At 43.7% G+C, this 57,671-nt stretch carries 45 protein-coding genes (1 of these 45 running past the window's edge); 15 read left to right on the plus strand and 30 right to left on the minus strand.

Annotated elements, in window-relative coordinates:
* The 7 genes from ACX0G7_RS01730 to ACX0G7_RS01760 all read right to left on the minus strand — a co-directional run.
* Window positions 1-1,113 carry the 5' end (the start) of a PAS domain-containing sensor histidine kinase gene (locus tag ACX0G7_RS01730; RefSeq protein WP_458921680.1) on the minus strand. Its footprint begins 2,151 nt before the window's first position, so only the first 1,113 of its 3,264 coding nucleotides appear in the window; it begins with the start codon at window positions 1,111-1,113; the stop codon falls past the left edge of the window.
* Window positions 1,114-1,158: 45 nt separating this feature from the next.
* Window positions 1,159-1,281, minus strand: coding sequence for a hypothetical protein (locus ACX0G7_RS01735; protein WP_458921681.1), 123 nt, complete (start codon window positions 1,279-1,281; stop codon window positions 1,159-1,161).
* Window positions 1,282-1,435: 154 nt separating this feature from the next.
* Entirely contained in the window at window positions 1,436-1,777 is a 342-nt protein-coding gene (locus tag ACX0G7_RS01740) for an EamA family transporter (protein WP_458921682.1), read from the minus strand.
* Window positions 1,778-1,849: 72 nt separating this feature from the next.
* Window positions 1,850-4,261, minus strand: a complete 2,412-nt coding sequence (locus ACX0G7_RS01745; RefSeq protein WP_458921683.1) for a TonB-dependent receptor — start codon at window positions 4,259-4,261, stop codon at window positions 1,850-1,852.
* Window positions 4,262-4,358: 97 nt separating this feature from the next.
* Window positions 4,359-5,414, minus strand: coding sequence for a sensor histidine kinase (locus ACX0G7_RS01750; RefSeq protein ID WP_458921684.1), 1,056 nt, complete (start codon window positions 5,412-5,414; stop codon window positions 4,359-4,361).
* On the minus strand, window positions 5,411-6,085 hold the full coding sequence (locus tag ACX0G7_RS01755) for a response regulator transcription factor (protein WP_458921685.1): 675 nt from the start codon (window positions 6,083-6,085) through the stop codon (window positions 5,411-5,413). The genes ACX0G7_RS01750 and ACX0G7_RS01755 overlap by 4 nt, the downstream gene beginning before the upstream one ends.
* Window positions 6,086-6,383: 298 nt before the next feature.
* A complete protein-coding gene (locus ACX0G7_RS01760; protein ID WP_458921686.1) occupies window positions 6,384-7,016 on the minus strand; it encodes a DUF1003 domain-containing protein in 633 nt (210 codons plus the stop codon).
* Between the two features lie 209 nt (window positions 7,017-7,225).
* On the opposite strand from ACX0G7_RS01760, the gene ACX0G7_RS01765 reads away from it, so the two are divergent.
* The 3 genes from ACX0G7_RS01765 (at window position 7,226) to glgP (ending at window position 10,696) form a co-directional block, all read left to right on the plus strand.
* On the plus strand, window positions 7,226-8,062 hold the full coding sequence (locus ACX0G7_RS01765; protein ID WP_458921687.1) for a universal stress protein: 837 nt from the start codon (window positions 7,226-7,228) through the stop codon (window positions 8,060-8,062).
* An 85-nt stretch (window positions 8,063-8,147) separates the two neighbouring features.
* Complete coding sequence (locus ACX0G7_RS01770) at window positions 8,148-9,026, plus strand: universal stress protein (protein ID WP_458921688.1); 879 nt, start codon at window positions 8,148-8,150, stop codon at window positions 9,024-9,026.
* A complete protein-coding gene (glgP, locus tag ACX0G7_RS01775; RefSeq protein WP_458921689.1) occupies window positions 9,023-10,696 on the plus strand; it encodes an alpha-glucan family phosphorylase in 1,674 nt (557 codons plus the stop codon). The genes ACX0G7_RS01770 and glgP overlap by 4 nt, the downstream gene beginning before the upstream one ends.
* 12 nt (window positions 10,697-10,708) lie before the next feature.
* On the opposite strand, the gene ACX0G7_RS01780 is transcribed toward glgP, so the two are convergent.
* From ACX0G7_RS01780 to ACX0G7_RS01790, 3 genes are read right to left on the minus strand one after another with little or no spacing between them, the layout of a single operon-like run.
* Window positions 10,709-11,338, minus strand: a complete 630-nt coding sequence (locus ACX0G7_RS01780) for a hypothetical protein (protein ID WP_458921690.1) — start codon at window positions 11,336-11,338, stop codon at window positions 10,709-10,711.
* A gap of 25 nt (window positions 11,339-11,363) precedes the next feature.
* Window positions 11,364-11,834: a pyridoxamine 5'-phosphate oxidase family protein gene (locus tag ACX0G7_RS01785; protein WP_458921691.1), complete on the minus strand. Its 471-nt coding sequence runs from the start codon at window positions 11,832-11,834 to the stop codon at window positions 11,364-11,366.
* 19 nt (window positions 11,835-11,853) lie between these two features.
* The gene (locus tag ACX0G7_RS01790) at window positions 11,854-12,675 is read right to left on the minus strand and encodes an adenine nucleotide alpha hydrolase family protein (RefSeq protein WP_458921692.1); all 822 of its coding nucleotides are present in this window, start codon (window positions 12,673-12,675) and stop codon (window positions 11,854-11,856) included.
* A gap of 235 nt (window positions 12,676-12,910) precedes the next feature.
* Here ACX0G7_RS01790 and ACX0G7_RS01795 point away from each other — a divergent pair, with 235 nt between their 5' ends.
* Both ACX0G7_RS01795 and ACX0G7_RS01800 read left to right on the plus strand, forming a co-directional pair.
* A complete protein-coding gene (locus ACX0G7_RS01795; RefSeq protein ID WP_458921693.1) occupies window positions 12,911-13,717 on the plus strand; it encodes a polysaccharide deacetylase family protein in 807 nt (268 codons plus the stop codon).
* Between the two features lie 266 nt (window positions 13,718-13,983).
* On the plus strand, window positions 13,984-14,229 hold the full coding sequence (locus ACX0G7_RS01800) for a hypothetical protein (protein WP_458921694.1): 246 nt from the start codon (window positions 13,984-13,986) through the stop codon (window positions 14,227-14,229).
* Window positions 14,230-14,235: 6 nt separating this feature from the next.
* Here ACX0G7_RS01800 and ACX0G7_RS01805 read toward each other — a convergent pair whose 3' ends face one another.
* The 13 genes from ACX0G7_RS01805 to ACX0G7_RS01865 form a co-directional block, all read right to left on the minus strand.
* On the minus strand, window positions 14,236-14,949 hold the full coding sequence (locus ACX0G7_RS01805) for a sulfite exporter TauE/SafE family protein (protein ID WP_458921695.1): 714 nt from the start codon (window positions 14,947-14,949) through the stop codon (window positions 14,236-14,238).
* The gene (locus tag ACX0G7_RS01810; RefSeq protein WP_458921696.1) at window positions 14,946-15,386 is read right to left on the minus strand and encodes a FixH family protein; all 441 of its coding nucleotides are present in this window, start codon (window positions 15,384-15,386) and stop codon (window positions 14,946-14,948) included. Before ACX0G7_RS01810 ends, ACX0G7_RS01805 begins: the two co-directional genes overlap by 4 nt.
* A gap of 25 nt (window positions 15,387-15,411) precedes the next feature.
* Window positions 15,412-16,851 carry a cytochrome c oxidase accessory protein CcoG gene (gene ccoG / locus ACX0G7_RS01815; RefSeq protein WP_458921697.1) on the minus strand — a complete coding sequence of 480 codons (1,440 nt, stop codon included), beginning with the start codon at window positions 16,849-16,851 and terminating at the stop codon, window positions 15,412-15,414.
* Window positions 16,852-16,862: 11 nt separating this feature from the next.
* The gene (locus tag ACX0G7_RS01820) at window positions 16,863-18,101 is read right to left on the minus strand and encodes a cbb3-type cytochrome c oxidase N-terminal domain-containing protein (protein WP_458921698.1); all 1,239 of its coding nucleotides are present in this window, start codon (window positions 18,099-18,101) and stop codon (window positions 16,863-16,865) included.
* Between the two features lie 10 nt (window positions 18,102-18,111).
* A complete protein-coding gene (locus tag ACX0G7_RS01825; protein WP_458921699.1) occupies window positions 18,112-18,270 on the minus strand; it encodes a CcoQ/FixQ family Cbb3-type cytochrome c oxidase assembly chaperone in 159 nt (52 codons plus the stop codon).
* A gap of 8 nt (window positions 18,271-18,278) precedes the next feature.
* The gene (gene ccoN / locus ACX0G7_RS01830; RefSeq protein WP_458921700.1) at window positions 18,279-20,408 is read right to left on the minus strand and encodes a cytochrome-c oxidase, cbb3-type subunit I; all 2,130 of its coding nucleotides are present in this window, start codon (window positions 20,406-20,408) and stop codon (window positions 18,279-18,281) included.
* A 23-nt stretch (window positions 20,409-20,431) separates the two neighbouring features.
* Window positions 20,432-20,614: a cbb3-type cytochrome oxidase assembly protein CcoS gene (gene ccoS, locus ACX0G7_RS01835; RefSeq protein WP_458921701.1), complete on the minus strand. Its 183-nt coding sequence runs from the start codon at window positions 20,612-20,614 to the stop codon at window positions 20,432-20,434.
* Window positions 20,615-20,743: 129 nt separating this feature from the next.
* A complete protein-coding gene (locus ACX0G7_RS01840) occupies window positions 20,744-23,146 on the minus strand; it encodes a heavy metal translocating P-type ATPase (RefSeq protein ID WP_458921702.1) in 2,403 nt (800 codons plus the stop codon).
* A gap of 78 nt (window positions 23,147-23,224) precedes the next feature.
* The gene (locus ACX0G7_RS01845; protein ID WP_458921703.1) at window positions 23,225-23,758 is read right to left on the minus strand and encodes a flavodoxin domain-containing protein; all 534 of its coding nucleotides are present in this window, start codon (window positions 23,756-23,758) and stop codon (window positions 23,225-23,227) included.
* Window positions 23,759-23,779: 21 nt separating this feature from the next.
* Complete coding sequence (locus tag ACX0G7_RS01850; RefSeq protein ID WP_458921704.1) at window positions 23,780-24,616, minus strand: universal stress protein; 837 nt, start codon at window positions 24,614-24,616, stop codon at window positions 23,780-23,782.
* A 100-nt stretch (window positions 24,617-24,716) separates the two neighbouring features.
* Complete coding sequence (ppsA, locus tag ACX0G7_RS01855) at window positions 24,717-27,110, minus strand: phosphoenolpyruvate synthase (protein WP_458921705.1); 2,394 nt, start codon at window positions 27,108-27,110, stop codon at window positions 24,717-24,719.
* Between the two features lie 49 nt (window positions 27,111-27,159).
* Complete coding sequence (locus ACX0G7_RS01860) at window positions 27,160-27,600, minus strand: Hsp20/alpha crystallin family protein (RefSeq protein ID WP_458921706.1); 441 nt, start codon at window positions 27,598-27,600, stop codon at window positions 27,160-27,162.
* Between the two features lie 78 nt (window positions 27,601-27,678).
* Complete coding sequence (locus tag ACX0G7_RS01865) at window positions 27,679-30,216, minus strand: cation-translocating P-type ATPase (protein ID WP_458921707.1); 2,538 nt, start codon at window positions 30,214-30,216, stop codon at window positions 27,679-27,681.
* Between the two features lie 271 nt (window positions 30,217-30,487).
* Here ACX0G7_RS01865 and ACX0G7_RS01870 point away from each other — a divergent pair, with 271 nt between their 5' ends.
* From ACX0G7_RS01870 to ACX0G7_RS01880, 3 genes are all read left to right on the plus strand, one after another.
* Window positions 30,488-31,612 carry a DUF2652 domain-containing protein gene (locus ACX0G7_RS01870; RefSeq protein ID WP_458921708.1) on the plus strand — a complete coding sequence of 375 codons (1,125 nt, stop codon included), beginning with the start codon at window positions 30,488-30,490 and terminating at the stop codon, window positions 31,610-31,612.
* Between the two features lie 133 nt (window positions 31,613-31,745).
* Complete coding sequence (locus tag ACX0G7_RS01875; protein WP_458921709.1) at window positions 31,746-32,336, plus strand: Crp/Fnr family transcriptional regulator; 591 nt, start codon at window positions 31,746-31,748, stop codon at window positions 32,334-32,336.
* Between the two features lie 116 nt (window positions 32,337-32,452).
* Window positions 32,453-32,755, plus strand: coding sequence for a hypothetical protein (locus tag ACX0G7_RS01880; protein ID WP_458921710.1), 303 nt, complete (start codon window positions 32,453-32,455; stop codon window positions 32,753-32,755).
* On the opposite strand, the gene ACX0G7_RS01885 is transcribed toward ACX0G7_RS01880, so the two are convergent.
* Genes ACX0G7_RS01885 through ACX0G7_RS01895 form a run of 3 tightly spaced genes read right to left on the minus strand, consistent with a single transcriptional unit; the run spans window position 32,719 to window position 41,218 of the window.
* Entirely contained in the window at window positions 32,719-33,915 is a 1,197-nt protein-coding gene (locus ACX0G7_RS01885) for an amidohydrolase family protein (RefSeq protein ID WP_458921711.1), read from the minus strand. The two genes, ACX0G7_RS01880 and ACX0G7_RS01885, sit on opposite strands and share 37 nt — an antisense overlap.
* Window positions 33,916-33,956: 41 nt before the next feature.
* Window positions 33,957-36,242, minus strand: a complete 2,286-nt coding sequence (tamL, locus tag ACX0G7_RS01890; RefSeq protein WP_458921712.1) for a translocation and assembly module lipoprotein TamL — start codon at window positions 36,240-36,242, stop codon at window positions 33,957-33,959.
* Window positions 36,239-41,218 (minus strand): translocation/assembly module TamB domain-containing protein, encoded by a 4,980-nt coding sequence (locus ACX0G7_RS01895; protein ID WP_458921713.1) that lies wholly within the window; start codon window positions 41,216-41,218, stop codon window positions 36,239-36,241. Before ACX0G7_RS01895 ends, tamL begins: the two co-directional genes overlap by 4 nt.
* 234 nt (window positions 41,219-41,452) lie before the next feature.
* Here ACX0G7_RS01895 and ACX0G7_RS01900 point away from each other — a divergent pair, with 234 nt between their 5' ends.
* The 7 genes from ACX0G7_RS01900 (at window position 41,453) to ACX0G7_RS01930 (ending at window position 53,945) form a co-directional block, all read left to right on the plus strand.
* Window positions 41,453-42,148, plus strand: coding sequence for a hypothetical protein (locus ACX0G7_RS01900; RefSeq protein ID WP_458921714.1), 696 nt, complete (start codon window positions 41,453-41,455; stop codon window positions 42,146-42,148).
* 685 nt (window positions 42,149-42,833) lie between these two features.
* Window positions 42,834-44,789 (plus strand): T9SS type A sorting domain-containing protein, encoded by a 1,956-nt coding sequence (locus ACX0G7_RS01905; RefSeq protein WP_458921715.1) that lies wholly within the window; start codon window positions 42,834-42,836, stop codon window positions 44,787-44,789.
* A gap of 96 nt (window positions 44,790-44,885) precedes the next feature.
* The gene (locus tag ACX0G7_RS01910; RefSeq protein ID WP_458921716.1) at window positions 44,886-45,410 is read left to right on the plus strand and encodes a T9SS type A sorting domain-containing protein; all 525 of its coding nucleotides are present in this window, start codon (window positions 44,886-44,888) and stop codon (window positions 45,408-45,410) included.
* Between the two features lie 45 nt (window positions 45,411-45,455).
* Window positions 45,456-49,562, plus strand: a complete 4,107-nt coding sequence (locus ACX0G7_RS01915) for a beta strand repeat-containing protein (protein WP_458921717.1) — start codon at window positions 45,456-45,458, stop codon at window positions 49,560-49,562.
* A gap of 6 nt (window positions 49,563-49,568) precedes the next feature.
* Window positions 49,569-49,958 carry a hypothetical protein gene (locus ACX0G7_RS01920; protein ID WP_458921718.1) on the plus strand — a complete coding sequence of 130 codons (390 nt, stop codon included), beginning with the start codon at window positions 49,569-49,571 and terminating at the stop codon, window positions 49,956-49,958.
* Window positions 49,959-50,476: 518 nt separating this feature from the next.
* Window positions 50,477-52,900, plus strand: coding sequence for an ABC transporter permease (locus ACX0G7_RS01925; RefSeq protein ID WP_458921719.1), 2,424 nt, complete (start codon window positions 50,477-50,479; stop codon window positions 52,898-52,900).
* Window positions 52,901-52,952: 52 nt separating this feature from the next.
* Window positions 52,953-53,945 carry an amidohydrolase family protein gene (locus ACX0G7_RS01930; protein ID WP_458921720.1) on the plus strand — a complete coding sequence of 331 codons (993 nt, stop codon included), beginning with the start codon at window positions 52,953-52,955 and terminating at the stop codon, window positions 53,943-53,945.
* Window positions 53,946-54,035: 90 nt separating this feature from the next.
* Here ACX0G7_RS01930 and ACX0G7_RS01935 read toward each other — a convergent pair whose 3' ends face one another.
* The 4 genes from ACX0G7_RS01935 to ACX0G7_RS01950 all read right to left on the minus strand — a co-directional run bounded on the left by ACX0G7_RS01935 (window position 54,036) and on the right by ACX0G7_RS01950 (window position 57,608).
* The gene (locus ACX0G7_RS01935; RefSeq protein ID WP_458921721.1) at window positions 54,036-54,542 is read right to left on the minus strand and encodes a fasciclin domain-containing protein; all 507 of its coding nucleotides are present in this window, start codon (window positions 54,540-54,542) and stop codon (window positions 54,036-54,038) included.
* 214 nt (window positions 54,543-54,756) lie between these two features.
* Entirely contained in the window at window positions 54,757-55,518 is a 762-nt protein-coding gene (locus ACX0G7_RS01940; RefSeq protein ID WP_458921722.1) for a LytR/AlgR family response regulator transcription factor, read from the minus strand.
* A gap of 5 nt (window positions 55,519-55,523) precedes the next feature.
* On the minus strand, window positions 55,524-56,552 hold the full coding sequence (locus tag ACX0G7_RS01945) for a sensor histidine kinase (protein WP_458921723.1): 1,029 nt from the start codon (window positions 56,550-56,552) through the stop codon (window positions 55,524-55,526).
* A gap of 69 nt (window positions 56,553-56,621) precedes the next feature.
* Window positions 56,622-57,608 carry a fasciclin domain-containing protein gene (locus tag ACX0G7_RS01950; protein WP_458921724.1) on the minus strand — a complete coding sequence of 329 codons (987 nt, stop codon included), beginning with the start codon at window positions 57,606-57,608 and terminating at the stop codon, window positions 56,622-56,624.
* Window positions 57,609-57,671 lie beyond the last annotated feature (63 nt).

Genomic DNA, 57,671 nt, shown 5'->3' on the forward strand with positions numbered 1-57,671 from the left:
CGGCGCAATCTCCAAAAGGCTTTTACCCAGCACCTCTTCCTGGTTAGTTTTCTGAAGAATCCGGAGCATAAGCGGGTTGATACTTTCAAAAATGAATTCCTCGCCGCGGGTCAGGGCGATGGCCACGGGTGATTGTTCAATCATATTTCGAAAACGTCCTTCACTTTCAACCAGGTGTTGCCTGGCCCTGACCTGGTCTGTTACCTCGGTTGCAAACGTAACTACACTTGCGGCCGATTCCTTGTCAGGATTAAGCAATGGCTGCATTACCAGGTTGAAATAAGCCAGCTGTTCGCGGCCTTCCCTTATCAATTTGAATGCGACCTCCTGGGCGTGGAAAGACTGGCCGGTTTCCAGAACCCGGAGATAAATATCCTGCGCTTCCTGACCTTTTAATTCCGGCAACACTTCAAGCAGCGATTTTCCAAGCACATCTTCAGCTGATTTGTCCCAGATCCGAAGGCTGGGCTCATTAGCTAATTCTATAATCATGTCCGGGCCTGTCTGAATATTGATAGCTATGGGAGCGCCTGAGACCAAAGAGGCGAAACGGTTATGTGCTGCATCAAGTTTTTGTTGAGCAAGCACGGTCTGGGTCGTCTCCATGCAGGTTACCATTACTCCCCCGGGTTTTGCATCATCGCCAATTACTAAACTATAGCTGAAGGTCCAATATATATCTTCTATTTTTCCGTTTCGGTAGAATGGGACAAGCTGGTTCTCAAACCAAACGGGCCGGCCTGTGTCCAGCACTCCGTCAATCAATGGGCCACTGAAATCCCAGATTTCGCTCCAGACCTCCCGGCCTTTTTTCCCGATAGCGGGATGTTTGCCCTCGGCACCCAGGCTTGGCCTGAAGGCATCATTATAAAAACATATCAGATCATCTCCCCAGAAAAGGAACATCGGAAAGCCGGAATTCAGGAGATTTGTCAGTGAAAGTTTGAGTGCCTGCGGCCAGTTATCGGAATCTCCAATGGCTGTCTGGGACCAGTCATAGTTACGAATCAGTTTCCCCATTTCACCGCCACCCTCTAAGAAAGGATGGGTTTCCTTTTGCTGTTTTATTTCCACCGGAAGATCATTAAGCTTTAGCGTATGAATGTAGGACATTATCTGATACAGAAAGCTTTCCGGGTTTTTGAGTTCCAGCTCGCTTTACTTGTATTTGCGATACTTAAAAGTAGCAGAATAATGATCCGAAGCAGTTGTCATCAGATCATAAATAAACCCAATCATGAATGCCATTACGGCGTCAACGATGGTAATACTTTTATCCATCACTGTGATTAATAGGGCTACGCGGGTCAGAAAGTACAAGCATAGTAAAAGCCCATTCAATGCATAAACGATAGAAAACCTCGTACTTAAGGGAGATTTAAGAACAATAATAATATTCATGATATGCACAAATGAAAATGCATTCTGAAAAGATTCAGAAGAAACTCAGATCCAACCGATATATTGAAAATAAATTTCTGTTCAAAATCGGCTTGTAGATTGAATTCTCAAAAATGTTGTTAGATGCCGGCAAAAAGATCCAGGACAAGCCAGTAGCGGCGCCCGATAAAATACGGAAGATCCAGTTATGTTTCGTGAGTTCTGAAAGCTTCATGGTATTGCTCCCAAATATGGCTATTCCCCAGGCAAGTAGCAGGATCACAAGAGTACGAATCGCAGTTGCCAGATCACTGTTCACATTTCTGATCCCGATCTTGGCAAAAACAGCTGTCAAAGCTGCGAAGAAGGCCGACAAAAGGGCGAATATCCACCACATGTTGAAACGGTTTAATAGGAAATTATTGATTCAGGTAAAGCTAAGATCAACGCTTCAACTGCCGTACCTGTCTTAAAACTTATAGCTATATCCTATCCTGAATACCTGTGTTTCGTAATAATCAGAGCTGTTGTATCTGAAACCTGTTCCTGTGATCTCCCGCCTGAGGCTGAGTGTATTTGCCACATCAGTCGCATTCAGGAATATCTCTCCCTTACCCTTTTGTATACCCTTTTTCAAACCAAGATCAATTGAAAATCGTGCTAAGATTTTTCCTTGCGGAATCAGGTCAGGGGCAAGATAGATAGCGCCGATTTGTCCTTCAAATTGATTTGGAAATTTTAGTTGAGTATTCAATTTTACGTTACCCGAAAAAATTTCCTGCCTTGGAGCTGAGAACACATTTTCTACCGGGTACTTATTTACCACTGTGAAAGCGTCTATAATGTTTTTATATCCATTCAGATTAAGATTTATGGTCGCCCAGTTCGTTACCTTTTGTGAGAAGATAAATTCTAAGCCTGTGCTATAACTCTTTCCTGCATTCTGAAAGATGTTATAAATAAGGTTGCTTGCCGGTACGATGGATCCGATCCTGGCGATCGTAGCATCCATCCTTTTATGATACAGCGACGAAACCAGGTATCCTCTCTTCCAACTTGTTCTATGGCCCAGTTCAAAAGTGTTGGTAAACTGCGGTTTGAGCGCAGGATTACCTACTTTTATTATTTCTGCGTCATCATACTTAGGAAAGATACGGATGTCGACTTCATTAGGCCGGTCAACCCTTCGGTTATAAAAGAATGAAATACGATTACGGTCATTTAATTTCCAGGCAGCCCTAAGAGATGGAAAGGGTTGAGCGTAGTTATACCCATCACTTTTATAAGTAACATGGTCAGGATTCACATCATATTCAAGTGCAACATATTCCAGTCTCAATCCCGCCTCGATTTCGAAATGGTCATTCTCGAAAATATAATTACCATAAATTGCAGGAATCGTTTCACCATAGTTCGCATATCCGCCGGCACTTACATCTAAAGGAGAATTGATCCCGGGTTTAAACTGCATATTAACGGGTATATATCTTCGTCTGAATTTTAACCCGGTTTCAAATCTGCCATATTTCAAAGGTTGTATGTAATCAAAATTAAAGTCGGCCACATGTTCGTCAGATAATAATTTAAAAGAATCAAGCCCGATATGGGTCGGAAGAATATTGGTAAAAAAATATTTTTCATCCTCCCGGTGAAATGTATAATTGAATCCGGCATTAAGTACACGACCCGGTTGTGGAAATTTGTGTTGCCATGAAGCAGATGCTGTAACCGTGGTCTTCAATTCATCTTCAAGGAACTGCCAAAGTCTTTTAAGTTCGGTCAGATCAGCATTATAAAAGGGTTCATCACCCCTGTCAAGAATTTTCTCACTGCTAAACAGCGCTGATACTGTTACTGTGTTATTTGGATTAATAATATAATCAATTCCACCTTTCGTTGTTATAATGTTTGTGGTTCTGTTGCGTACTGTTTGTTGCCTCCTAATCTCACCATCATCATAATAGCGATCAACAAACTCATTTTTATTCAGCGTTTTTGTATAAAGATTATCTGCCTGTAAAAAGACATTGATTATTTTTTTTCGATAGTTCAAAGAAAGAGAAGGATTGATTTTTGGCGTTGCCTGGTATTGTGGGCGGATACCAGGAAGGTTTTCCTCTTTTATCCAAAGAGCACCCAATCCACCGGATAAGCCAATCTTTCCGTTAAATCCATCTTGTTTCTCTTTTTTATATAAGATGTTAATAATACCGGCGTTGCCGTTTGCATCGAATTTTGCCGAGGGATTATTGATTACTTCGATTTTCTCAATTGCAGAAGCAGGGATATTCTCAAGTCCGCTCTGGCCGCCAAAACCCGTAAGAGCGGTTTGTTTTCCATCGATCAATATCATTACTTTATCACTTCCCCTAAGTTGCACTTTACCATCCTGGCTGGTTGTTACACCTGGAAGATTCCGGAGGGCTTCGAGAGCCGAGCCACCTGCCTGGCTGATATTATCGGCAACTGTAAACGTCTTCTTGTCCATTTTCGCCGAAATGCCCTCCTGCCGCGCCGTTACGGTAATCGAGTCAAGTAACCTTTCATCAGGAACCAGCACTATCGTACCAAAATCGAGGAAGTCATTAAGCTGACCTACCAGCACATTCAATGTCTTCTCCTGGAATCCGACAAATGAAACCACCAGTGTATAGTTTCCGGGTGTTATGCCTGGGATAGAAAACCGCCCATCTTCTTTGGAAATAGTACCGGTAACTGTTGAGTCAGTTTTCCCGGCTTTGAGTACCACGTTTACATAAGGGACTGGTGCTTTCGATTGGTTATTCTGCACCTGTCCGGACAAGGTAGCTTTTCCTGTTTGGGTGAACCCAACTAAAAACCCCGTAACAACCAAAACTATTAACAATGAAAATCGTTTCATGTACAGGATTTGATACATAATTAAGCGGTGAATTAGAAGGAATTCTGAATTAACATTCAAATTGAGATTAAAAAAAGCTAAAGCGACTAAATGAACGCTATAGTGTTTTTTTAAACTGAACGCCAAAAATATGCTTGTTATTCTCGAACCGATAGCTTTCTTTCCAACCATATCTCGCACAAATATCTCTCACTAATGACAATCCCAGGCCTGTACCAGGAGATTCTGCAGAACCGGTGCTAAACCTTTTGAACAACCGCTCGTGCTTAAGCGCTACCGTTCCTGCATTCGTAACACAAATTTTCCCTGGAGATACAGAAACCCCGATGGACCCATTTTCCGGGCTATACCGGATACTATTAGTTACCAGGTTGTTCAACAAAATTTCAACCAGGATTTTATTTCCGGTTATAGAAATATTGGGATCTATCTTTTTGACAATATTGAGTTGCTTGTCGCCAAGAAAATTTGAAAAGAGTTCCAGGTTTGTTTCAAGGAGTGCCGACAAGTTTACATTTTCTTCTTCTTTAAACTGACTGTTCTCGATCTTCGTGAGCAGTAAAAGGTTTTTATTGATCCTTGATACTCTGGCCAGGGCTTTCAGAGTATCTTCGATGATGGCATACTGATCATCCTGCAGGGTACTGCTTTGTGATAACAATTCCAGCTTCGATTGGATCACTGATAATGGTGTTTGTAATTCGTGCGAAGCGTTTTCCGCAAATTCTTTTTGTTGTTTATATGCAGCGATATTGGCAGAGATCAGTCTTTCAAGACTCTGATTCAGGTCATAAAACTCATCGATATCAGGTTTGTCAAAAGTGATTTCTTTTTGCTGATCAAGCTCAAAATTCCTGATCTTATCAAGACTGAAGTAGAAGGGTTTCCATAATTCATTTGAAATTCTGCGATTGATGAGAATGAAGCCAACCATCATCAGTACAAAAAAAATCATAGTTAGCAGCGTCACAGCACCAATGATCAGAAACGTATCTTCCCTGCCCGCAGCATCTGTGAGAATGATATTGTGTTCATCAAGTTCATATCGCCATAGCCGCGCGATAATGAGGTAGTATACCGGGACGCTAACCAGCAATACGGTGCCGGCAAAAATCATAAACTTCCTTAACGTCCGGTTCAGTAGTTTACTCATATCTGCCATTTATAACCTGTGCCATACAATGTTTTAAGATAGGGTCCACAGCCAGCTTCAGCTAATTTCTTCTTAAGATTTTTAATATGTGCATACACGAAATCGTAATTATCAAACATATCGGCAATGTCACCTGAAATATGTCCTGCAAGGGCAGTTTTTGAGATTACCCGGTTTTTATTACTGATAAAATAGACGAGTAGTTCAAATTCTTTTCTTGTTAAAGCTAAATCCTGATCATTCACCGTTACTTTTTTCGCAGGTATGTCGATCATCAATTCATTCTGCTCAATAATGTTGGAATTGCCAAACTGTTTTCTGCGGATCACAGAATAAATTCTTGCAGCCAGTTCTGAAAGATGAAAAGGTTTGGCCAGATAATCATCTGCACCAATCTGTAGTCCTCTTACCTTGTCTTCAAGTGAATTTTTAGCGGAAATTATTATTACCCCATCGAGTTTTTTCTGCAATTTTATTTCTTCAAGAATTTTGAGTCCATCGCCTCCCGGTAACATAAGGTCCAACAATATGCAGTCATAATCGTATAAATCAATTTTCAGGAGGGCGTCTTGAAAAGTTGCAGCGAATTCGCACAGGTAATTCTCGTCTGACAAGTAAGCCCCCATGGTTCGGGCCAGTTCCGGTTCATCTTCAATGATTAAAATTTTCATTTTCGAAACTAATCCCCATTTTTGAATAATTCCTGAATTACGAACTAAAATGGTTGTAATGTATTTAAGAATAACGAAAAAACCGATTCTGATCAGGTGATTTTGATACTACTTATAATTGGTCTTCTGACAATAAAGAATGAGAACTTTACGGTGTTCAGCTAAAAAATGAAGTATGGTTTGTTACCCTGCATTTCTTTTATTTTCTGACAGCTGGATTGTTTTATTATGAAGTCGATAAACCATCGATATATTTTTCACCTATTACTTTGCGTTCCACTGGTATAAGCAATATCGCCTATCGGTCAATTGAATTATACTTAATGGGCGGCGGGTTCTTGGGTTTTAGATCGTGGGAAGTTCCATTCTCACCCCGGAGATCCCCACCAGCAGCGCCCTGTCTCACAGACTTCCTGATTTCTTCCATCAGTTTCATCTGTTCCTTTTGTATGTCAAAAAGTGTTTTCATTTGTTCGGCGATGAGCAAATCAAGTTTTTCATGCATGTTTCTGATTTCAACCTCGGCCTTAAGGTTAATCAGGTAGTCGTTAACGGCCCGGTTCCGGTCCTTTTCTTCCTTCCGGTTTTGGCTCATCATAATTATCGGAGCCTGCAAGGCTGCGATTGTTGATAAGATCAGATTTAAAAGGATAAAAGGATATGGGTCGAACGATGTTTTATACCAGATTATATTAAAAATGATCCAGACAGCCATCAGCCCAATGAACGAAAGTACAAAAGTCCAGCTGCCTCCGAAACCAGCAATCTTATCAGCTATCCGGCTTTTCCAGCCAGGGCTGCCCTTATCAAATTCAAGTAATTTCTCGGAAACCAGCTTCTCTTCCGCTATCGCCTTTAGTACTATGCCATTCAATTTTTTCAATTGTTCATCTTCTGTTCTCAGAAGCCGTTCAAAATCATTGTGTCTCATAAATTTTATGAATGAACGGTTAAGGAAAAATGTACGGGTAATTCATGATATGCAACCTAACAATCAATGTGTTTTAGGCAGATGACTATAATCAATACCTCAAATGACTTATTTCATTGGCTGGCATTTTACTTTCAATCATATTTAGGTAACGAATGTTAAAAAATCAGCTCATTTGTAAATAACTCGTATTCAGTTAAAAAATATCAATGAAAAAGTTTCTGGCAGTATTTGATGGATTTAATTTGTCTCAATCGACACTTGAGTACGCGATATATCTGACGAAGCTTGCAAATGCCAATCTTGTAGGAGTTTTTCTGGATGAGGCATTTTATCGCAACTACGATATCGCCGGGGTGATCAAAAATGTTCCGGATTACGAAAGTGCGATTCATTTACTGGACGAAAAAGACGCTAAGAAACGGGCGCAATCTGTTGAAGACTTTGAAAGAGCCTGTTCGGAAGCTAAGATCAGTTTTACGGTGCACAGAGACGAATCCATAGCACAACAGGAGTTACGTCACGAGAGCCTGTTTGCTGACCTGATCATTATTAACAGGAGAGAATCTTTTGCGCCCGTGAGAGAACAGTTGCCAACGGGAATAATCAGGGATCTGTTAAAACATGCCTATTGTCCCGTTATTCTAGCTCCCGGGAATTTCCAGCCGATTGAGAATATCACTTTCTTGTATGACGGCAGTTCGGCTTCTGTAATTGCCATAAAGATGTTCAGTTATCTGTTTGGCGATTGTCTCAACCTGCCAATCCAGGTATTTACTTTGAATATCAATCAACAGCCTGAGCTCCCGGATGGAAAATTTATCCATGAATATATGAACGATCATTTTCCTGAAGCAGAGTTTATTTTAGCCCAGGGACATTCGGCCGGGCATATACTGGATTATTTAAGACAGCGAAAAGATACATGGCTGATTATATTGGGTGCCTATTCCCGAAACAAGGTGAGCCTCTTATTTCGTCCAAGTCTTGCAGACGCGATCATGCAGGAGATATCGTCTCCAATATTTACTACGCATGAGAGATAACTAAATAGAATATCTGTCATTTTTATGGATGCTAAACATTTGTAAAACAGATTGCCCCGGGCAATTCAAATTTAAAATAAAATGTATGAAAAGAATTCTTATTCCGGTGGACTTTTCGGACAACTCGATAAAAGCAATAATGTATGCTGTAGCAATAGCATCCAAAACGGGTGCGGTACTCCGGCTCCTGAACGTCATTGAACCGCCGCCTGTTTCTTACTCGGACCTGCCTTTACCTGATCCGGCTTTAACCGAAATTCTCATCTCCGAAAATTATGCCCGCCTGGAGAACCTGAAGAAAGACTTATTAAAACAAGACCAGCGGCTCGAAATTTACTATCATGTGCTCGAAGGTGAGGTAAGATCAACAATTACTGATTTCGCCAGAGAACAAGGCTGTGACCTGATAGTAATGGGTACTCACGGGGCTTCAGGGTTCAGGGGCTTCATTTGGAGTAGCCTTACCTCGAAGACGTTGATGCAATCGGCGGTACCTGTGATTGCTGTCCCCGGCGAATACCAGCTTTCCGAACCACAAAAAATATTGTTAGCCACCAACCGGTTTGAAGAAGATGCAAAATTGACAGACCCGGTATTTCAGTTTTCCAAATTATTTAATGCGGCTGTTAATGTGGTCGTTTTTGTCGATAAGGATACGGCACATGGTTATGAATATCTTGAATCTGGAAAACATCTTGACCGCTACCAATCCTTTCTCCGTAAAAAGTACCCGCATGCTGTTATCAAGTCTGAGCTGATAGATGGCTCCGACTTTGAAAATGCATTAGCGCTTTATGAAAGCCGCGAGGAAATTGATCTGATTGCCATGATCACTTATCCAAAAAATTTCTTCGACAGATTAACAGGAAAAACCATGACTAAAAATTTAAGCATGCATTCGAGGATCCCTGTTTTGGCAATTCCTGCATCGTTAGCCGTCGCAGTAAACCGTGCCGCGGTATGATAACCAGCAACTCTTCGGCAGCAGATTTCGATTTTCATTTTCCGTACGAAATCTCAGAACCCTATTCAAAACGTATCGCATATTTCTCTATGGAATTCGCCATACATCAACCCCTGAAGCTCTATGCAGGGGGCCTTGGCTTTCTTGCCGGGTCACATATGCGAAGCGCGTTTGAGTTAAAGCAAAACCTCGTTGGGGTCGGCATATTGTGGAAGTACGGATACTATGACCAGGTCAGAACCAACGATCAGTCTATGGAGGTTTTGTTCCAGGAAAAGGTTTACGGGCTACTAACAAAGACAGGCATCATTATCGATATAGAGGTTGCCGGGCATCAGGTTAAAGTAGGGGTATATTATCTTCCTCCCAAGCTATTTAATACGGCCCCGCTTTTTTTGTTGACCACAGACATTGAAGAAAATGACTACCTGGCCCGCACTATCAGTCACCGGCTTTACGACCCCAACCCGGAAACAAAATTAGCCTCGGCCATACTGCTAGGTGTTGGAGGGGCTAAGTTACTGGATCGACTGAATTGGGTTCCGGAGGTCTATCATATGAACGAGTCACATGGGCTGCCAGTTGCATTTTATTTATATCGGAAGTTTAACGATCTGAAAAAAGTCAGGCAACACCTGGTGTTTACCAATCACACTACTGAAGCTTCCGGTAATGAAAAAACAGATTTGCGATTGCTGGAACGAATGGGATATTTAGCGAATACGGGATTAGCGGATATGCAATCATTACTAACAATAACGGACCACCGCCTCGATCATACGTACACTGCACTCGTGTTCGCCGGGAAAGCAAACGGGGTTTCGAAGATGCATCACATGGCACTTCAGCAGATCTGGCAGGGGCATCCGGGTATATGCCCCATAATTTCTATAACAAACGCTCAAAACTGGCAATACTGGGCCGACAAGGAAATGTATGCTGCAGTCCGGAAAAAAGATATAGTTTGTCTTAAAGATCTGAAACGGGCGCGCAAACACTTACTGTTTGAAGAAGTCGCCGACCAATGCGGTGATTATCTTGATGCTGAATTATTGACCATTGTGTTTGCAAAACGATTTGCAGGTTACAAAAGAGCAGATCTTCTGCTACGGGACATGGACAGGTTTGAAAAGTTGGTGACCGGCAAACAATACCCTGTTCAGATTATCTGGGCAGGCAAACCATATCCTGGTGATTACCCGGCCATCAGTATTTTTAACCGCATAGTGGAACTTTGCAAAAGACATCCGAACTGTGCTATCCTTTGTGGATATGAACTGAAGTTATCAAAACTGCTTAAAAACGGCGCTGATATCTGGCTGAATGTTCCGAGGATCACACACGAAGCGTCGGGCACTAGTGGCATGTCCGCTGCCATGAACGGCGCAATTAATCTGAGCACACCAGACGGTTGGTTTCCCGAATTTGCGAATGATAAGCAAAATGCATTTGTATTAGGAAGAACCGACCCATCTTTGCCAGAACATGAAATGGATGATATCGACTGCAAGAATTTGTATGACTACCTGGAAAATTATATTGTGCCACATTACTATGAAGACCAGCAGGGCTGGACAAACATAATGGTACAAAGCATGCTTGATGTTGTGCCACGATTCGACAGCAATCGCATGGTTGCCGAATACTATAATAATCTATACAGCGGATGAGTGCAGGATACGTTATTTCAGGAAATATCCCAGGTTGATGACACCGAACGGTACATAGGGTGAGGTCCAGGCGTAGATTGGCTCATGAAATCCAAATTTTGTTTCATGCCCCGGGACGTTTGCCCAGGAAATAGCAACTATATTTTCATTCAACCTCAGATCAAGAAACCACCTTTTAAATTTGAAACGGTTTCCAATGGCGAAATAGCCGACCGCACTAAGATACTGATCATCGGTAGGCTGATCCGTCAATGCCTCGAACTTGAAGAAGATGCCACTATAAAGATTAAGCGCCTTCTGTTTCGACTTAAAACAATACATACCCCCGCTTTGTACAATAAACTGACCGTAATCTTTTTTTGGTGAGCCATATGATACCCTGGTTTCAACATTGTATACCTTGTTCCAGATCTTTCCAACAAAAAGGGCGAGCCCTGATTCAAGATTAGATGCGGCAGGAAGGTAGCATGTGGTAAATTTTGAGCGGATCATGGTGAACGGAGCTACCACATTAATACCCACATAATAAATTTCTTCGTCAGCCCCTTCATCCGGCATGGAGATCTGTCCGGTGGCAGTGCTGAAAAAAACGAAATGGATAAATAGTAAAGCGGAGGTTACCGGTATTCTTAAATATCTCATACGATTACTTGGTTCCAATAGTTTATTATCTGAAGCTTAGTTGAGGGTCTGGCTTTTCAAATCGCCCGGTCTTTCTATCGAGACTTATCTGAAAAACGACGCCGTTTATTTTATTCAGATCATCCGGAGGAAAAGGCCAGTCAGCATATAAATGGGTGGTCTGACTACTTTGCAGGGGTAAAATCCTGGAAGTAAGGGAAGACAATCCCATTTTCCTTTCTTCCGGGTCCGTAAGCTCCCTGAAAGTTCCCCATGCAATGACTGATTGCCAGTTGGCCATGTCTGTCTGGGTTTCAACCTCAAAGCAAACATTGGGATTTTGCCGCATAATCGACAACTTTAATCCTTCACCCGTCAGGGCATAGACATTTCCATGGTTGTATGCATAACTGGTCGGAACCACATAAGTCACCCCGTCATGATGACAACCTATCCTTCCTATCATACCATGGCTCAGCACTTCCTCGATTTCATTATCGGATAATACTCCTATCATAATTATTGTTATTTACTGGTTATCTATGAGTGATAAAGACCGGGACTTTGTGATCTGCAATTACATCGGCGATAAAACTTGATTTCAACATCCGTGAAAGACCCGACCTTCCGAAGGACCCGCAAACCAGGATGGTAGATTTTTTTTCGCTCATCCAAACGGCGAAATACTTTTTGAGATCGAGTTCAAGGTTAAGGAGACTTAGATCTGAAAAATGCCCATCTACAAGCTCCTTTATGTTTTCAGACTCGGGGGTTTTGCCTGTTGGATCCTTGGTGGCAAAAGTAAGCGTGGTGGGATTATCGACGAATTCAGGAAACAGGTAATAAAACTGTTTGATGGCAAAAACTGACGAAGCTGTTCCATCATAAGCCAGGATATTACTTGTGGGATATGAGTAAGTCTCAGGAACAACTACTACCGGACATTCCGATTCATGTAAAGCATCCTGGAGATAGAGATTTACTTCTGCCCGGCTCATGTTGGTGTAGAACGTTTCACTTCCAATTATCAGGAGGTCCGTGTACCTCGTTTCCTTTTTTAATTCAGGCAGTGCAAAATCCCAGAAATTCGTATGCACCTTGTACTCGATATTGGCTGCTCTGCATGTTTTTTCAAACCTTGCAATGTTCTGTTCGATCGCGTCAGACTCATCGGCTTCAACGAGAGGCACAAACACCGGTCCTGCAGCATTTGCATAACTCCACAAATTCGCATACTCAGTCTGAGGAAGAAAAACACCGGATAGTAAAATCGGGCTTGTTTTATGCATTTGCCTGGCAAACTCAAAAGCACCTTCTGAAAAATTACTTCCATCAAATGCGATGACGACCTTTTTCATATAATAAATTTCAAGTGAAGTTAGGCTGCGTATACCAGGATTAAAATGACGATACTTAGACGAGTAACTGACAATGATCATCCTTCAAGCTTCTGTTTACCGTATTTCTGTTTCGTTAACCTGGAATCATGAGATGTCATGAGTAATATCATGGTCAGCGCCATCATGATCGCTTATTTTTCATATTGTATCCAGAATACGTTCATCCGGAATACAAGAAGTAAAACATCAACGTATGCGCACTTTGTTCTTTCTTTTTATCGTGTTTCTCCATCCGGGCCAGTCCGCCGTAGAAGCACAACAGCTGTCATCCTTAATGTCACACGTTGAAACGCGCCGGGAGATCCCTGTACTCTGCTTCCATCATATCCGAAAAGATGCGCCAAGGCCGAACGAACTCACGATCAGTGCCGATGCCTTTCGGGCAGACATGAAAATGTTATACGATAGCGGGTTCCACTCAATATCGCCTGAGCAGTTGCTTGACTATTACAGGACCGGTAAACCACTTCCGTCGAAACCGTTTCTCCTGACCTTTGATGATGGAAATGCAGATCAGTGGGAAAATTCCATTGAAGTACTGGACGAGTATAATTTCAAGGGCCTGTTTTTTATCATGACGGTGACGGTGGGGAAAAAAAACTATTTCACTGAGGAACAGATCCGCTTATTATCACAATGGGAACATTCTATCGGGTGCCACACATGGGACCATCAAAGTGTAAATTCGTTAAAGTCAAAAGATTTGCACTGGCAGATTGAAAGGCCGAAAAAATACCTGGAGAGCCTTACGGGGATTCCCATCATTACTTTTGCTTATCCCTATGGCCAGTGGAATGAGAAGATAATACCGGGCTTGAAAAAGCAGGGCATAAAACTCGCATTCCAGTTGACTGATGATTCAAGCCCACGTTACCCCCAATACAGCATACGCAGACTCATGGTGTCCGGGAAGTGGACACCCCTGACCCTGCTAGACAAAATGAATACCGTTTTCAACACCCGGGAGCAGGTAAAATTCAGTTTACCGGCACTCAACTGACGAATTATGCCAGTGGACCCGCAAGGCATTCCAATAGTCCTGGACCCAGGCTACCTGTCTCCACAACATGGCACGGCAATGACTTTTCATAAATCATAAACCGCCTTCCAGAATGTACTGATTTGCCTTGGAAGGGTTGCAAGTCGCCTTGCTAGTCATATAAAAAAGTTCTACAAATCGAGGAATCAGGTCATTTTACCATGCCGGCATCACATTTGAATGTTTCTTTTCTGATCGGCCTTTACCAGGAAATAAAACAAATAATGATGAAAATCAACGCTCCAGTTATCGTAACATCGATAGTCACTTCCATCCTTGTCGTTAACCGTGTAATGATAGACCAGCATGATCGGTTGGACCTGGCCATGCTGATATTCTGCATCTCCCCTTTTCTGATGATCTGGCTTGTTCTCACAATCCTTAGAGATAAATCATTCAAATATCCTGAACTCCCTGCCGGCCAACATTGGGGCTACCGGGGTAAGAACAAAGATGACCTGGGTGTCTTTTAAGAGCAGCTATGGTTCGCACGAAATTCCTTCACCTGACGCCACCTGCACATATGGACTCAGATATGGGATGCCCAGGTTCAGTCCCCTGAAGATCAATAAAATGGCTACCACCGTAATAAACAATGGAACCACTCTTTTTATTCTCAACCTCGTGGTTGACCCTGGCAGACGTGCAGATATGTTTAAAGCAAACATGGCGGGGAAGGTGCCAGTTCCGAAAATAAACATGAACAACACGCTTTGTAAAACCGAATCAGTGTTCAATGCAGTGACGAGTGCGAAATAAACCATACCACAAGGCAGCAGTCCATTGGCCATCCCAAATGCAAAAAAACCAGGAATCCCTTCAATCTTCATGCTTCTCAAAACAAGCTTGTAAATAAAGGATGGATTCCCCGGGGCAAACTTTGATCCGCCACCAGGCCAGGCAATATGTTTTTGAACGAGCATTAGTAACATTATTACACCCGTAAAAATTGACAAACCCCTTTGCCAGCCAAAAATGCCCGCCCGGTATCCTGCAACACCGATCAACATCCCAAGTAAAGAATACGTAAAGACCCTGCCAAAGTTGTAACTAAGAAAAGCTATTGCTTTGCCCCCGGGCGTGAATTTATTAACGGGAAGCGCGAACGACAGCGGACCACACATCACCACGCAATGAAAACTGCTGATCAGACCCATTGAAAAAGCGGTTATATAGAACGACCAGTTTATCATCTGATGATGAGTTTTTTCTCCTGGTAATAGAAATGGCCATTGGTGTTCCATTTCAACTTGACAATATAAGCGCCCTTTTGAAAGTTATGTGAAACAAACTGAGTTGAATCATTCCCAATGTTCAATGGAACCTTCAAATCAACCGATGCATCCGGGGCAAAGTAAAAATGGCATTCTCCGGAAACATCATCAGCTTTGCCAAAATCTCCATAACTGATCAGAACTCCCTGTTCCACTTGTTTAAGCTGGATGGTATTACCCCCTTCGGCTGACCTGGCCGAACCATCAATAAGTTGCTGGTAAGCCAGCTCTTCGTCGTAATAATTGGCTGAAACCAGGTCATAATTTGTCTGGCAGCATTTATAAACCAACACGAGCATTGAAATTGCAAATGTCGTATACAATATGAAGATCTTGTTTCCCCATGATATGGTCATACCAATATATATATTTAGAGATCCGTTATTTATCGATGAATGTATATCCGGGCGACATGAAGGTTGTGTTGATAACATCCACTTGCTTTCCAGCATGATATACACCTATTTCAAGTTTGGTTTTATTTGTATATAATTCAGAGGCCGGCAATACAACAAAAAATGAACCTCCGCCCTCCTCTTCCTTTTTGATATTAAGACTTAGTCCGCCACCAACAGTCTCCACTATACCGGCCATATTCTCCAACTTAAGTGTGAGCGGGATGTCTGAGTTTGTTTTGTTAGCTACCCGGATGTTATACAAGTTTGAGACGCTATCCCCCGGCCGCTGCTGATATAACATACCAGGAGTCCTGATGATAGTGGCGTCAATATCCTTCCTGGTCATCAACAGAAACGAAAGTATAGTTAACAGGCATGCGATAATACCGGTATAGAATTTCATGCGACCCGAATAACGCAGGGGTTCATTATGTAATATTGCATTTTCCGAAGCATACCGGATCAGACCAGGTGGCCTCTTTGTTTTTTTCATGATATTATCGCAGGCATCGATGCACGCGGTACAACCAATACACTCCATCTGGGTGCCATTCCTGATGTCAATTCCAGTCGGGCAGACTTTAACGCACTGAAAACAGTCTATGCAATCACCATGTGGAACTTCTATTTTCTTAGAAAACTTCGAGCGGGGCTCGCCCCTTTTATAGTCATAGGCAACGACCATCGAATTCCTGTCAAGTAATACTCCCTGAAGCCTGCCATAGGGGCAAACGACAGTGCAGACCTGTTCCCTGAAAAAAGCATATACGCCATAGAAAACAAGGGTGAAGACAGACATCGACATGAATCCTGCCAAATGCTTACCTGGCGGAGAGGTAACTATTTCCTTTAGTTCAGTGATACCGATAAAATAGGAAAGAAAAGTATTACCGATAATAAATGAGCAAATAAGAAAGGTCAGATGTTTGGCCGTTTTTTTTACAATTTTGTCAGCGTCCCATGGGCGGCTGTTCAAAAGCTTTTGAGAAGCGGCACTGCCTTGTATCAGGAACTCAATCTTACGGAAAAACATCTCCATGAATATCGTCTGAGGACAAACCCATCCACAAAACAGCCGACCAAAGGCAGCAGTAAAGAGCACAACAAATATGATGAACGTTACCATGGTAAGTCCAAATATGAAAAAGTCCTGTGGCCAGAAGATCTTTCCAAACAATATGAATCTGGCATGCACCACATCAAGAAGAAAAAGCGGATGTTCATCAACCCTGATAAAAGGCAGCGTAAAAAACAGTATAAAAAAGATCCAGCTCATCATCGTCCGCCAGGTATAAAACCGACCCGCGGGTTGTTGTGCATAAACCCATTTACGTTTGCCACTTGCGTCAACAGTAGCTATCCGGTCACGGAAGGAAACACCAGGTATTTCAGGAGAAACTTCTTCAGACGCTTTCAGGTTCATTCGGTGCCGGATTATTGAGTGGTTAAAATCATTTTGGCTTCGGAATTTGATGAGTCGGTATCCGGGCCCACAGACGCGTCTTCTTTATATAGCTCCCCTTGCTTCTCCTTGGCATTAGGGGGATTTGTTCCGGCGATTGTTTTTATGTAGGTGGATATCTGTGCAATCTGAACCGGAGAAAGATCATCTTTCCAGCTTTTCATTCCTTTCTCTGACCAACCGTATTTTATCGATTTGAAAATGTCCTTAATACTTCCGCCATGCATCCAGTATTCATCCGTCAGATTGGGACCAACAATGCCCTCTCCCGATTTGCCATGGCAGGCTGAACAATTTAATTCGTAAACCTTTTTGCCCGCCATCAGTGCTTCTGCGCTGGTCAACATCGTTACGGTATTCTCATCCACCTGGCTAGCAGATACTTTCAGATAGGTCTCATGTTCTATGGCTGCCTGCTGCATTGCAACCTCATATTCACCTATACTTAACGGCGCACTTTCAGCAACGTGATAGCGCCACAGATACAATGCTGCCACTACAATGGTCAGGTAGAAGCCATAGAGCCACCAGGGTGGCAGGCGATTGTCAAGTTCGCGAATACCATCATAGTCATGGCCAAGATCAAGTTCAGGCTCGCGTTCACGGGGTTTGAAAGCGTTTAACCTGCCCCAGAAGGTTTTCCATTCAAGCCGGCTAAATACCCGTGGAAGTGTTTTGCGCGCAAGGGACTTTTCTTCTTTAAGTATAGTGCGAAGTTGCAGTAACAGAAATATAATCACCAACATCTGGATTGCAAATACACCCACGATCAGGTAATATGCTGTATTGCTTAACCCACCGGGATTGCCGGATACCAGATTGCTATTTATAGTCTCTTGAGCAGTTACACTATTCGCAGCGGTGACCAGCAGGATTGATATAATGATCCTGGTAATCGTGTTAACTGGCGGCGCATCTTCTACTGCAACACTATTTTCTACAACCGTCCCGGTATTATTTACGGAATATTTACCGGCTTTGTATTTAGCTGCACTCACCACGACGTTGGCAAATAAGCCAATGATCAATAAAAATATGATCATCAGAATGATCATCGTTATTACGAAGGTGCTGTTGATGGAGGCTGGCGCTTTAGGAGACCCGTTCTGGGCGAACAACTCACCTGACATCGGTATACTCAGGAACACGAACATTATTGTTTTCCTGAAAAATGACACGACCTTCATTTTTTCAATTGGTGTTGGTAACATGGAATTAATTTTAGTCTAATGGAATACGACTTATCCTGGTCAGATCATTTTTCTTAAAGCTGAATACCCAGACAAGCATCAGGAGAAAGAACAATCCGAATATAATGAACGAGGCCAGGGGGTATATGTCCACTCCGGTAATTTTCTGCAGGTAGTTGATAAATTTCATGGCTGATTTTATTTTGACGCAGTTTCTTTTTCAGCAGTTAGTTTAATGTCTTTACCAAGTCTTTGGAGGTAAGCGATCAGGGCAATGATCTCTGAGTTTTTTGGAATATTCACCCGGTCCGTTGCAAGTGTTGACTGTATGGATGTTGCCTGTGACATGAGATTATCATTCGCAATCTTATCAAAGCCCGCGGGATATGGAACACCAAGCGTCTGCATCGCACGGATCTTGCCTGGAGTTGAGGCCGTATCCAGCTTCTGCGAAATCAGCCATGGATAGGCAGGCATCACTGAGCCTGGTGACATGGAGCCCGGATCAAGCAGATGATTGAAGTGCCACGCATCGGGATACTTACCGCCTTCCCGGGCAAGATCAGGGCCGGTACGTTTCGATCCCCACTGAAACGGATGATCATACACAAATTCACCTGCTTTAGAATATTCGCCATATCGCGCAACTTCATCCCGGAATGGCCTGATCATTTGTGAATGACAGGTATAGCAACCTTCCCTGATGTAGATATCTCTTCCCTGGAGTTCCAGAGGTGTATAAGGTTTAACGCTGCTAATGGTTGGCACATTGGATTTGATAAGGAACGTTGGAATAATTTCAAGTACTCCTCCGATGCCTACTACAATCAGGCTCATAACAAGTAAAGTCATTGGCCGCTGTTCGATCCAACGGTGCCAGTATTGCCTGCCAACTTTCTCCGCTTTTATGATTGGCGCAGCTTCGGCTGCTTCATTGGCAATGAAAGAGCCTTGTGCTATTGTCTTCGCAAAATTATAAACCATGATCAATGCCCCGATAATGTATAAAGTACCCCCGACGCTTCGCGTGATATACATCGGGATAATATGGGTAACCGTTTCAAGGAACTGGAACTTCAGCTGCCCTTCAGCAGAAAATGTTTTCCACATTTGCGCCTGTGTAAAGCCCGCCCAGTAAAGGGGAACTGCATAGATAATGATGCCTATGGTTCCAAGCCAGAAGTGGTTGTTAGCCAGTTTTTTTGAATAAAGCGTAGTGCCCCACATTTTTGGAATCATCCAATAAAGCATCCCAAAGGCCATAAAACCATTCCAGCCAAGCCCACCGATATGCACGTGAGCGATGATCCAGTCGGTATAGTGCGCTATGGCACTTACATTTTTTAGTGAAAGCAAAGGACCTTCAAAAGTGGCCATACCATAACAGGTAACCGCAACTACAAAAAATTTCAGGACAGGTTCGTCTCTCACCTTATCCCAGGCACCACGCAATGTAAACAGTCCGTTTAACATTCCACCCCAGCTTGGCGCTATCAACATTATTGAGAAAACGGTCCCAAGCGATTGGGCCCAATCAGGCAAAGCTGTATATAAAAGATGGTGCGGCCCTGCCCATATATAAATGAAGATGAGTGACCAGAAGTGAATAATGGATAGCCTGTAAGAATATACCGGCCGGTTTGCTGCCTTAGGTAAAAAATAATACATAAGACCGAGGATGGGAGTGGTCAGAAAAAATGCGACAGCGTTATGTCCATACCACCATTGAACAAGTGCGTCCTGCACCCCGGCGTACCAGCTATAACTTTTTAGAAATGAAACGGGAATCTCAAATGAGTTGACTATATGTAACATAGCCACGGTTACCCAGGTGGCAATATAAAACCAGATAGCAACGTATAAGTGTTTTTCCCTTCTCTTGATAATGGTACCAAACAGATTAATGCCAAACACTACCCAGATCAGGGTAATTGCTATATCGATCGGCCATTCAAGTTCTGCATATTCCTTACCTGTAGTATATCCGCCAAGTAATGTGAGTGCAGCTGCGACAATGATCAGCTGCCAGCCGAAAAAATGTATCCAGCTAAGGCGATCGCTGAACATGCGCGCCTTACAAAGCCTCTGCAAAGAATAATATACACCGGTAAAGATGCAGTTACCTACAAAAGCAAAGATCACAGCGTTGGTGTGTAGTGGCCTTATCCTTCCAAACGTAGTAGGTGCAAGGTTCATCGAAGTGCCAGGTGCATACAGCTGAATGGCTGCATATAGGCCGGCCAGCATTCCGACTATCACCCAAAGAATTGTTGCATAAGCAAACCAATTTACAATTTTATTGTCGTAATAGAATTTTTCGATCTGCATCTCCAGGTTGCGGTTTAGTTTGGTTATTTAGATTGATTTATAGCTTCATTATTGTCGACACTTTTCACCTTATCATCGAATAATATTCTTACGGCAGGAGAAAAGTCGTCTTCAAACTGGCTGGTCCTTATACACCAGATGAATGCCCCGAGGAAAAGAGCTGATACCAGCACACCGACCAACAGGAGTATTATGATCACATTCATTTTGCGGTTTATTTTGTAAAAGTATCAGGAGGGAATCTTGATAGATATGATTTCCGTCAGACAGCCGATTGATAGATATCAGTCATTGCACTCAAAAGCGTTCAGTACCTTATTGATGTATTTTTTGGCTTATGAAAGTTTCAGACCAGCCCTGTAGGCCGACAGATGGGTTGCAGCATAACTTATCAGAAGGATGCTGATAGTACTGGCCGGCATGAGCATGGCTGCAACAACGGGCACAAGCATTCCTTTAAGCGCAAGCGTGAGACCAACGATATTATATAACAAAGAGACCACGAAGCTGGCATGAACGATCCTCTTGTTGGTCTTGCACAACTGAAAGAAGGCTGGCAAGTTCACGAAACCAGTTGCATCAAGAATCGCATCGCTCGCAGGGGTGAAATTGTTTCGGTTTTCGGTAACTGCAACGCCCGTTTCGCTCTGCATCAGCGCTCCGGCATCATTTAGTCCGTCGCCTATCATAATCACCCGCTTTTTCTGAGCCTGCAGATTGCGGATATATTCAAGTTTATCCTGGGGAGAGAGACTGAATGAAATTGTTGGTTTGTTCCCTGCTAGTTCTCTCAGCGTTGTTAGTTCCCTGTCATTATCGCCCGAAATGATGGAAATACCATACCTGGCAGAAAGATTACTGAACACCGAACTAACCGGTTTTCTATAACGATTTTTCAATTCAAAATATCCGGCTGTTAACCCGTCAAAAGAAACATATGTTCCCGTTGGGTGCTTGCGACCGGAGAGCCCGTGCACAAATTCATAATTCCCGACCATCACTTTTAGGCCGGCTACTTCGCCCCTGATTCCTTTTCCGGGAAAGGATTGTATAGAGCTCGCTTTCATCTTGTCGTTACAGGGATATTCCGACACAATCGCCCGGCAAACAGGATGCGCGGATTCTCCGGCAACCGCGGTTAGAGCATGTTGCTGGAGGATTGAGAGTGGGTTGCCATGGTAAGCTATCTTATCAGGTGAAATGGATGTAAGGGTACCAGTCTTGTCAAAAGCGATATGATCTGCATTTGCAATGTCTTCAATCACCTGTGCAGAACGTAGATAAAAACGATTGACACCGAATATTTTCAATATGTAGGCGTTTGTGAACGTACTCGAAAGTAATAACGCGCATGGACAAGCGATGATCAAAACAGCTGTGACTACACTGATCACTTTATCGCTATCATAAATCGCCCAATAAACGGCGCCGGCTGCTGCGACGCCGAATACGATATAAGTAAAATACCTGCTGATTAAATGCACAAAGGAAGACCGCTCTGTGATATTTTTCTCTTTGAAGCTGTTCCGGGACCATAACGATGTCAGATAACTTTGGTCGACGGGCTTCATGGTCATCACTTCAATGGCAGTCCCGATTACCTTCCCCCCCGCATACACCTGTTGTCCCGTTTCAACCGGGACGGCCTCGGCCTCCCCTGTAACAAATCCGTAATCCAACATCGCACTACCTCTTGAAACAATACCGTCTACAGGTATCAATTCATTGTCGTAGACCAGCAAGGTATCCCCGGTTTTGATCTCAGGAAGTGTTACGGGTTCTTTACCACTGGGTGTTACCCTGGTGACGGCTATCGGAAAATAGGATTTATAATCCCTGTCGAATGACAACTCCTCGTAAGTTTTCCGCTGAAGAAATCTCCCAATCAACATAAAAAAAACGATTCCCGATAAAGAATCAAGGTAGCCTGAGCCAGTAGCCGTAAAAATTTCAAAGCAGCTCCGTCCGAAGGTGACGATTATTGCAAGAGCAATAGGTGCGTCAATATTCAGGAAACGATTCCTGAGTCCTTCCCATCCGGACTTCAAAAATGGCAATGCTGAAAAGGTAACTACCGGTATTGCCAGGATCAGGCTGAGCCACCTGAACACAATAAGTAACTTTTCATCTGAACCGTTCAGACCAAGATATTCAGGAAAACTCATCAGCATGATATTTCCAAAACAAAATGCTGCGACTCCTAATTGAAGTCGCAGCTGACGGTCCGGGGATGACTGTTTAAGGGTAAGATTTTCCAGAGACAGCCGGGGCTCATACCCGATACGGCTGAGCAATATGACTAACTCCCGTAATGGCAACCTGTGATGCTCAAACACAAGCGTGGCTTTCTTTTGTGGAAAGTTGACTATACATTGGCGGATAGCATTATTTATCCGGGGAAGATTCTCGAGCAAATAAAGACAGGAACTGCAGTGAATGCGGGGAATCTCCAGGGTAACGTGCGTCTCTTCGTCGCTTTTAAATGAGATCAGCCTCGACTCAACGGAGGCCAGCCCCAGGAAATCAAATTGCCCGGCCCGGCCCGGTTTCACAGCTGCCCTCCCGCCTGGCTCTTCGAAATCATAGTATCCTGTCAGCCCCTTCTCTCTAAGCAGTGAATAAACCATGCAACAGCCTTCACAACAAAAGACATGCTTTTCGATCATGATCTCTTTGTTGTCACAAAAGTCGCCGCAGTGAAAACATTTCACCCTGGCGGAAACCAACAATTCCGGCATATAAACATTTAAAGCGCAAAGTATAAGAGAAAATTACTGGCTAAAGCTGAGGATTTTCAGCTTGTAATATGATTTTTATCAGTTACTAATTGCTTGCTTTTGATTTGAAGTAAACTCTTTGATCGCGTCTGCCAATGCCCTCACATTCTCCTTTTTCACGTCATTAAAGTCGGTGGACATCTCATGTTTTTTTTCAGGGGACTTTTGCATCATGGCACCAAGCCGGAGCAAAATCTTGTGCTGCAGACTAAGCTCTTTAAAAACAACCTTGCCGCGAAGGAAAAACACCCTTGTATTTGGCACGATGATCTCAGGAACATTGTTCGAGATAATCTGATGTTGGACAACCTCATCTGAACAGGCATCTCCGCATACGATGAACAAAAACAACTTTTTGGTGCTAAGCTCACTGGCATAAAGCTGCAAAAATTTTTTTAGCAGTAGTTTTCCAATATACACAGGCGTTCCAATCAGCAGATAGTCATACTGGCAAATAATGTCCGAATTGACCGCTGCTGCAGGGATCACAGGAATATTGAATTCCCCCGAAAGCATTTCCGCATACTTGCGTGTTGCACCATAATGGCTTTTGAAAATTATTGCTCCTTTCATGGTATTAATTTTTAAAGAAGACTAAGTGTGAGCAATAAACAGGGGTAACTTCAGCTCATGCATCAACACATCTGCCAGACTGGGCCTGAGCCATCTGGAGAAGTTACCTCTCCGGTACGCACCGAGTACAAGCATCGTGTTCTCTGCATAGCGAAAATGTTTGACGAGTTCGTTTTCGGGTATGCCTTCCAGGGTTACATATCTCGCCCTTGGAAAATGACGTTTCATGAATTCTTTGAACAGATGAGAATGTGGTATATGGCTCTCGTTTTTGCTGCGCGTATTAACCGTTACCACCTCACTGGGTTTATCCATTAAACCCGGGAAGAGATAACTGAATGTCCGTATGGCGTGAACGGAAGAAGCACCACCGTCATAGAGGAAAGAGAGCGAATCGATTGGTTCATATTCATCAGGTATCACCATTACCGGGCATTGTGTTTCGCTCAATAACGAGCGTATAAAACGGGTGGGTTTATTTTCAGAATAACTTGTCAGGGTTTCGCTGCCGTTTATCAGTATCAGGTCGGCAAATACACTTTCATGCAGCAATTCAGTTATAGCTATGTTCCTGTCATGGTGAATGCTGAAGGATATGCCAGACTGGTCGCAAATTCGCTGAAAATCCTCAGCTGCACTGATTCGCATCCTGTTGTCCTTCGCCTCGAGTTCGTCAATCCTTTCGTTGGCGTCACCACCTTCTCCCACCAGGTCATACATCTTAAAACTGTGATAGGTAATATCATCGAGGAATACGCCAACGAGGTGGGCGCCGGATTGTTTGGCAAGATATATTGCAGTTTTATAAGTACTTGTTGAATATTTGAGGCTGTCGACAGCGACTATAAATTTTTTCATGAAGAAAGTCTTGAGAAATTAGTATAAATATGTCAGTATAAATATCGTGAGCAGTACCCCTGACAACTATGATGATGATTAGTACACGGAATGACTTTCATCAAGCATCCACGCGCAACTTCAACTCAGCCTTATTAACGTTTTCGATTCCCTTCAAAATGGCATCGGGGCTAAATGAAATACTATTAATGCCTTTTTCAACAAGGAACTTGGCAAACTCCGGGAAATCGCTTGGTGCCTGTCCGCAAAGTCCGATCTTTCTGCCCATGACTTTCGCCTTTTCAATTGCCATAGCGATCAGGAACTTGACTGACTTATTCTGTTCAGTGAACAGATCGGCGACCAGTGCAGAGTCCCGATCGATACCCAGTGTCAGTTGTGTGAGATCATTGGAGCCAATCGAAAATCCATCAAATAGGCGCCCGAAGTCTTCGCCTTCAATAATATTGGCTGGAATCTCAGCCATTACATAGATTTCCAAAGACTTGTCCTTTTGCCGGTTCAACCCAAACTCCTGCATCACATTGATCACTTTCTCACCTTCCTCAATGGTCCGGCAGAAAGGAATCATTACTTTGACGTTATTGAGTCCCATTTCATCTCTTACGGATCTTATGGCTTCACATTCCAGTCTGAACCCTTCCCTGTAGCGTGGATCATAATACCTGGAAGCACCCCTGAATCCAATCATTGGATTTTCTTCATGTGGTTCGAAGTCTTTTCCACCAAGAAGATTGGCATATTCATTCGTCTTAAAATCACTCATCCTTACAATTACATCTTTGGGATAGAACGCAGCGGCGATAGTGGCTATTCCCTGTGCAAGTTTTTCAATAAAAAATTGTTTCTTGTCCTGGTAACCATGAGTAAGTGTTTCGATCTGCCTGATTACAGCCGGGTCCGTCAGCTCGTTAAACTTTACCAGCGCCATCGGATGGATCTGGATAAAATGAGTAATGATAAACTCGATGCGCATAAGCCCCACCCCGCTATTCGGATAGAACGAAAGTTTAAATGCTTTCTCCGGGTCCGCCATAATCATCATCACTTCGGTGAGATCAGGCATTTTGACATTGCTGAAATCTATGTCTGTCTGTTGATATTCGAGTTTATCCTGGTAGACATAACCTGTGCGGCCCTCAGCACATGAAACAGTGATCATCGAACCATCTGCAATTTTTTCGGTGGCATCGCCAGTGCCGACGATTGCAGGTACTCCGAGTTCCCGCGCCACTATTGAAGCGTGACTGGTTCGTCCACCTTTGTTGGTGATAATTGCTGCTGCCTTTTTAAGAATAGGGTCCCAGTCAGGGCTGGTAAGGTCCGTGATAACAATTTCACCGTCCTGTAATTTATCAGCCTCCGCTGGTGAAGACAGCACCCTCGCTATGCCGGAGGTTATCTTTGATCCTATTGCTTCCCCCACGGTTAACTTTGTACCCATTTGCAGAAGCTGGTAATCCTGGACAATTAACGGGTTTTTTCTTGAATGAACCGTCTCTGGCCGCGCCTGGATAATGAATAATTCACCGGTGAAGCCGTCTTTGGCCCATTCTATATCCATTGGTTTACCATAATGTTCTTCAATCAGCATCGCCCATTTTGAGAGCCTGGTGATCTCTGTATCTGACAATACAAATTGATGACGTTTATTTTCAGGGGTAACAAGGTTGACCGTAGAATTTCCGGTTCCGGCCCTGTCACCATAGACCATCATTTTTTCTTTGGCTCCGAGTTGTTTCTGGATAATAGCATTCTTACCGGAAATGAGGGTTGGTTTGAAGACAAAAAACTGGTCAGGCGTGACAGTTCCCTGAACGATATTCTCTCCAAGCCCCCAGACGCCCGACAGGTGAATAATATTGCGGAAACCAGATTCGGGTTCCAGTGTAAATCCGATACCTGAAGAAGCCTTATCGGACCTTACCATACGTTGTATGCCCACAGATAATGCAATCTTCGAATGATCAAAGCTCTTGTCTTCCCTGTATTTTATAGCGCGGTCGGTATATAGCGATGCAAAGCAAAGCTGCACTGATTTTAATAACTGTTCATCCCCGTTTATATTCAGAAATGACTCATGTTGCCCGGCAAAACTGGCATCAGGCAAGTCCTCCGCAGTTGCGCTGCTTCTTACTGCTACGTCTGCAGGAATATCACCGGATAAACGCTGATATGCAGCTAAGACAGAAGTGCTAAGTTCACCAGGCATGCGACCTTTCATTATCAGTTCCCTGGCTGCAAGTCCAATATCCCGCAGATTTGAGAAAGTCTTTTTGTCGAGTTGCAACATCAAACCATTCAATCTGCTCCTGAGGTCGTTGCGATCAATGAAAAGCCAATAGCCCGCTGCAGTAACCGCAAATCCGTCCGGGATGTTAACACCCTCTGCTCTCAGGGTTGAATACATTTCTCCTAATGACGCATTTTTTCCACCAACAAGGCCAACATCGTCGATATGTATCTCATCGAATCTTTTTATTAGTTGTTCCATATTCCAGATTTACCAGTTAGATCATAGCATGCCTGATGATAGAAGACCGTTACTGAACCTTAATATTTTTGGACGATGGCTGATTCCTGGCTTCATCCTTTTTGGGTAACACAAGTTTCAGTACTCCGTCTTCATACGTAGCTTCGATCTTGTCCTGTTTTACATTATCAGGCAGACCAAAACTTCGGTTAAAGGACGAATAGTTATACTCTTTACGTGTATAGCGGCCATCCTTTTCGTCTTTGCTTTCCTCCTTTTCACAGCTTATAGTAAGCATATTGCCGTCTAGCTTCACTTGAAAATCCTCCTTCTTTAATCCCGGGGCTGCAAGCGAAAGCTTGTAATTGTCGTCCTCTTCGATCACGTTTACTGCAGGCATGGAGAATGATCCCCAGTCCTCTCTGTTGTTGAACCACCCGTTCCATGGTTTAAAGAAATCATCGAACAGCATGGGGAGTTCAACATTTTTGGTAAGTCCTCTGGTAGACATAAAAACCTCCTTTTTAAAAAGTTTGAAAATATGTTTGTGGAAGATACGATCCGCAGAAAGGGTTCAGAAGGAGTATGATCAACCAGTTAAATGATATTGATCATTTGTAGTCTGGCTTTTTTTATGTCTGATAATGGCTTTGTAACCCTCAAACCACAACACGCCAATTATAGCAACTCCAAAAGACAAAATGATATCTTTTAATTCAATGATCGAAAAGCCAAAGACCTGACGTATTGCCGGAACCAGCTGGGTGAGCACAAGTAAAAAAAGGGAGATTAATATGATCCATGGGGCCAGGTTATTCTTATACCGGAATGTCTTAAATATACTTTCATAAAAAGACCTGTTAGTGAATGTCAGCAGGATATTGCTTAGCACTAAAGCTGAGAAAACAACTGTGCGGGTTTCACTTAAAGACCGGTGATTGATCATAAACCAGTAATACAGGGACAGGATACTAATGGCTATAACAATCCCCTGGGTTATGCTGATAAACATCTCATTTTTCCGAAACAATTTTATATCTCCTGATTCCGGTCTGGTCTCCATGGCATTTTTGCCTATTGGTTCCCGCTCAAAAAATATCGAACAGGTAGGCCCCATGATCAGTTCCAGGAATATCACGTGAATAGGACCAAAAATATTTGGATATGCCCAACCCAATGATACCGGTATCGCTGCAACCAGGATGATTGGTATATGTATGGAGATAATATACCGGACGGCTTTCTTGATATTCTCAAATATCCTTCGTCCCTGACGTATGGCTTCAACAACTTTTCCCAGATCATCATCTGTAATTACAAGGTCCGCAGCCCGGCGGGCTATCTCGGTCCCTTTTTCTCCCATCGCAATTCCAATATCAGCGATCTTCAAAGCTGGTCCATCATTTACACCGTCTCCGATCATGGCCACAATATTGCCTGAGTTTTTCAAACCCTGGATTATTTTGACCTTTGCTTCGGGAAACATCCTTCCGAAAAGACTGATATCTTTAATCCTGGCCGTTAACTCTTCAGGCGTCATTTGCATCACCTCTTCACCTGTAAGGCAGGTTTCCGAAACGGGCATCCCGGTTTGTGCAGCAATGTTTCTCACCGTCGCCGGATAATCACCGCTAAGAATTTTTATATCAATTTTTGCTGCGGATATTTCCCTGAATACCCGATCGACATTTTCTTTTGGTGGATCGTATAACCCAAGGAGTCCTTCAAATTTCCAATTGAATGCTTCCTGGTTAACTGGCATTTCTGGTCCGTCATGAATAGCACTGGCGACTCCAATCACGCGGTAACCTTTTCCGGCCAGTTGTTTGACGTATTCATTGATTTTGACAATTGATTCGGAATCCATCGAACAGACCCGGGAAATCTTTTCTATGGCACCTTTTGCCGCAACAACATGAGTATTTTTGTATTTGTAAACATGTGTCATCATCGGGGGCCGGCCAGTCAACGGATATTCATGAACAAATAACAGTTCAGGGTATATTAAACCGGCGACTTCATGATAACGCTCCACGATTGCTTTTTCCATCGGATCAAATGGGTTTCTCTCGCTGGCAAGCATGGCATAGTGTAATACCTGTCTGCCTGCAGACAGGTCGTTAGAAGCCAGATCTATCAAAAGATTATTTTCAAAATCATAGACAGTCGTTACTGTCATTTTATTCTCTGTGATCGTCCCCGTCTTGTCGAGACAAATAACATTAACTGAGCCAAGATTTTCAATTGTCCGAGGCTGCCTTGTGATGATTCCGATCTGAGCCATACGATAAGACCCAAGCGCCATAAATGAGGAAAATGCAACCGGGATCTCTTCCGGTATCGCTGCCATCGCGAGCGTAAGCCCGAGCAGCAGGCTTTCAACCAGCAGGCCTGTTTTCGCATAATTAAGTATCCAGATAATCAGAAATGCAATAACACCAAAAACGGTTAGTCGCAAAACCATTACCCGGATCTGCAGCTCAAGTGCAGATTTACTTTCACTTGTCGCTGAGACCTGTTGTCCGATTTTTCCCAGGCTGGTTCGATTGCCTATGGAGGAGACGGTAGCATAAGCTTTGCCGGAGTTTACGGTACTGCCCTGGAATACCCTGTTATATGGAACTTCGGCATATTTATCAACTGGCAAAGATTCACCGGTTATGATCGATTCATTAACAGAGAAGTCATTCGATTGAATAACTAAGGCATCTGCAGGCACATTATTTCCCTCTTCAAGTACCAGGAGATCTCCGGGAACAATATCGATAGTCGGGATCATGATCTCCTTTCCATCCCTGATTAGTTTTGCTTTTGGCTCCTTGAATTTTTCCAGTGCAGACAGGGCGGCGGTGCTGCGGGTTACCTGGTACAGCGAGATCACTGAAACAAAAGTCATGGCAATTAACATCATCAACGCCTCGTTCCAACGGCTGAGAAATATGTATAATAAGCAAGTACAGATGAGGAGGATGAACATAGGTTCCCTCACCACATCTAATATCGCCCTTTGAAATTTACCCGCATCGCTGGAAATGAAGCTGTTTTTTCCATAACGCTCCTGTAATCCGGGTATTTCGGATGTGTTCAATCCTTTGAATCCAGGTATATGTATGTCGGATAACTGCATTATATCTTAATATCACAAAGGCTTGGTGGCGGGCCCCTGCCAAATATATCCTACCGGGAATCATGAGCGGGTGACCTTTATTAGGTTGCCGGATGACCCTCATCAGTAACGTTTCACAAAACCCCGGAGATACCCATCAGGATCAGCAAGGTAAAACTATCGTCAATAAGGCATTTAAGGTAAGTGCCGGGTTATCTCAAGATGTTGCTATGAAACTTCGAAGTAGAAATTTTTCGATCCGCTCCACCAGGAAAACGAGACTCGCTGTTTTTTGTTTAACTTAGTTATCCATCCCCTGATCTTTATGGACACCACCAACGCAACTATACTGATCCCTGATATTAGCGGTTTCACCAAATTTATGACCACAACTGAATTAAGTCATGGATCACAGGCTATTAACATGTTGATTGATGCTATTATCGCACCGATCGGCAATGAATACGAAATAGCCGAGATTGAAGGTGATGCAGTGTTGATGATCAGAAAAGGACCAGCCCCTTTGAAAAAGGAGATTCTCGACACCTGCGTGAAGATCTTGAATTCTTTCCATGCGCAGCGCGAGTGGATACAGAAACATAGCGTTTGCCCCTGCGGAGCCTGCCTTTGTATCGGGCAACTAAACGTTAAGTTTATTGTTCATCACGGTCCTGTCGCCGAAATAAAAGTCGGACGTTTCGTAAAACATTCGGGCACTGATGTGATAGTGGCTCACCGTTTATTGAAAAATGGAATAGATAATCATGAATACCTGCTGATAACAGAAAAACTTTTGCAACAGGTCCCCGATGCAGCCGATGAGCACGGTATGGAATGGGTCAGGTCGTCTGAACATTACAGCTCCCTGGGGGAAGTTGGATTTCATTTTACCGAACTGAATGCGATCAGGCAGAAAAACCCCGGACTGAGTAGCCCGAATTCTTATCGAAAAGACAATACAGCATATACACAGTCGCGCATTGGCGCAAACTTCCGGGATGTCTATATGGTGATGATGAACATACCGGGGCGTTCGGAATGGATGCCGGGTCTGAAAAAAGTGGAACAGGCCGCACCCGGCGTATATGTCGGAAGTATTCACCAGTGCTCATTTGATAATCACGAAAGTGTAATTTCACCTCTTAACATGACATTGACTGAAGAGGGGATCTTGTATGCAGAAAGTTGTCTCATACCGGGTATGGCTGTCTCCCTCATACATGAATTTTACTTTGAAAAGGTTGATGATGATACTTGTAACTTCTTGTATCGTTCAATGAATGCAGACGATACACCGGTCGTAGACAACATCAAAACTGCAGTCTCCTTATACATGGAAACGCTAAGTGCAGCGCTGAAGACTTATTGTGAAGGGATGCAAGGTTCCTTTTTTGATCCCGCTTTCCAAAAGTCCTGAGCCGTAAACCAGCTTTCCCTTCATTCTACTTCATTATATCACTACTTATCCAAGAACTGCCCCCTGCCAGAACGAGTTAATCATGTGAACTCATCCTTACCGTTTTAATGCAGCTACCTTATATCTTTGACAGATGACCGATGATTCTATTTTGAATAATGTTGCCAGGCATATCAACCTTGATTCAGAAGAAAAGAGCTTTTTCTTGTCTCTGCTTAAGAGTAAAAACATAGCAAAAAAGACCTATGTTTTGAAAGAGGGCCAAATCTGTAAACATATATATTTTGTTCACAGCGGGACGCTCAGAGCGTTTCATGTTGATAAGCAAAGTAAGGAATCAACCATGATGTTTGCGATAGCAGATTGGTGGATTACCGATATGTATTGCTTTTTGAATGAAAAGCCTGCAATGGTCAATATAGAAGCCATCGAAGACAGCTGCCTGTATCAATTGAGCAAGGTGGACCTGGAATTGCTCTATCTCAAGGTCCCGAAGTTTGAAAGGTTTTTCAGGATACTTATGCAAAATGCCTATACACGCGAACAGTTGAGAGTAATTGAAAACCTGTCTTTATCTTCAGAACAAAGGTATGAGAGCTTCCTGCTGAAGTATCCGCATATCGCAAATGCTATTACACAAAAACAGATTGCCTCCTATCTCGGCATCACGCCTGAATTTTTGAGCGCTATCAGGAAAAACAAATCAAAAAAAGAACGTTCTTAAGATACCTTAAGTTTTATTTATAAATAAGTATCGTCCTTTGTTGAAATTTATCTTTACATATGATTATCCTTATTGCAGGACCGTACAGAAGCGGCACTAACGACGACCCGACCCTAATGCGACAAAATTTAGATCACCTTGAATCGGCCGCGTTGCCCCTGTTCAGAAAAGGTCATATTCCGATGATCGGCGAATGGGTTGCCCTGCCACTGATCAGGCTTGCGGGCTCGAAGAAACCCGGTGATGAAGCCTGGGAAGAAATTCAATATCCGGTTGCTCATAGGCTTCTGGAAAAGTGTGATGCAATACTCCGCCTACCAGGAGCATCCAAAGGAGCAGATGAAGATGTAAGAGTAGCAACAGAACGCGGGTTGAAGATCTATTATAGTTTAGAAGAGGTACCCGATGCGGCGTCATAAAATTCTACATACTTAGATGATGTAAGATAATCCATTGGATTTAGATCAGTAGGTGGAACCGAAGCCGTGTTAAACCCTTTACCTGCATTGATACGATATATTTTGTCAACGATATTGCGCGGCAGGTGCAGGGCCTGGAAGTTCCCTTCAACTTCAGGCGCCTCCATAGTTTCATCAGATGTAAAAAATTTCCAGTGATTCATCCAGGTACTATTGCAGCGCCTGGTAAAATCTTCCTTGTTGCTTTTGTCATCGATTACTAAATCAGTAGCATAGATCAACCTGTCCTGGTATTTCTCAAAAAAGCCGATTACTTTTTCGCGATCAGACTTTGCCTGGTACTGCAAATGTGAAATTCTTGCCGCCATATCTACCAGCATATTTGGGAAACTGTCCAACCTGGCGGCCAAAGCATCGACGCTCCATTCCAGGCTTCCCAGGTGAGCACCGACAAATTTAAGATCCGGGTGCTTTCTTAATACATTATCACGTGCGGTTAACTGGTCGTCATAGGAAGGAAATTCAGGATGCAGGTACATATGATATTGCGGGTTTCTACTGAAATAATTCCTATCATTTTTCACCGTCATCTGATCCAGTGGAAGCCAGCAGTTTTTGGGTTCACCGATATGGCCGACCAATGTTTTATGTTGTGATTCGATAAAATCAAAAATGGTATCAAAACGTGGATGGTCGATCATAATGAACCGTCCGGCGCTGTCTTTTAATTGCATACCGATGTTTTTCCATACTTTAACCGCTATCGCGCCATTTTTGAATGAGCTGTCAAGGTAATCCAAAGCCCGTTTTTGCCAACCCGGTTTGTCAAATCCTTCCATATCAAAACTGGTGGCATAAGCCAATCTTTCTGGAAAATTCCGCAGATGTTGTACGGCAAATTCCTGTTGATCCGGCAAAGACGGGTACCCGGGTGCGACAACGTTAAGACTAACCAGGCGAAAGTTATTTTGCCGGGCCAGGTTGATTAATAAGGTATCGAAAGTGTTGATGTGAACGTGTGCATCAAGCTTATCGACTTTATAAAAATCGGCGATAGTATAAAACGCGTTTTGACTTTCATTCTGTCCCGATCCATTACATGAAGAAACGATACCGGCAAAAAACAAATAAGATAGCCTCCTTAAAAAATTTATCCGCATAGACTTTGGTTTATGGTGCAATGTCATGTAGCATCACAGGTTCAAAATGGATAACCCAGCGCAAAATTCCAGATGAAGTTGTCCCTTCGCCAGGCGGGATCGCCAGGCTTGAAGGCGTTGAAAGTCCAGCGTTGCCCTTCATCAAGCCATGGTTTATAAAATGGAATGGCAAGGTCCAGGCGGATGACAATGATACTGGCGTCTACCCTGATCCCCACCCCGGCGTCCACCGCGATCTGCTTATAAAAATCCCGCGTGAGCTGTCCTGCCGATTTATAGAGCACGGTATCTTTCATCCATATGTTACCTGCATCAACAAATACTGCGCCCTTTAATCGACCGCCAAGTGAAGTGCGCAGTTCAGTATTTAATTCCAGTTTGTAATCCCCGCCAATCTGCGGAAAAGAACTTTGCTGTATCTCCGTGGGCTGTGCACTACCCGGGCCGAGTCGTCGCGGAAGAAACCCGCGAAGGCTGTTGGCACCACCAATGATAAACTGCCGAGAAAAAGGCAGGAATGGGGAATTGCCATACGGGTAACCGGCACCGATAAAAAACCGGTTGGCCAGGGTCAGATCTTTTTTCAACTTATAATAATACCGGAAATCAAGGGCAGCTTTTACAAATTGAGCAAAATAAGCGTCCGCGACCTTGGTGGAAAAATATCCGTTGTTCCCTTTGACGAACCCGAGAATATTGCCTGCCAGGTCAATGCCGGTATGCAGAAATGTAGAATGTCTTTTGGCAGAACTCTTTGTAACGATATATTGAAATCCAAATGACGGGATAATGAAAGTCGGCAGGGCATACTGTAAAGTAGTATCAATCTTTTGCAACGCATCAAACGTGTTCGTAAAGTTTGCAGTGTTCGTGATGGTAAGACTTAATGGAGTTAGCCGGAATTCCCTGTTGGCGGAATCACGCCAGCTTAATTCATATCGGGCATTGAAATATTTTTCAGTGTAAAGGCCCTGGTGCCGCACCCAGTCGAAGCTCAACGGGAAACTTGTTCTTGGAAAAAACGCAGATTTGCGGCCTACCGTAAATGGAGCCAGGAACCTTGGTATATTCAGTGTAGCCTCTAAACCAATACGCCAGTTGTTATTATCCTGGAGCGAATCATTTGGAGTTAACTCGAATGATCCTGTGGCTTTGATAACGAGACTTTCCGCGCGTTTAAAAAGATTCTTATTAGCCCACTGAACACTTAACTGACCGCCGGTATAATTGTTACTCCTTGTAAAACCACCAATCTCAGTCTGTAGCTTGCGTTTCTGGTAAGGCGCCATGAAGTAATTGACATTTAACAGATCGGAGCTATCTGTTACCCTGGAAAATTCAGGCTTTACAAAGCGGAAAGCGCCCAGACTGTTCAAGCGGGTCTGTGTTTTATTCTGGTCGTTTATCGAGTAGATATTTCCTTTACGAAAAGTAATTGATCGTGAAAAAACATCACGCTTAAACTTATCATTTGCATCATAAATGTAAATGCCGTCCTGTTGGGGAAGCGTTTGTACGACCTGGTCAGGCAAGGGATCAAAGGTGGTAAAAGGGGTTTGTACAACAATACTGTTAATGGTGAACGGGATCTTTGCGCTCGCAGCTACTGGTTCGTTCAATGCAAGATAAACAGCAGCGGATTGGTTGTTTTGATTAGTATCTATATATGCCAGCAAATGCGCCGCTTCAAAATAATAGTACCCTTTACCTTTCAATAACTTCGCTAAACGCTCCTTTTCTGCTTTAAGTTTTTGTTCATCATATTGTTCACCGGTTTTGAGTAACGAGTTTCCGAGCGGTAACTCAAGGAGATGTGTAGTTAACCGGCTGCTATCGAGGCGCCAGGCAATCGGCCCAAAATAGTATGGAGATGTTACTGAAGCATGGTAATGTAGCCTGATCTCGTTTTTCTTAAATGAGCTGTCAACCTCCACCCTACTATTAAAGTAGCCTTCGCTTTCCAAAAGCGTTTCCATGTTTTTGGCGTTGAGTAACGGATTCAGATCTGCGGTCAATACCGGCGGATCGCCGAGAGCATTGCGTAGCCAGGTTTTGAAACCTTTACCTTTTTTGGATGGCCCGATTTTATACCACCACCAGACTTTATATGGCTGATCAAAAATCTGCTTGTTTCGTTTGGGCCTTGCGAGCGAAGCTAACTTGCTTTTCAAAGCCTTTTCGCTGGTTTTAACTTCCGGCTCTTTCTTGATTTTTATCGAAGCACCGTCATAAAGTTTTTCGCCTGGCGGAAGGTAGCGGGATACACCACAGGATGTAAAGCCTGTCAGCAGGCAAACCCAGGCCATATGGATAAGTGTTCGACTCATCTCTTCTCATCGGTCAGATTTTTCCTGCGCTTCACAATCTCCCGGAACTTTTCATAAGAAACCTCTATCGTGAAATTGACACCGATTTCAGTAAAATATCCCTGCACAACAGCATCGTACTCATTTTTCTGGTAGCCTTTTAACTGAAACCTGCCATCCTTTGACAACTTATAAGTGCTGGTGATATCAGGAATATACTGAGAGCCGCTTTTGGCGGGAATAGATGAATTGCCTACCGGGAAGTTTTCTTCTATCCTGATTATCAAACGATCTTCCATAAGCCCTTTTGACACTGCAACACCAAGGTCGGTTTTTGATATAGGATCATCGTCGGTTTTATATGTTTTCATATTCACATCAACGTCCACTCCTTTTATCATTTGATCAGCCGCCTGGTTCATGGCCTCCGTTAAAAAGCTGCTCACCCCTTCTTTTAAGGCATTACTGGCATTCAGGTTGCTGCTTTCAAGTGCATTGTATCCGGATGTTACAGCAAAGCGTTTGGTCAGTAGCAAAGAAAACACCTGTTTGTTCATTTCAGCGGCATCGGTACGCAATCTATCCAGTGCATGTTCAACATCGGATTTAACCGAACTCTTCAGTACTCCTTTGCCTGGCCTGAGTTGTATGTCGAATAAGAGTGCCGGCCTGGAAACCGGACCCTTCATGGATAATATGACACCAAAGGGAACCCGTTGTGAGTAAGCGGGGTCATCGCTATCCTTGTCATTTAACAGACCTTTCGGACTGGCTTCAACTATGTATTCCGATGTTATATCTGCATCTGCCAGGGAAGGGTCTCCGCTGAACGAAATGGAACTTCCCTTTACCAACATAAATTTTCCCCGAAGCAAAAGGTTATTTATTTTGTAGTAACCTGACTGCAGGTTGTACAATCCTTCAATTCCAACCTTTCCATTGTCAAGTAAACCCGCCTGTAACCGCGCATCACCGCTCACTGATAACTCGTCATCTGTTGAAGGATCGAGGACAATATTGAATTGGGCATCCTTATCCACCTTCAAATCCAGGTCAAAGTCAAGGCCACGCCTCTGCTTCGTTTTGGTATTACCCGAGTCAACTGCCAAAGCTGTCATTTCGGTTGTGGCCGAACTAATCGTATCAATGTCCACGAACCTGATACCATCCGTACGGGTTTTCCTCACTTTGCTATTGTTTCCTGAAATCAAATGAATCTGACTATGATGCCGGAGATGAGCATCACCCACAATCGTCGGTGCATCAACAGCCCCCTTCACAGATAGGTTCGCATCAATTATTCCCCGCCCGTACAAAGAAACGTCCGGATTTTGAACCGCGTTCAGGAGCATAAAGTTTTTCGCATCAATAGCCAGGTCCACTGGTTTCTCTCCTGCAGCAAACAAGCCAACCTTTCCACTTATGTTTAATTTATTTCCACCCGAGTCGGTGATCGAAAATGGCTGTAGTTGTAAACCGGAATCATTGATCAGCAATTTCTGTTCATCTATCCGGTAAAGCGTATTTAAAGCAAGTAATTTGAATCTGGTAGAGTCGAGTTCAATCACGCCCTGGTATTTTGGAGCGGTCAGGGACCCCGACACCTGCAGATCTGCCGCAATCTTTCCTGACAGGTCCGCAAAAAGATCTTTAGTAAAGCCCTGAACAACTTCCAGGTTGAACTTTTTGAGATGCGATCTAAGGTAGATACCATCATCTTTTAGATGCAGTCCGCCATTAACGTCCAGCTCGTTTGCACCCGACAAGCGACCATTAAAAAATAAGCTGTCCCCGGTTGTCGATGAATGAAATAGAAAATCGCCAAGTGGTGAGTCAAACAGGGCAAGATTCGTTGCTTTGATATCCCCTGTAATCACGGGTATTTTTTCAATGGGTTGCCTGATGCTGAAATTGGCGTTGATCGTTCCCGAGGCTCCAATCGTTTCTCCGGGAGCAAGAAGTGCCATCATATCGCGAAGCTCGAAGCTGTCTACGCGAATTTCAATTGGAGATGTGAATTGTTGTTCTTTGGTGTTTATCACTATTTTTTGCGGACGGCTTTCCAATTCCATGTCATTTATAATAACGCCGTCCTTCCCGAGGCGGATTTTATTGGTCGGCGATACCTTCCAATGGTTGCGATTGAAGGTCAGGTCATCCTGCAATTGGATGACGGTTTCGTTCAGTTGTCTTTGTACTTTCAGATCAGCCGCATATAATTTTCCCCCGGTACTGTCGGTAACCTGCCCCTTCACCGTCAACAACCCTTTTTGAATTTGCCCTGTTATAGCTGATTCCGTCAGCTCGCCCTTGCCAATCACCTGTTGACTGCCTGTTAGTACGAACTGCAAAACGGAGTCTTCCTGTTTGGCATTGATCTTCCAGTCGCGGAGGTCGATATTGGCGTATGACACTGCAGGAGCGCTTAGTTTGATATCAAGACCAGAGTCATCCCCGCCGCAAGCATACCTTGCATTCAATGATAATGGCTCGCTCAACGTAAGCCAGGGCAAAACAGTGTTTAATAGAGTGTCCGGCTTAATGATTACATCAAGTGATGTCTGGTATTTTGCAGGATTGAGGCTCACTTCGCTGGCCGCAATGGTATCATTCAACGGATGAAGCACACTCCAGACGGAAAGAAGTTGTGACGACAATGAGTCAAGCGGGTAGTTGCCTGTCAACTCAGCCTCCATAAATGGTGCCAGGACATTTACCATCATGGTATCACTATCTGCATAACCCCGTAAGGAAAAGCTTTCTGTTGATATTTGTCTTCCCTTTATGAAGACGGTATTGCTGTCTGACCCGAGATAAGCCTTAATTTCATTGGGCCTGTCGAAGCTTGCCTCAACAGCGATGTTGCCGGCATATTGAAAGCTATCAGCTAAAATTCCCATGCTAAAAAGATCAGCATTCTTAACCCTGATTTTACCACGGACAGAGTAGCCCGGATCAATACTACCATCCAGGTCAATTTCGGTGTTAAGATTAGGATCATCGATATCCGAACGGACCGTAAAGAGCGCTTTATCCAAGCCGATCCACAAGTTGATGTTTTCAAAGGGATAATTATTGAGAACTGCTGAAGCCAGTTGCAGTTGGGCTGTAGCTATCATTTTTTTTGGCTCTATCCCCTTGCCATTTACTAAAACATTACCTGTTATCTTTCCGATTGACGAGTCCAGCCCGATCCATTTTCCGGTTTCAAAGTCCCGGGCATACAAGTCCAATTCATAACCCAGGTACTGAGGATCCTTAATGTTTGTTACAACACCATTAACCTGGAGTTGCCCATATTCGCTGTTTAGTTTCAGATCTGCGATTATTTGTTGAGAAGCTAATTTTGCTGTACCTGAGATTAACAATTCTTCCGGCAGCTGAATATTTTTGTCGTGCAGACTTTGTAAAAGAGATTTTGTAAGTAAATGTTTTCTTACTCTCAACTGGTGAAAATGAGCATCGATAGCTGCCGCGCCGTTGTTTATCTTCAATTCGGTATCACCGGTAAAATGTAGCTGACCGCCCGGGGTGGAGAGCGTTAGTCTTTCGGCCTTTACCCCAGATGAAGTTCCTGAAAAATGCCCGGTAAGCTTTATTTTGTCAGATGGTAAGAGCGAAACAGGCAACAGATTGTTTAGCTCCGGTTTGAAGAATAATAGATCGCGATATTCAACGGAGAGATCATCGATCCGGAATGAAGAAGCATTGGCAAACGACTTATCCGGTGACAATGGCCAGCTTAGGTCCCCATCAATGTTAAGATTGGATTGATTGAAGGCAATCGTAAGATCCTGGAGTTTTAAAAGGCTGTCGGAAACCCGGGCTTTGCCACTTAGTTTTTTTAAGTTCAATTGATTATTATAGAGCAGTGATACTGAATGGATATCCAAACCCACGCCCGAAGAATCAAAAGTGTTGTTAGTCGTGTATAAGTGGATGTTTTGCAAATTTACATGTTTAAGGTCCAGGCCACTTTGTTTTGGACTCACCTCGTCCTGGTAAACAAATGAATTGTCAGATAAGCTGATAGCCTGGACTGCAAATTTCCATGTATTGTTATCGCTACTTCCCGGGGATCCCTCATGAGGGTTTGTTACCTGTTTTTGTGAAAGCATTCGGTCCCTGAGGTAAACCGAGCTACCGCTTAACGCGAGGTTATCAGCATTAATTTCCCTTTGTGCCACGTTGAATAGCAACTGGCGAAGTCTCAGGTTGTCGACACGTAACGAATACTCAGTGTTAAAGCGTGGTCTTTTGTATGAGAAAACAACATTCCGCAGTTCTAATCTCCTCAATGCCGCCAGAAAAGGAGCAGGATCACGGTTGGCAGCATCCGCTTTGTCAATCGATACTAAAGCAGAGGAATCTACGATCGCGACTTCGGTATTTTGGAGGATGAAATCATCAAAATTGAATTCATTGTTTTCGGGACTCAAAGCCGCCGGCAAAACCGTCAGTTCGTCGATGAAGGCGTTGAAGTAAAATTTATCTCTTTCGTCCCGGTAACTTAAACGTACCTTATTTAATCTGAGATCATTTACTGAAAAATACATCTGGCTACGTTCAGGTGGGGATGGCGCCTTGCGGGAAGAGGGTGCAAATGCGTCTATAATAAACTGGAAATTGAACGAGCGCTCACTTTGTTCCCGCTCACAATAAATATTGATATCTTCCAGAATTACAGATGTTACCTCTACCTTGTTCGACAGTAGCTTCAATAAGTTAATCCCAACATACATACGACCGGCGTTAAGCACGGTATCACTTTTTCTATCCAGCACGGCCACCTTTTCCAGTGCAATCCAGTAAGGCAGCCGATAATCAACATTTCCGATCACAACCTCTGTGTTCCACTTATCCCGGAGGAAATTCCGGAGTTGCTTCTGTACAATTGATCGGCCAGCATCCGTATGCAAAAACAATACGACACCAATCAATAAAATGATAATGATGCTGACAAAAATTAACCCTCTTCTTATCCAGCGCCGTAACATGATTGAATAGCCAATGTTGCAACTAAAGTTACCGATTTTTAACCCCGGGCGGCTGATGGGCCATAATAATCATCCATTTAACTGTTAATCACAGACTAAACGTTTGACGGGCACGACCTACGTTTCCCTGTATCTCTTTTTTCTCCGGAAATACCGGGAGTGGTGTCAAATTGCCGGATGAATTGACTATATTAATAGTCCTGAAACTGCATTTTAACCCTCAAACCAACCGCAGTGGAAAAAACATATAAGAACATCAGCGCTTTATTTGTGCTGATCTTAGTCGGAATTCTCTGGGGATTTCACAGGTCCTACACCGTAGAATTTCCAGACTTTAAATCATTCCAGATGACCCATCATATACATGGTGGGTTGATGATGTCCTGGTTATTCATGCTGATCGCGCAGCCCATTTTTATTGCGACGGGAAGAATAAAGACGCACCGGATGATAGGCAAGCTTGCTTATATCATAGGGCCATTGATCACAATTTACTTATTCCTTATAGCACAGCTTGGATACCATCGGGGAGCGGAAAATCCTGAATTCGCCAGGGCCGTTATGGTTCTCGATCTCAGGGGACTCTTCTTTTTCACGCTGCTTTATGTACTGGCTCTTTCTTACAGAAAAACCACGGCATATCATATGCGGTTCATGATAGGGACCGGACTGCTGATGATCGGACCCGGCTTTGGAAGAGCATTGATAAGCAGCTTTGGCGTGTCGCTTTGGGACGCGATCACTTACACGGATACTGCAGCAATAGTAATAACAATTGCGTTATTAATTTATGATATCGTGAAAAAAAATCCGGTGGCCCCCTATACGATAGTGTTAATTGTCCTGGTGATTGAAAAACTGTTATGGTATTACAGGATGTCGGGGCCATGGCAAATATTCGCAGGTAAGTTTGCAGAACTCTTTTTTTGATCCTGGGCAGAATCATACGCATTCTGTCAACACAAAACTGCCACCTGGACAAGCAAAAAAAGTAGCAGCAGCCAAATCAGCCATTGCGTAGCTCAGCACGACATCTTCCGGTTGAATGAAAATTCGAAAGTCTTAATTACCCACCCAGGTGCTTACCAAAAGATTTAGTCGGTATTGCTGTAAGTCAGAAAAAATTAAGACTGCATTATATTGACATCAAGCGTTTTAAAGTGAGATAGCTGAATCAAATAACCGTTTCTTCGGATTTTACGGTGAGCATGGCCGTAGATTTACTTTGCAAACCACTTACAAGGTGTGTAGCTTTATCCCCACTCTTAATGCTAATATGAAAAGACAATACAGTTCATTCCCCAAATTACTTTCAAGCTCCGGCAATGCCCGTGGACTTGTATGGGGATCATTTTTTCCGATAGAACGACATGTTGATCACCCGTGCAGGAATGTGACTAACGCGCGAACAAACCAGGCGACGAAACACCGATCAATTTATAATTAAACAAAATGCACGATCTGTTTATAGTCGATAAGGCTATTGGTTACAATTTTTGAGTTAACACTCTTACGAACAGCATGTAGTCAGTTCGGAAGGGTGTCAGCAATGTCTGAAAAAGAGCTTTAATGATATGTTTTGAACAAAATCATATCACAATTAAATCCTGATACCATGAAAACACTTCTACCCCTGTTTTGTTTACTGATTCCGTTTACGTCCACAAACGCTCAAATAACATCGCCGGTGCTAAGAGCCAGCTTTGGAGTTGATGGAGATCTCCGCGCGAATTCTTTAAACGGCTTTAATACTTTCAATGACGACTGGTTTCGAAACGGCACGCCTGGTTCCGGTGTTTTTGTAATAGATACCACAGGTGCGGCCAGTATCGTTAGCAGGTATGCTACAGATCCAAGTTTCAGAAAGCTGCCCTTTTACCGAACGATGAGTTACCCGGCCTATACAACTATTACAAACCGGTTATTAATCGATGCTGTCTTTATCCGCGACTATCACGGGGATGACTCCACGATTTTTGCGAATGGTGCAAGCAAGAACGGGATGAGTCCGGCGGACTGGGCAACTCCTGTTGCGCAGTCGATTCCGGACAAAAACGATATCCTGGACATGGCCGTACACGTTAGGAGAGCGCTCGGTACTACAGGCACCGATTCATTGTGGATGGTTGGAGGAGTGTCAATCGAAAACACCACGGGGTCCAGGTATTTCGATTTTGAAATGTACCAAACAGATATTTATTACGATAGACCTTCCCAAAGATTTTATGGGTATGGGTCCGACGCTGGACACACAAGATGGCAATTTGATGCTTCCGGAAACATCACGGTCCCGGGAGATATTATTTTCACTGCAGAATTCAGTAGCTCAATCCTTACCGCAATGGAGCCCCGGATTTGGGTGGATCGGGCTGCATTATCTATAGTTCCCCAGGATTTTAGCTGGACCGGCAGTTTTGATGGAGCAACAGCGTCTTCGCAGTACGGTTACGCAGGCATACTTCCCAAAACAGCTGGTGTTTTTTATACCGGACTTGAAAGTAAAGTCGCCACCTGGGCAGGACCATTCCAGGTAGTGTTAGGTGACAATAGTGTTGCAACTGATTATACTCCGGGCCAGTTTATGGAATTTTCAGTGAACCTTACCAAACTTGGTCTTGATCCGGTCACCTTATTAGGAGGAAATGCCTGCGGTATGCCGTTCCGCAGGGTTCTGGTAAAAAGCCGGGCTTCCACCTCCTTTACAGCGGCTTTAAAAGATTTTGTTGGGCCATTCGATTTCTTTCTCGCGCCTAGGGCAAATACAGCAGCTGATATCCCGTTTTTTTGCGGTGCTATCGGTGTAAGCCATATCGAAGTCACTAACCCAATTTCAACTTCCATATATACCTGGTCTACCCCCGATGGAAATATTATAGGAAGTACTTCCGCACAGGGAATAGACGTAAATGCCCCGGGAACTTATATTGTAACTCAACAGTTGCAGAGTGGTTGTTCCGTTTACGCGACCGATACAGTGGTTGTTACTTTCGATGCCAACTGTGGTGTTCTTGAAACAAATCTTACAGGTTTCAGGGGAAGGGTTTACGACCGGCAGGTTCGGTTAGACTGGACCGTTACCCAAAATCAGGATATAGTTAATTTTGTTATTGAAAGAAGTTCGGATGGTGTGTCATTTAAGCCAATGTCAACACTACAGTCATACTCGACTCACACCCAGGTTATGAATTATGGAATCAATGACAATGTGCAGGAGTTGCCCACTTCGCACTTATACTACCGGCTGAAGATCAAACACAGAGATGGAAACGTAAAGTACACCAAGGCGATCAGCTTGTCTTTAGTAGAAAATAAAACAGACGTCGTCTCAATTAATCCAAATCCGGTACGAGATGTTATGAATATAACTATTTCTTCGGCAAAGGATAACAGGGGCCAGCTATTCATCTATGATTTAAAGGGCAGACTGGTGCGGACTGAAATTGTGAATATCCAAAAAGGAAATTCAGTAATCAGCATTACTGATTTAGAGAGCTGGCCGGCCGGTCTTTACTCTGTGACAGTAATCATGGGAGATGATCGCTTTGTAAAGAAGATGTTGCTCACAAAATAAGAATGTTGAGTGAAACCAAATGATCACTAAAGTTTTACTTATATGTGATACTTTTTTATCTATGAGATCGTTTATTTAAAATCCAATTACCATTCCATGAGAATCAGATCGATGTTTGTTTTCGCCCTTGTAACATCAGGATCTTACGTATTTGCACAATCAAATGCACCCGATGTCATCAACAGCGCAGGAGGTTCACATAAAAAAGGTTATTATATTATTGACTGGAGCGTTGGTGAGCCAGCACTTGTTACCACCATGGAAAGCCCTGGTTATATTGTTTCAAATGGATTTCTTCAACCATTTACTCACGATCCGGTCATAATCAATACCAATCAAATTTTTGGCGACGAGGAAATCCGCATCCTGCCAAATCCAACTTACAATGTATTGGAAGTGGATTTTCGGACAAGGCATCAGGGTCGTGTGACAATGATGTTGTTTGATGTTAACGGACATAAATTATTTACGAAAGACTTTAGAAGTTACGGGAATGGTTATATTCAAAAGATAGATATGACGGCTTACCAGCATGGCGCTTATTTTCTTCAAATAAATCTAAGCCCCAATTCCGGATTCACTAAGAAAACAGGATCATATAAAATAATTAAACTTAGATAGACCGTTAGAAAAACATTCTATCAACTACCCTTAAATCCAAATTTTATGAAGAAGCTGGTTCTTCTGTTCATTCATTCGTTTTTTTTAATTAACCTGATGGGGCAAGCTCCCGCCCTGATTAATTACCAGGGAGTTGCGCGGAATTCGGTTGGGAATGTACTCCCCGATCAAAGCATCCGTTTACGGTTATCCATACACGATAGTACTGCTTCGGGGAAAATCGTTTACCAGGAAAGCCGGACGCTGAAAACAAATTACTTTGGAATGTTTACCGTTGCCATCGGGAGCACCGGAGCCTCTGATGTCACAGGCACATTGGCCGGAGTGAGCTGGACCAATGGAGGCAACAAATTTCTCCAGGTTGAAATTGACCCCAGAGGGGGAAATTCATTGATTGACATGGGTACTGCTCAACTCCTGAGTGTACCATATGCATTAGCTGCAGGCAGTGCAGCGCCGAGCGGAAAAGCCAGCGGTGGGCTTGCCGGAACTTATCCTAATCCGACAGTCGCACACAATACGATTGGTACATCACATATAGTCGACAGTTCAATCACCGCCGCTAAACTCGCACGCGGCGTAATACCTGCAAGTATACCCGTAAGTGGCAACGCTGGCGGTGACTTACAAGGAATATATCCAAATCCGCAAATTGCTGCCGATGCTATCACCACAGCAAAGATTGTTGATGGTGGAGTTACAACTTCAAAGGTAGCCGATGGTGCAATTACTTTATCAAAGCTTGCACCAGGAGTAATTCCGACAAGCATACCACTAAGCGGAGCAGCAGGCGGCGATCTTGAGGGAACATATCCAAATCCTCTGGTTGTTGCAGGTGCAATCACAACAGCAAAAATTGCAGATAACTCAATCACGACAGCAAAAATTGCAGACAACTCAATCACGACATTAAAAATTGCAGACAACTCAATCTCAACTTCCAAAATTGCAGATAACACTGTCTCAACTTCCAAGATCACTGACGGATCGGTCACTGCAGCCAAACTGGCCCCCGGTGTGATTCCTACCAGTTTGCCGATAAACGGAACTGCGAGTGGAGACCTGGAGGGCACATACCCAAACCCTTCGGTTGCTGCCAGCGCAATCACAACAGCAAAAATTGCGGATGGGGCCATTACATCATCCAAAATCGCGGATGGTACTATAACATTATCAAAGCTTGGTGCGGGCGTCATTCCTACGTCTCTAGCTCCAACGGGTACTGCAAGCGGTGATTTAAGTGGAACTTATCCAAACCCGGTGATTGCTTCAGATGCCGTCTCAACTTCAAAGGTTGCTGATGGTGCTATAACAACTTCAAAGGTTGCTGATGGTGCAATAACAACTTCAAAGGTTGCTGATGGTGCAATTACTTTATCAAAGCTAGCACCAGGAGTAATTCCCACAAGCATACCACTAAGCGGAGCAGCAGGCGGCGATCTTGAGGGAACATATCCAAATCCTTCGGTTGTTGCAGGTGCAATCACAACAGCAAAAATCGCAGACAACTCAATCACGACAGCAAAAATTGCAGACAACTCAATCTCAACTTCCAAAATTGCAGATAACACAGTCTCAACTTCCAAGATCACTGACGGATCGGTCACTGCAGCCAAACTGGCCCCAGGTGTGATTCCTACCAGTTTGCCGATAAACGGAACTGCGAGTGGAGACCTGGAGGGCTCATACCCAAGCCCTTCGGTTGCGGCCAGCGCAATCACAACAACAAAAATTGCGGATGGAGCCATTACATCATCCAAAATCGCGGATGGAACTATAACAACATCAAAGATCGCGGATGGAACTATAACAACATCAAAGCTTGGTGCGGGCGTCATTCCTACATCGTTACCTCCAACGGGTACTGCAAGTGGTGATTTAAGTGGAACTTATCCAAACCCCGTGATTGCTTCAAATGCCGTCTCATCTTCAAAGGTTGCCGATGGTGCTATAACATCTTCAAAGGTTGCCGATGGTGCAATCACATCTTCAAAGGTTACTGATGGTGCAATCACAAATACGAAACTTGCGGATTTATCAGTGAGCACAGCAAAAGTAGAAGATGGATCAATTACAGCAAGCAAATTAGCACCCGGTTTAATAGTTGGAGGTTCATTCCCTTCCGGTTCAGCGGGTGGTGATTTAAGTGGCAATTATCCAAACCCGAATATCGCGTCAAATGCTATCACCAATAGTAAAATTGCTAATGGAGCAATCATTACTCCTAAGCTGGCTAATGACGCCGTCACCACTAATAAAATTGCCGACGGCGCTATCACAGCCGCAAAACTGGCACCGGGAGTAATACCCACAAGCATACCTGTTAGTGGAACAGCCGGTGGCGACCTGGAGGGATCTTATCCTAATCCTACAGTCATTGCAGGTGCAATCACTACAGCGAAAATTGCAGACAATTCCATCTCAACATCAAAAATTACTGATGGTGCAGTCACCGCATCAAAACTGGCACCGGGTGTTATCCCTACCAGTTTCCCAATAACCGGAACAGCTGGTGGCGACCTGGAGGGATCTTATCCTAATCCTACAGTCGTTGCAGGTGCAATCACTACAGCAAAAATTGCAGACAACTCCATCTCAACGTTAAAAATTGCCGATGGCGCGATCACTACCGGAAAAATTGCGGATGGATCAATATCTACTTCAAAAATCGCTGATGGATCAATATCGACTTCAAAAATCGCTGATGGTACTATAACATTGTCAAAGCTGGATGCAGGTATTATTCCTACAGCCTTACCCCCTACCGGCACTGCTACGGGCGATTTGTCCGGCGTTTACCCTAACCCGAGTGTTTCTAGGCTTCAGGGCACAACGGTGAGTAATACTGCCCCCTCAAGTGGCCAGGTATTGAAGTTTGACGGCTCACAATGGTTGCCATCTACCGATCTTACCGGAGGCTTTACCTTGCCTTATGTCGGAGCAATGACCGCTACTACTTCTTTAATCACCATAACCAATCCTGGTTCAGGTGCTGCGATTGAAACAGTTAATTCTTCCAACAGTGCCAATGTATCTGCGATTGTCGGAAAAATAACCTCAATAACCCCGGGTTTATATGCCTCAGGTTTGCGCGGGATCAATAGCGGCACAACAACCAATGGGTCTGGCGTTTGGGGATCACATGCAGCAGGCGGCCAGGGAGTTTATGGTTCTGCAGTTACCGGCAGTGGGGTGTATGGATCTGCAATAAGTGGCGTCGGACTTTATGGTAGCAGTATCTCGGGAAGTGGTATTTTTTCGACCAGTGATCAGGGAACTGCTGCATCGTTCGACATCTCGAATCCAGATAATTACAATGATGCACTATTTGTATCGCATAACGGTGGCGGTAATGGGATAAGTTCAATGGCAATGATCGGGAGCGGTGTAACAGGAACAACTTATTATCCGGATGGCACGGGGGTTACCGGTTTCAATTTTGGAGGAGGCGAAGGTGTATTCGGTTACGCAAGCAGCAATATCTCAAGTGGGGTCATAGGCCGCAACGATGATATATATGCAGGAGTTAAAGGTCTCAATAACGCGAATGGAGGCATCGGTATTCTTGCAGTTGCCAATGGACTGGGGAGCACTGGCGGGAACGCATTGGTTGCTGAACTTAAGGGATCCGGCACTGGAAACCTGGCAGTATTTAAACACAATAACTTACCTGTTGCCCGCATAGACCATACCGGTAAAGCGTATTTTAACGGAGGAACCCAGATAAGCGGTGCCGATATTGCTGAATACTTTGGTGTCGAGGGCAGTCGGACACAATATGAAGCGGGCGACGTACTGATCATTTCTGAAACTTCAGATAGGAAAGTCGAGAAATCAACATCTGCCTACTCTACCCTCGTCGCCGGCGTTTATGCCACAAGACCGGGAGTGATGCTTACTGAGGAAAATGCGGAACAGGACGAATTGGAGAAAATGGTACCCATGGGAGTCATTGGTGTCATCCCGACGAAAGTGTGCCTTGATGGTGGAATAATAAAAAGAGGTGACCTGATCGTTACATCTTCGCAGGCAGGAGTTGCTATGAAAGCAGATATTGATAAAGTAAAAGTCGGCCAGGTGTTGGGAAAAGCCTTGCAGGATTATAATCAGCAAGGAGTGGGAAAAATCAATGTTCTAATCAGTGTTAAATAGTTGATCATGAAATCAAATTTCAGCCTGAGATTCACGGTTATGTCTGTTGGATTTCTTTCCCTTGGCTTCACTGCCGTGGCGCAGGCCAGTGAAAAGCCAGCCTCGGAACTGTATGCAAATGTTGTCCGTAACCGGCAGATGGTTAAACCAATTACCTCATCTGACAAATTGGATCCCAAAAATCTGGCCAGTGAACAACAAATCCCGAACGCCAGGACTCCCCGTTTTAAAGAGGGGCCAAACGTAGGTTTTGTTCCACCTAAGTCGACGGAACCAGAAGAAAAAAGAAAGCTGCCAAGTAACGCAGTTATTCCAAAACAAAAATTTGAAGAGCGCAAGAAGCCAGTTAAGCCCGTAGTTCCTACGCCCCAGGAAGGCGTGGTGACAGGGCAATAGATCTGCCAGAGGGTTACCGTGCAGTTGAAACACCAATCCCCCGGGTTGTCCCGCATAACGTTTGACACGCAAGTGCGCCCGGGCCTGGTGTCCGGCAAAATATTCTATTGCACATAACCTTGAGCAATAAGCGCCGGCCATACCGCTGGCTGAATAGCGCCATTCATCTATTCCGCAGGATATCTACAAAATTTCATCTTTACCACAAACGGACAACGCTCCTTTTTTCCTCAATGGCGGATATCATCGCTCAGTAGTGTCTTTCTGTATTGGCCTGACGCAATCGCAAGAGCATTCTTAAATTGCGCTCAATGCGAATACCTGGCTCCTGCCCTCGCCCGTGATTAATAAATGGCTGTATCAAAAACGTACACAACCGGGCTAAAAGCGAACGTTACAACTTCGTCATTATCAATAAATCCTTCATAATCAAAAGAGTGAGCACTTGGCATTTTAATTGGAAAAAATCCTTATCTGGGGTAACCAGGATTTTTGAGAATTAATAAATACAGCTGCAAATGCTCATCAACTATTTCAAGATTGCCTGGAGAAATCTGGTTAAAAATAAACTTCACACAGCCATCAATATCGGCGGTCTGATCATAGGATTTACGATAGGTATTCTCGTGATCATGACCGTCTACTGGCAGCTGAACGCCGATAAATTTCACGTTGCGCGGAAAAAACTTTACCAGGCTTACCAGGTATACAATTTAAAAAATGGAGAGCAGGTAAATAATCAGTTCGATTTTGCCCCTGCCCAGGTATTCAGGGCAGAGGCTCCTGCTATCGAAAAATTGTCTTCCGTTGGCTATGCTGGTAGTAAAGTTCTTTATGGAGACAAAGAGCTTGATATCCCTGTAACTGTCGTGAGTTCGGATTTTCTTTCCATGTTCACTTTCCCGGTTATAACGTCAGCAAAGGCGAATCCCTTGTCTGAACTTACGGATGTTGTTATAACGGAACCTGTAGCAAAAAAGATTTTCGGGAAAGCTGACCCTGTGGGCAAAACGATCAAAGTGGAAATGGGCGATAATCTGCTGGACCTGGTCGTTAGTGCTGTATTGAAAGAAATACCAAATAACTCATCAATAAAATTTGAAGTACTCACAAGGGTGGAAAACCGGAGTGATTATGCGCAAAGAAGAAACAGCTGGGAAAACTCATTTCAAAATATTTATGTGCAGTTGAAGGACGGCGCAACAGCCAGCGATGCTGAAAAGGAACTGAAACAAATCAACCAGAAATACCTCGCCAGAGAATATAAAGACCTGCAGGCAAAAGGAGCCAGGCCGGATAGCCGAGGTGATATTTTCGCCACAAGGCTGCTTCCTATGGATGAGGTACATTTTTCTACCAGGGTGAACCACGGGCGGGCAGTTAGCCCCTTACAGGTATACTCCGTTCTTACAGTAGGACTGCTGATCATTCTGATTGCAAGTTTTAATTTTATAAACATCAACCTTGCAAATGCTTTCACAAGAACCAAAGAGATCGGTGTCAGAAAATGCCTCGGCGCTGCAAGGTCAAAACTTTTTTCACAACTCTGGAGCGAAAGCTTTATCGTGTGTTTAATCTCGTTCGTCCTTTCACTAATGCTGGTTCACATACTGATTGGCACTGTTGGGGTGAAGTTTAACCTGAACTATTCCTTTACAGAAGTATTGTGGAAGCCAGACTTTCTTCTACTTGGCGCTGGTTTGTTATTGTTCGTGTCACTCATCGCAGGTGGATATCCGTCCTGGATAATGATGCGATTTAAGGTTGTAGAAACATTAAAAGGAAACCTCACAATAAAAAGAAAGAGTATTCTCCGGAATTCCCTGATCGTGGTACAATTTACAATAGCATGTATAATGATCAGCTGTACTTATATTATCTATCAACAGTTTCAGCATCTTCAGAATGCTAACCTTGGAATAGAAACGACGCAGCTTATCAGCGTACCTCTCTCTAACCCTGATAAAGGACACGCCACGGTCGATAAACTTAGACTAAAACTGGCATCTGATCCCCATATTGCTTCGGTTACCGGAAGCAGCGTAAATATTGGCAAAGGCCTCGACAGACGAAGCACAAAAAGCGCGATCAATTTTGACTATGAAGGCAAAGAGATCCATACTGTTCTTGCATCTGTTGATTATGACTATGCGATAACATTTGGGTTGAAATTAATTGACGGCCGCGATTTTCAGAAAGGTTTTGCAGGCGATACTCTTCAAAATGTTGTTCTGACGGAATCTGCGGCAAAACAGTTTGGAAAACAGAATCTTGTTGGCCAACATATAAGACTGGACAGCAATTCGACACCCTGGCATGTGATCGGGGTGATACCCGATTTCCACATGTATTCAATGCGGGAAGAGATTCAGCCTCTTACCCTGACTTTGAATAAAAAGGACCGGTTGAATTATCTTTTCGTAAAAACTTCATCAACGAACCTTGTCGCCGGAATGAAAGCGGTAAAGGAAGCGATGGCTGAACTGGAGCCCGGAGTGGAATTTCGTGGCACTTATGTAGACGACAATGTGGCCCGTTGGTATGATGAAGAACAAACAATGTCGGTTGTTTTCAGTATTGCGGCCGGAGTTTCCACTTTGTTATCCTGCATGGGATTGCTGGCTATGGTACTCCTGATTATTCAACAGAGAGTTAAGGAAATCGGGGTTAGAAAAGTATTGGGAGCAAGTATTAAAAGCATTTCATTCCTGATCTCAAAGGATTTCGTTATTCTTGTTCTTATTGCTGTCGTGATCGCTACCCCGGTTTCATGGTTGATAATGAATGCCTGGTTACAGGACTTCCCTTACAGGATCAGTTTACAATTGTGGATGTTTGGACTTATAGCTATTGGTGCGTTGATCATTGCCCTACTAACAATTTGTGTGAATACGATAAAAGCTGCAAGACAAAATCCTGTAAACAGCTTGAGAACAGAATAAAGACATGCAGGGTTATGGGAACCAACTGATATTGTCACCACAAACAAAGTTTATGACACAAAGATCGTTCAACCTTGCAGCTTTATTGTTCCTCTGGCTTACATCTTTCAGCTATGCACAGGACAAAGCCAAAACACATCTACCCATAATTGATGTACATGTTCACGCGATGAAGGTGAACCCGGCTTTTGCAGCCGATATGTGCCCATGGTTCTTAAGCAACATGCCAGGAGGAGATCCAACTCAGCCAGCCCCGGTGTTCATCAATACCGATTGCGCCACGCCACTCAGGGCGGCCAGGACCGATAAAGAATTCCAGGATTCCCTGGTTGCAACCATGAAGCGACTGAACATGACCATTATTGCAAGCGGGGATGCCGGGATTATCCGCAACTGGCAAAAGGAAGTGCCGGGACGGGTTATTCCAAGCATCAGCTTAAGTTCATCGAAAGAAATGTCGGTGGTCGCATTTACCGACTCGCTGTCTTCCGGCTTTTATAAAGTAATGGGAGAAGTAGCACCCCAATACCAGGGAATGTCCCCAGGCGACACTTCATTAGATGCTTACTTCGCGGCAGCAGAGAAATTAAACATCCCGGTTGGAATACATATGGGCACCGGTGGTAATGGCACGATCAATATCAACAATCCCAAATACCGCGCGTCGATGGGCAATCCTTTGCTGCTGGAAGAGCTATTGGCAAGACACCCCAAACTGAAGATCTGGGTGATGCATGCCGGTTACCCAATGATCGAGCCGATGCTTGCATTGATGGGTGCCAACGCGTATGTCTATGTAGACATAGCTGGCATGATCTGGAGCTATCCCTTAGCAGAAGTTCACGGCTACATAAAACGGATTGTCCAGGCCGGCTTTGGCAAACGCATTCTTTATGGTACAGATCTGATGGTATGGCCAAAGTTGCTGGAAACTTCCATAGGCGTCATTGAAAATGCTGATTACCTGTCATTCGATCAGAAGCGGGACATTTTTTTCAACAATGCTGTTCGCTTTTTCAGGTTGGATGAATCGAAATATAAGTGATCGTTTTTACCTGATCGCATAAAAAAAGGGCCGCCCTGCATGAACGACCCTGATATTAACCAACACAAATACTATCTGCACAACACTGCCTTATTTTGGCATCAATACTTTGTTGATCACGTGAACTACACCATTGGAGCCCGTAAGATCAGCAGCAGTAACAGTTGCTCCATTGATCGTCACCTTACCATCTTTGATACGTACCATTAATTCACCGCCTTGCAAAGTTTTGATCTTTTGTCCATCTTTCAAATCTGCAGCTTTTACTGCACCTGATACAACATGGTAAGTCAATACCTTTGTGAGATCCTGCTTTTTATCAGGCTGCAATAAGCCATCTACAGCCCCTGCAGGGAGCGCTCCGAACGCGTCGTTAGTTGGAGCGAACACGGTAAATGGACCGGCACCCTTCAGCGTTTCTACAAGCCCCGCAGCTTTCACCGCTGCTACCAGTGTGGCATGATCAGCCGACCCTATAGCAATGTCTACAACATCTTTTGACTGGTTATAAAATTTGTCATTTGTTTTGCTGGTCGCCGCAACTAATACTCCAAAACTGAAAACACTGAACATTAAATACATGAATTTCCTTTTCATAATGCTTGCTTTAAAAATTTAAAATTTAAAAATTGTTATTATATAGATACCGGGTTAGTGACAGATCCGTTGTACAATGCGGAATGTTAATCACATGTTCAGCGCTATGCTTGTAACATGTATGAATAACAGCTTTACGGTCCCGGGGTTTACACATTTAGACCGAAGTGGTGTATATCGGGAGTGAACCGCCGCTTTTGAGGTGTCAGCAGCATTAGGTCTCTGCCCATGATCTGAATTGTGAAACGCGGTCGCGGCTTACGATAAGATCATCCTTAGGCAGATTTCCTTTAACACATAGTTTCAGACGATTATTAAAGTAAGGCCGGATGTGCTGAATCGCGTCAATATTGACGAGATACCGTCTGTTAACGCGGAAGAACTTATGTGGGTCCAGCGTTTCTTCCAATTTTTCCAAGGTCTGGTCGATGGTATAACGGTTGCCTTCATGATCCTGCAGGTACACAATCTTATTATCGGCCTCAAAAAGATGAACACAAGCTGTGTCAACAAAGATGAGCTTCTGACCAAGTTTTACAAGGAACCGCGATTTGTAGTTTGATGTATTGACATTGGTCAGCCTCGATAAAACCACCGGAAAATCTGCAGGCGGGAAATGATTAGCCAGGCTTTCATATTTCTGCATCGCGCCAGCCAGCGCTTCCAGCGTCAATGGCTTAAGAAGATAATGAATACTAAACACCGAAAAAGCTTCGATTGCATAATGATTGTATGCCGTTGTAAAGATCACTGGCTTCTGAATGGTGATCCTTTTGAAAATTTCAAAACTACAACCATCCGCAAGTGATATATCTAACAAAAGCAGATCGGGATGAGCATGGGTATTGAGGTATTGTACTGTCTCCTCTATGCTTTGAAGAACAGCAGCAACCTCAATGGAACTGTCATACTCCTTCAGCAGGATCTGTAAGCGACCCGCGGCCAGCACTTCATCCTCAACAATTAATACCTGCATATAAATTAGTTTACCTCGAGCAATGGGATGGATATTTCAAATTGCTCAGATGTTTTATTGATTTTTATATCACTACCATTCAGAAGATGGTATCTTTTGCTGATGTTTTGCAAACCAATCTGTGTTGATGGCTCGATCGACTGCTTCGGTTGCAGGTTGTTGCTGACCGTAAGGAACGTATTACCTGACACGAAAATCCTGATCCGTAATGGTTTTGCAAGTGAGATAACGTTATGTTTGATGGCATTTTCGATCAACATTTGCAACGCGACGGGAATAATGTACTGGTCCTTATAGTGATTCTCAATATTGATATCGACCCTGAGCCCACTGGCGAATCGTTTTTCAAGCAAAAAGATATATGGTCCGATTACTTCAAGCTCAGATCTCAACAGCACCAGTTCGGATTCCTGGTTACTCAGAATATAACGGTACACTTTTGAAAACTCTTCTATAAAATGATTCGCATCCGGGTTATCCTGGATTACCATTGAAGAAAGCACATTCAGGTTATTAAAAAGAAAATGGGGATTAACCTGGTTCCTGATGAGCTGAAGTTGGGCCTGGCTGCTGATCCGCCTGAGCTCCTCGGCCTCCATCCATTGTGTTTTATAATCATTAAAATAAAGAAAGATGGTGTTCAACAGATGCAGGAAAAGATTTGCCAGGGTAGCATAAATAAGATTCAGTTTAAAAGGCTGAACATTTTCACTAATTGGCAAACCGAGCAAAAACACCCCGGTGAGGGAGACCATCAATAGAGTGGCCAGGCCAGCCAGCACGTTACCTGCAAGAAAAAAATAAATAACAAATTTTATTTTATGACCGCCCGAAGGAATCATCTTCCACAGAATCCGTTCCAGTAACCGGTTTCCTTCCCAGACTATAAAGGTAATGCCGGTGATAGTAAACAGTGCATGATACCATGATACCGGAATCCTGAAATAAAAATACACCTCACACAACAGTGTATTAATGAGTGTATAACAACTCAACATTAGAATAAATAAATACCGGTAACGGTGGGCAAACATTCAGTTTTGATTGAAACATCAGCGCCTTTAGGGGCGCTGATGTAATGGTTATTTATAGCATACCTGATTTTATGGTATCAACACTTTATCAATCGCATGTATGACACCGTTTGATGCCATAACATTGGTAACAACAATATTCGATGCAACCGGGCTCGAGTTGCCTTTAACCTTTGCGCCACCGCCAAGTGTAATGGTAACTGTTGCACCTCCGGCAGTAGCAGGCTTCGCACCTTCTGTCAGATCAGATGAAAACACTCTTGCCGGTACTACATGGTACAACAAAATATTCTTCAAAGTGTTTGCATCAGCTGCCTGTATTGAAGCAATTGTCGGAAAGCCGGCATCAATGAAGGCCTGGTTGACCGGCGCAAATACAGTCAATGGTCCTGCTGCCTTCAACGCGCCCGAAATACTGGTACCACTTGCATCTGCCCTCGTTACTGCAGCAACGAGGTAAGAAAAATTGGGATTTGCTCCTGCAATGCCAACTATATCTACCCCGCCCGATGGGATAAGGACCCTGTCGATAACATGTATGACCCCGTTGGAAGCATTGACATCTGCTGATTTCACCTTAACCCCGTTCACATAAACTCCGTTTGTATTGCGGGTAACAAAAATATTTTCCCCATCAAGGGATGCTACCGGTGCATTTGGCCCGGCGGGAACTGCGCTTGACGCAACCCTCGTTCCCAGCACATGATATTGAAGTACTTTTTTCAACAGCGTAACCCCTGCGGCGTTCAAAGCATTGATTTTGGCTTCTGTGTCAAGATCCGGTGTACCATCACCATTAAGATCAAGTAATTTGAACGCTGCATCGTCCGGTGCGAAAACAGTAAGATTAGTGGTGTTGTTTAATGTCTCTGCAAGACCTGCCTTGATTACCGCAGCTTCCAGCAATGTAAAGTCAGGACTGGCAACTACCGTTTCAGTAACTGTTAATGTTTTAGCGTCTTCTTCATCATCGTCCTTATCGCATCCAACCAGGAACATGGAAGCTGCAATGATCATAGCGTAGGCAGACTGCCTTGTGGTGTGAGTTAATTTCATAAATAATTCGTTTATGTGACTAACACCTGAGCTTCGTCGCGGTTTGAGTGATTTAACCCAGCC

This window comes from Flavitalea antarctica (genome assembly GCF_054461535.1).

Excerpts from the sequence above, each read along its gene's own strand:
- ACX0G7_RS01735 (WP_458921681.1), bottom strand. The coding sequence starts at position 1,281 with ATGGATAAAAGTATTACCATCGTTGACGCCGTAATGGCATTCATGATT.
- ACX0G7_RS01740 (WP_458921682.1), bottom strand. The coding sequence starts at position 1,777 with ATGTGGTGGATATTCGCCCTTTTGTCGGCCTTCTTCGCAGCTTTGACA.
- ACX0G7_RS01745 (WP_458921683.1), bottom strand. The coding sequence starts at position 4,261 with ATGAAACGATTTTCATTGTTAATAGTTTTGGTTGTTACGGGGTTTTTA.
- ACX0G7_RS01750 (WP_458921684.1), bottom strand. The coding sequence starts at position 5,414 with ATGAGTAAACTACTGAACCGGACGTTAAGGAAGTTTATGATTTTTGCC.
- ACX0G7_RS01755 (WP_458921685.1), bottom strand. The coding sequence starts at position 6,085 with ATGAAAATTTTAATCATTGAAGATGAACCGGAACTGGCCCGAACCATG.
- ACX0G7_RS01760 (WP_458921686.1), bottom strand. The coding sequence starts at position 7,016 with ATGAGACACAATGATTTTGAACGGCTTCTGAGAACAGAAGATGAACAA.
- ACX0G7_RS01765 (WP_458921687.1), top strand. The coding sequence starts at position 7,226 with ATGAAAAAGTTTCTGGCAGTATTTGATGGATTTAATTTGTCTCAATCG.
- ACX0G7_RS01770 (WP_458921688.1), top strand. The coding sequence starts at position 8,148 with ATGAAAAGAATTCTTATTCCGGTGGACTTTTCGGACAACTCGATAAAA.
- glgP (WP_458921689.1), top strand. The coding sequence starts at position 9,023 with ATGATAACCAGCAACTCTTCGGCAGCAGATTTCGATTTTCATTTTCCG.
- ACX0G7_RS01780 (WP_458921690.1), bottom strand. The coding sequence starts at position 11,338 with ATGAGATATTTAAGAATACCGGTAACCTCCGCTTTACTATTTATCCAT.
- ACX0G7_RS01785 (WP_458921691.1), bottom strand. The coding sequence starts at position 11,834 with ATGATAGGAGTATTATCCGATAATGAAATCGAGGAAGTGCTGAGCCAT.
- ACX0G7_RS01790 (WP_458921692.1), bottom strand. The coding sequence starts at position 12,675 with ATGAAAAAGGTCGTCATCGCATTTGATGGAAGTAATTTTTCAGAAGGT.
- ACX0G7_RS01795 (WP_458921693.1), top strand. The coding sequence starts at position 12,911 with ATGCGCACTTTGTTCTTTCTTTTTATCGTGTTTCTCCATCCGGGCCAG.
- ACX0G7_RS01800 (WP_458921694.1), top strand. The coding sequence starts at position 13,984 with ATGAAAATCAACGCTCCAGTTATCGTAACATCGATAGTCACTTCCATC.
- ACX0G7_RS01805 (WP_458921695.1), bottom strand. The coding sequence starts at position 14,949 with ATGATAAACTGGTCGTTCTATATAACCGCTTTTTCAATGGGTCTGATC.
- ACX0G7_RS01810 (WP_458921696.1), bottom strand. The coding sequence starts at position 15,386 with ATGACCATATCATGGGGAAACAAGATCTTCATATTGTATACGACATTT.
- ccoG (WP_458921697.1), bottom strand. The coding sequence starts at position 16,851 with ATGAACCTGAAAGCGTCTGAAGAAGTTTCTCCTGAAATACCTGGTGTT.
- ACX0G7_RS01820 (WP_458921698.1), bottom strand. The coding sequence starts at position 18,101 with ATGTTACCAACACCAATTGAAAAAATGAAGGTCGTGTCATTTTTCAGG.
- ACX0G7_RS01825 (WP_458921699.1), bottom strand. The coding sequence starts at position 18,270 with ATGAAATTTATCAACTACCTGCAGAAAATTACCGGAGTGGACATATAC.
- ccoN (WP_458921700.1), bottom strand. The coding sequence starts at position 20,408 with ATGCAGATCGAAAAATTCTATTACGACAATAAAATTGTAAATTGGTTT.
- ccoS (WP_458921701.1), bottom strand. The coding sequence starts at position 20,614 with ATGAATGTGATCATAATACTCCTGTTGGTCGGTGTGCTGGTATCAGCT.
- ACX0G7_RS01840 (WP_458921702.1), bottom strand. The coding sequence starts at position 23,146 with ATGCCGGAATTGTTGGTTTCCGCCAGGGTGAAATGTTTTCACTGCGGC.
- ACX0G7_RS01845 (WP_458921703.1), bottom strand. The coding sequence starts at position 23,758 with ATGAAAGGAGCAATAATTTTCAAAAGCCATTATGGTGCAACACGCAAG.
- ACX0G7_RS01850 (WP_458921704.1), bottom strand. The coding sequence starts at position 24,616 with ATGAAAAAATTTATAGTCGCTGTCGACAGCCTCAAATATTCAACAAGT.
- ppsA (WP_458921705.1), bottom strand. The coding sequence starts at position 27,110 with ATGGAACAACTAATAAAAAGATTCGATGAGATACATATCGACGATGTT.
- ACX0G7_RS01860 (WP_458921706.1), bottom strand. The coding sequence starts at position 27,600 with ATGTCTACCAGAGGACTTACCAAAAATGTTGAACTCCCCATGCTGTTC.
- ACX0G7_RS01865 (WP_458921707.1), bottom strand. The coding sequence starts at position 30,216 with ATGCAGTTATCCGACATACATATACCTGGATTCAAAGGATTGAACACA.
- ACX0G7_RS01875 (WP_458921709.1), top strand. The coding sequence starts at position 31,746 with ATGACCGATGATTCTATTTTGAATAATGTTGCCAGGCATATCAACCTT.
- ACX0G7_RS01880 (WP_458921710.1), top strand. The coding sequence starts at position 32,453 with ATGCGACAAAATTTAGATCACCTTGAATCGGCCGCGTTGCCCCTGTTC.
- ACX0G7_RS01885 (WP_458921711.1), bottom strand. The coding sequence starts at position 33,915 with ATGCGGATAAATTTTTTAAGGAGGCTATCTTATTTGTTTTTTGCCGGT.
- tamL (WP_458921712.1), bottom strand. The coding sequence starts at position 36,242 with ATGAGTCGAACACTTATCCATATGGCCTGGGTTTGCCTGCTGACAGGC.
- ACX0G7_RS01895 (WP_458921713.1), bottom strand. The coding sequence starts at position 41,218 with ATGTTACGGCGCTGGATAAGAAGAGGGTTAATTTTTGTCAGCATCATT.
- ACX0G7_RS01905 (WP_458921715.1), top strand. The coding sequence starts at position 42,834 with ATGAAAACACTTCTACCCCTGTTTTGTTTACTGATTCCGTTTACGTCC.
- ACX0G7_RS01910 (WP_458921716.1), top strand. The coding sequence starts at position 44,886 with ATGAGAATCAGATCGATGTTTGTTTTCGCCCTTGTAACATCAGGATCT.
- ACX0G7_RS01915 (WP_458921717.1), top strand. The coding sequence starts at position 45,456 with ATGAAGAAGCTGGTTCTTCTGTTCATTCATTCGTTTTTTTTAATTAAC.
- ACX0G7_RS01920 (WP_458921718.1), top strand. The coding sequence starts at position 49,569 with ATGAAATCAAATTTCAGCCTGAGATTCACGGTTATGTCTGTTGGATTT.
- ACX0G7_RS01925 (WP_458921719.1), top strand. The coding sequence starts at position 50,477 with ATGCTCATCAACTATTTCAAGATTGCCTGGAGAAATCTGGTTAAAAAT.
- ACX0G7_RS01930 (WP_458921720.1), top strand. The coding sequence starts at position 52,953 with ATGACACAAAGATCGTTCAACCTTGCAGCTTTATTGTTCCTCTGGCTT.
- ACX0G7_RS01935 (WP_458921721.1), bottom strand. The coding sequence starts at position 54,542 with ATGAAAAGGAAATTCATGTATTTAATGTTCAGTGTTTTCAGTTTTGGA.
- ACX0G7_RS01940 (WP_458921722.1), bottom strand. The coding sequence starts at position 55,518 with ATGCAGGTATTAATTGTTGAGGATGAAGTGCTGGCCGCGGGTCGCTTA.
- ACX0G7_RS01945 (WP_458921723.1), bottom strand. The coding sequence starts at position 56,552 with ATGTTTGCCCACCGTTACCGGTATTTATTTATTCTAATGTTGAGTTGT.
- ACX0G7_RS01950 (WP_458921724.1), bottom strand. The coding sequence starts at position 57,608 with ATGAAATTAACTCACACCACAAGGCAGTCTGCCTACGCTATGATCATT.